The organism is Halotalea alkalilenta DSM 17697 (genome assembly GCF_000621205.1).
GTDB classification, from domain to species: domain Bacteria; phylum Pseudomonadota; class Gammaproteobacteria; order Pseudomonadales; family Halomonadaceae; genus Halotalea; species Halotalea alkalilenta.
The window spans coordinates 56,662-111,753 of sequence record NZ_KK211233.1; the positions used below are offsets into that span (position 1 = coordinate 56,662).

The window sequence follows — 55,092 nt, forward strand, 5'->3', positions numbered from 1 at the left end:
GAGGGCGCCGAGGTGCTGGTGACCGCGGGGCGCGGCGACAAACGCGCCTGGCTCGAGGAGATCGGCTTCTCCCATCCGCTCGATCATCGCGCGCCTGGATATGCCCAAGCGCTGGCGGCGGCGGTGGGCGAGGATGGGCTGACGCTCAACTTCGAGAATCTCGGCGGTGGCGCTTTCGAAGCCGCCAACCGCTGCATGCGCAGGAATGGCCGGGTCGTGCTGTGTGGATTGATCAGCCAGTACCAGCAGCCCGACCCGCGCCGCGCGCCGGCCAACCTTGGTTCGCTTTCCGCCCTCGGTGTGCGGGTGCTGCCATTCGTCGCGCCAGAACACTACGCGCTGCTGCCGCGTTTTCGCGCCGAGATGGGCGAGCTGCTCGCACAGGGAGCGCTCGAGTGGCGCCTGACCGTGCTGGAAGGAGGCCTCGAAGCGCTGCCGCGCGCTTTGCTCGCGCTCTTCGCGGGTCACAACCTCGGCAAATGCGTGGTTCGCCTATCCGGCTGAGGACGAGTCACTGCAACGGCTGCGCCGCGGCAGTAGAGCGGGCGCTCCCTTGTCGATTGACAACAATGATAATCATTAGTGATCATGGCGGGTTTGCGAGTATCCCCGGCGACTTCTCCTTGCCTTGGTGGCCGTAAGGAGTCTTCTGTCGACCTATCGTTCACTCGGATGGCCCGTCGAAAACCACATGGCGAAGTTGACGCTCTTTCTGGCCTACAGATCCGCGCTGGTCAATTACGCCACGCCGATCGTCGGTGATCGTGCCCAGGCCGAAGACGTGGTGCAGGAGGCCTTCATCCGCTTCATGCAGGCGCAGGGCAGCGCTATGCACCAGCCCGCCGCCTATCTTTACCGGATCGTGCGCAACCTTGCCCTGGACAGCGTCAGGCGGCGGGCGACGGAGCAGCGTCACCAGCTCGAGCCGCCCTGGTGGATGACGCCGGACTCGCCACGCACGCCAGAGCAGGAGCTGCACCACCGCCAGGACCTGCAGCGCCTCGCCCGCGTGCTCGAGACACTGCCAGAACAGGCCCGAATGGCACTGACCATGCATCGCTTTCAGGGGCACACCCTGCAGGAGATCGCACAGCGACTGGATATCTCCCTCTCCAAGGCGCATCGCTTGGTTCGGGACGCGCTGGTGCTGCTCGCCCGCGAACTCGTGCCTGCGGAGGACACCCCATCCGATACCCTCCCATGAACCGTGTCCGGCAAGCGTGGCGGAAGCGGAAGGTCATCGAAGTCGCGAGGCATGGACATGCGTGATCAAGGCCACTGTGAGCAGCGCTTGGCTGAGGCCATGGACTGGCTGCTGCGCCTGAACGAGTCGCCCGACGATCCAGCGCTGCTGGCCGGATTCGAGGCCTGGCTGGACGCTGGTCCCGACCATGCGTCGGCGTGGCGCAGGGCGCTCGATACCTGGGCACTGCTCGGCGAACTCGACCCCTCAACCTTGGCAGCTGCCGACCACCCCTCGCCTTCGCCGCGCGATGGCACTGCTCCAGGCCCTAAGGCTCGCCCCGCGCGCGTTCGGTCGCGACGGCATCTTCCCGCTCGGCGCCGGCTATTGGCGGGAGTGGCGTCGATGGCGCTCCTGCTGGTGATGTTCGTAGTGCTCGCGCCTGAGCTGTCGTTGCGCCTCGAGGCGGACTATCTCACCGGTACCGGTGAACAGCGCCGCGTGGAGCTGGAGGACGGCAGCGTCGTCCATATCGGGGCGAAAAGCGCGATACGAACCGACATGGGGCCCTCGCAACGCGGGGTCAGGCTGCTTGCCGGCGAGGCATTCTTCGAGGTAGCGCCGGATCCAGAGCGTCCCTTCATCGTCGAGGCGCAGGGTCTCAAGGCGACGGTCGTGGGCACCAGCTTCGATGTCCGGCTATCCCCGCAGGCGCTGTCGCTCGCGGTGAAAAGCGGCACGGTGCGGGTCGATTTGCCGCCGTCGGCCGATGCGCCCGAGCGCAGCATGCATGCCGGTGAGCGGGTGAGCATCGATCGTCGTTCAGGCGCCGTGGTCGACACCCAGGTCCCGGTCGATCAGATCGCCATCTGGCGCAGCGGCTATCTGTTCGTCCAAGACATGCGCGTCGAGGATGCCATCGGCGAGCTCGCGCGCTACCAGCAGGGGTGGACCATCATCACCGATGAACGACTCAAGGATGCGCGTGCCACCGGGCTCTACGATATCCATTCACCCGATAGAGCGCTGCATGCGCTGTTGCTGCCGTTCGATGCCGAAGTGCGCCAGTTGACCCCGTTGCTCCGGGTCGTGTCGCTCCGAGCGCCGGAAGATGAAGAATAATCGTCGCGAAGTGAAAAAAAAAACCGACCTCCTCGTCACCCATCAGGGCATGAGATTTTATGTCATTTGAGATGGACTGATTTTTTCGAGGAACGGCCATGAAGCCATCGGAGCATTCGCTCTGCGCACGGTTCAAGACACCGCGCGGTTTTACACGTTGGATGACCACCAGCGCCATGACGGCCGGTTCGCTGGCGGCGGCGATGGTCACCGCGGACGCTTTCGCTCAGGCGCCGGGGGCGCCTGCGTCGAGCAGGGACACCTCCGCGCTTCAGGCCTCTGAGGCGCGGCTGAGCTTTTCGATTCCCGCCCAGCCTTTGAGCGATGCGCTTGCCGCATTCGGTCGCCAGGCCGGTTTGCAAGTCAGCGCCGACGCAGGCCTCGTCGCCGGCGTTTCCGCCGCGCCGGTGGACGGCGTGATGACGCCCGGCGAGGCGCTCGATCGCCTGCTCTCAGGAACCGGCCTGGCCTGGCATCGTTTCGACGGTGACACGGTGACGCTTTCGCGCAGGCCCGTGACGGAGGAGAACGCCGCACTGTCGACGCTGACCGTGGTCGGGTCGAGGCTGCCGAGCGAGTGGGCGCCAGTCGACGGCTACCGCGCAGTCTCCAGCGCCACCGCGACCAAGACCAATACCGCGCTACGCGACATACCGCAGTCGATCCAGGTGATCCCCAGGGAGCTGATCGAGGACCGGCAGGTCATCCAGCTCTCCGAGGCGGTGGAGTCGGTCTCGAGCGTCCAGCAGGCTTCCACTTCGGGTAACCGTGCCGAGTCGTTCCGGATCAGAGGGTTCGACGCCCCCGGCTACGCTATCGACGGTGTGATGCTCAATCCCGTTGGCGACCGGCCCGAGACCTTCCTCGACATGGCCAATGTCGAGCGCGTCGAAGTGCTGAAAGGACCGGCCTCTGCGCTCTATGGTCGTGCCCAGCCCGGGGGGCTGATCAACATCGTCACCCGTCGTCCCTCCGATACCTTCGAAGGAGACGCCACCGTTCAGGCGGGCAGCGAGGATTTTCGCCGTGCGCAGGGTTCGATCAGCGGCCCGATCGACGCCGGCGGCGAGCTGACCGGCAGGCTCACCGGGGCGACACAGCGCGAGGATGGTTTTCGCGGGTCGGCCGCGGCGCGAAGCGAGCGCCAGCTGGCCAGCCTCGCGTTGCGATGGACTGCCAGCGAGGCGACGACCTTCACCTTCGGCATCGACCATACCGAGCAGGAGACGCCCTTCGACCGTGGCCTGATCGTTACCGCCGACAATGCGGTGAGCCTGCCCAGGGACCGGTTCCTGGCCGAGTCATGGTCGCGAGTCGAGGCGCGCAAGACGCGTTTCTCCTTCGGTGCCGAGCATCTCGCCAACGACTGGCTCACCCTGCGCGGTACCGTTCGCTATGACGACGCGAAGGTGCGCGACACGGGGATCGATTTTCGCGGTCTCGAAGACGACGGCAGGACGCTCAACCGGCGCTACACCGACCGCACCGAGGACTCGACCAACCTGGTGGCCCAGTTCGAAGGGATCGCGACCTTCGACGTCGCGGGCATGACCCATCGCCTGCTCGGCGGGGTCGAATATGCGAAGTCGCGGATGGACTTTCTGTCCTACCGGGCCAACATCGATCCGATCGACATATACACCCCGGTCTATGGCGCGGTGCGGCCTGCGGCGAGCCTGAACTCCGACTACACCGAGGATATCGAGCTCTACTCCATCTTCGCCCAGGACCAGATCGATCTCTCCTCGCAATGGAAACTGCTCGCTGGGCTGCGCTATGACCAGGTCAGGCAGACCATGGAGCAGCGCGCCGGCTCGAGCGATCCGGACATCGACGATGGCTCGATGACCGGCAGGCTGGGCATCGTCTACCAGCCCATCACGCCGCTTTCGCTGTACGCGAGCTTTTCGCAGAGTTTCAGCCCGCAGAGCGGCATGGCCCAGGATGGCGCTGCGCTGATCCCGGAGGAGGGCGAACAGCTCGAGCTCGGTCTCAAGGCCGATCTCATCGCCGACCGGCTCTCGCTGACCTCCTCGGTGTTCCAGATCACCAAGCAGAACGTCGCCACCAGCGATCCGCGTAATCCCGATGCGGATTATTCGCTGCAAACGGGCGAGCAGCGGGTCCGCGGAGTCGAGCTGGACATCATTGGCCAGCTCACTCCCGGCTGGGAGGTCGTTGCGTCGGCTGCCTATCTCGATGCGCGGATCACCGAGGACGAGACCCTCGAGGTCGGCAATCGCCTGACTGGCGTGCCGCTCTGGAGCAGCAGCCTGTGGAGCACCTACGAGTTCCAGAGCGGGCGCCTGGCGGGGCTGAGCCTGGGTGGCGGCATCACTACGGTGGGAAGCCGCAAGGGGGATCTCGACAACAGCTACCAGGTGGACGGCTATCAGCGCCTCGATGCCACGCTCGGCTATCCGCTCAGCGAGCACGTCGAACTCTCGCTGACCGCGAAGAACCTCACCGACGAGGAGTACATCGCGACCCCCGTCAGCCGTACCGAGAACCATCCCGGCGCTCCTCGCAGCCTGATCATGGCGGTGCGGGCGAGTTTCTGAGCCAGCGTCGCTGCGTCTCGCCGCCGTGCCAGGCCGGGCACGGCGGCGATCGCGAAGTCCCAAGGGGCGGCTGCGCCTTTCATCGCAGGGGAGAAGCGGTGCCCCGATCGGTCGCGCCAGCGTGGTACGCTGCTCCGTCTCGTTTCCGACCAACCTGGAGCCCGGCAATGCAGGTCACCCTCTATTACAACGGCCGCTGCGGCACCTCGCGCAAGGTGCTCGACAAGCTTCGCGCCGCAGGCATCGAGCCTGCAGTCGTCGAATATTTGAAAACCCCGCTCGACCACGCCGAGATCGAAGCGTTGCTCGAGCGCCTGGCGATTCCCGCACGCGGTCTGCTGCGTACCAAGGAGGCGCTCTATCGCGAGCTCGGATTGGACGATCCCGCGCTCGACGATGCAGCGCTTGTCGAGGCGATGGTGGCGCACCCGATCCTGATCGAGCGGCCGATCGTAGTCTGCGACCGAGGCGCCCGGATCTGCCGCCCCGCCGAGACGCTCGATGCCCTGCTCGGATGAATCCCGCCAGCGCACGCTGATCGAGCTTCGTTGACGTGCCATCGGTGGCGTCTTGGCGCTATGCTTGGGCGACGGCGACATCGCCGCGCCATGGATGAATGGGAGCGTGCATGACCACGTACCGTGTTTTCAGTGAGGATCGCTCGGTCGATTTGCTGGTCGAGGCCGAAAACGAACGCGATGCCCTCAATCAAGCCGCACGCGAGAAAGGGTACTCGAGCCACACTCAGATGTGCCGTGACCATGGAGAGGAGTCGGGGGAGGCGGTACTCAAGGCGGTCGAGGTCGAAGTAGGCAATTGATTCGCCGCCATCGAGCGACGAATGACGCGCCGCCTTCGGGCGGCGCGTGTGATATGGCCTTCAGCCGGCTTGCCGCTTCTTGCGCTTGGCGAGCGCCCGCAGCAGCGGATTGTCGGTGGCCAGTCGGCGAAGCTGACGGAGCTCTTCTTCGGACAGCCATTTCTTCGGCGCGCGCATGGCGTTTCCTCCTCGTTGTGCATCCACTGCAGCTTACTCTTCCAGTATTGCCGAAATTTGACCCTGCGCCAGTGGGGACAGGCTCTTTTTTGGCCATCTCGCCGGACCCATCGATCTCCTTCCTATCGCATGCCCGTCACCTCCAGCCACCCCGCCAAAGTCTTGGGCACGGCCTGCGATAGGGCAGACTATACTTCGCCAACACCGTGGCACTGGGGGTGAGCGATGAACAGATGGTCGATGGGTGCGCTGCTGCTCGTGGTCTGCGCGCCGCTGGCAGCGCAGGAGCTGACTCCCACCGCCTACGTGCAGGCGCTGATCGCGCCGCTTTCGGTAGCGGCCGATCTGGGACGCAACTGCCGCGCGGCGATCTCCTCAGGCGGTGATACAGCGGTCTGCGAACGTTTTCGGCGCTCCGTGCGTCATCTCTCGAGCGAACAGCAGCAGATCGAACGACACTCGCCCCGACCGGTCGATACGTCGAGCGTCGCGCCCGAGCTGATGACACGCTTCGATGACCTGTCGCGCGAGCTCCAAGACGATGTGAACTATCTGCGCGCCTATGAGCAGAGTCAGTGAAGGATATGGCCAGAGCCGTTTGTGGCCGGAAAAGCCAGATGAGGGAGTGACCGATGCAGCGTGAATACGAGATTCGAGCGATAAAAGGGGGCTGGGTGCTGGTCGAAGTCAGCGACAACGAAGATATCGAGATCGAGCGTTTCGAGGATCGCCAGGACGCCCAAACGCTGAAGCAGGAGCTCGAGACTCAGCAGAATTCATAGCTCTCTGGCGTCGGGTAAGTTCGCCCTGTTTCCAGTTCTTCTCGCGTGGCTGGTGCAGCTGGCCGATATCGCCGCGCAGGCCGTTCACGGCCCGCGCGGCGCATCCAATGAAAATTCCACCATGTCCGGTCGAGACCGCCAAAGGCGGGGTGGCTCATCGTGGCTTTCGATGATCCTCGCCATTTCTTTGCGTCATCGAGTATCGCCATTATCGCGACGGTGATGGCGCTCTCGCTCGTCTACTTTGCTTGTATGAGTCGAACGATCTTTATAGCCCGATGATCGTTTTGGCCGTTTTGTTGACGATACGAGCGAGGGTGGTAAGTCCGTATATTCTGAATGGATATAAATTCGGAAAATTCCCACAGCGCAATCGAGGTAGGATGCCGGCGGTTTAGCGATTGACCAGCCCGGGAAGGGTGGTAAGGAGCCTATATGCAGCAGTCCGAAGAGCAGCAGTGGGTGTTACGTCTCGATGCGATTCTGAGTGAGGCCGAAAGCGACGAGGAGATCGAGCGGATGCTCGAGCTGCTCGACCAATGGGCCGACGAACAGCTCTCGGTCTCGTAAGTCGCAGGCGCGTTCCTGCAACGAGCGAGGCGACCGTCAGGCCGCCTCGATGAGCGATCCCCGCCAGATGGGAGCGGGATCGGCCGATGCCAAGGTGTATCAGGCGTTCAGGTCGAGCACGATACGCCCGTTGATCTTGCCCTCGTGCATGCTCGCGAAGATATCGTTGATGTCTTCGAGCTTGCCTGGCGCCACGGTGGCTTTGACCTTGCCCTCACCGGCGAAGTCGAGCGCCTCCTGGAGATCGAGCCGAGTGCCGACGATCGAACCGCGCACGGTGGTGCCATTGAGCACCATGTCGAAGATCGATAGCGAGAACTCGCCCGGGGGCAGCCCGTTGAGGGTGATGGTGCCGCCACGCCGGGTGATCCCCATCGCCTGCTGGAAGGCGATCGGCGAGACTGCGGTGACCAGCGCGCCGTGAGCGCCGCCTATCTCGCTCTTGGCGAACTTGGCCGGATCGGTGACCCGGGCGTTGACCGTAAGATCGGCGCCAAGCGACTTGGCCAGGTCGAGCTTCGCGTCGTCGACGTCCACCGCGATCACGTTGAGCCCCATCGCCTTGGCATACTGCACCGCGACGTGGCCGAGACCGCCGATCCCCGAGATCGCCACCCACTGACCGGGTTTGGTCTCGGTCATCTTCAGGCCTTTGTAGACCGTCACCCCAGCGCAGAGAATCGGCGCGATCTCGATGAAGTCCGACCCGGCCGGCAGGTGGCCGACGTAATTGGCGTCGGCCAGCGCGTACTGGGCGAAGCCGCCGTTGACCGAATAGCCACCGTTTTGCTGCTTCTCGCACAGTGTTTCCCAGCCGCCGAGGCAGTGTTCACAGTGGCCGCAGGCGGAGTAGAGCCATGGGATGCCGACGCGATCGCCTTCCTTGATGTGGCTGACACCAGCGCCTACCGCGACGACGTTGCCGACGCCTTCGTGACCGGGGATGAACGGCGGGTTGGGTTTCACCGGCCAATCACCCTCGGCGGCATGAAGGTCGGTATGGCAGACGCCGCAGGCCTCGATCTTGACCAGCAGCTCACCGGGTCCGGGACGCGGGACCTCGACCTCCTCGATCACCAGCGGTTGGCCGAACTCGCGCACTACCGCGGCTTTCATCGTCTTGTCCATTGCACTCTCTCCTAGGTTTCTCTGCTTCGGGGCTCTTCGCTTGCTCGATGACGGATCAAAATAGACCTATCGGCTTGGGGTCGTAGCTCACGAGTAAATTCTTGGTCTGCTGGTAGTGGTCGAGGATCATCTTGTGGGTCTCGCGACCGATCCCCGATTTCTTGTAGCCGCCGAAGGCCGCATGGGCCGGATATAGATGATAGCAGTTGGTCCACACGCGCCCGGCCTGGATGGCCCGGCCCATGCGATAGGCGCGGTTGATGTCGCGAGTCCAGACCCCGGCGCCGAGACCGAATTCGGTATCGTTGGCGATGGCGAGCGCTTCCGCCTCGTCCTCGAAAGTGGCGATCGCCACCACCGGGCCGAAGATCTCCTCCTGGAACACCCGCATCTTGTTGCTGCCCTTGAGCAGCGTCGGCTGGATGTAATAGCCCTTGGAGAGACTGCCTTCGAGCCGTTCGGCGCGTCCGCCCGAAAGCAGCTCCGCTCCTTCGCCGCGTGCGATCTCGAGATACGACATGATCTTGTCGAACTGCTGTTCCGAGGCCTGTGCGCCGACCATCGTCTCGGTGTCGAGGGGATCACCGCGTTTGATCGTGGCTACCTTGTCGAGCACTCGCTGCATGAAGGCGTCGTAGATCGAGGATTGGATCAATGCGCGCGAGGGGCAGGTGCAGACCTCGCCCTGGTTGAAGAAGCCGAGCACCAGCCCTTCTGCGGCCTTTTCGATGAAGCTGTCCTCGGCCTGCATGATGTCTTCGAAGAAGATGTTCGGCGACTTGCCGCCGAGTTCGACGGTGCTCGGGATGATGTTCTCCGCCGCGCAGTGGAGGATGTGGGAACCCACTGGGGTGGAGCCGGTGAAGGCGATCTTGGCGATGCGCTTGCTGGTCGCCAGCGCCTCGCCCGCTTCCCTGCCGAAGCCGTGGACGATGTTCAGCGTGCCGGCCGGGAGCAGGTCGTTGACGAGCTCTGCGAACAGAGTGATCGACAGCGGCGTCTGCTCGGCGGGCTTGAGCACCACGCAGTTGCCGGCGGCCAGTGCCGGCGCGAGCTTCCAGGCCGCCATCAGCAGCGGGAAGTTCCAAGGGATGATCTGGCCGACCACGCCGAGCGGTTCGTGGAAGTGATAGGCGGTGGTGTACTCATCGATTTCCGCAAGGCTTCCCTCCTGGGCGCGAATGACGCCTGCGAAATAGCGGAAGTGATCGGCGGCCAGCGGTACATCGGCGTTGAGCGTCTCGCGGATCGGTTTGCCGTTGTCCCAGCTTTCGGCGACGGCGAGCTTCTCAAGATTCTGCTCCATCCGATCGGCGATCGCGAGCAGTATCAGCGAGCGCTGCTGCGGCGACAGCTTGCCCCAGGCCGGCGCCGCGGCGTGAGCGGCATCGAGGGCGCGGTCGATATCGGCGGCGCTGGAACGCGGGAACTCAGCGATATCGTTGCCGGTGACCGGAGAAGAATTGCTGAAGTACTTCCCTTCGATCGGCGCGACGAATTCGCCGCCGATGAAGTTGCCGTAGCGGGAGGCGAAGTCGACGATGGCACCGGGTGAGCCAGGGTGAACGTATTGCATGGTGCGCTCCTTAATGCGAATGAAGGTATTTCCGCCGAGATAGGAGCAAAGCCTGGACCAATAATTTTTTTTCTTTTATTTTCAGTCAATTGATGCCTTTTTTGCCGTGTGCGATCGGCGCTAGGGTGTGCCTGCGACGTGACGCAGGTGTGACACTTTGTCACACCTCTGGGGCAGTGCCGACCAATGTCACATTGCCCTCATCGCCTCGCCCTAGCATGCTGTTTGAAAACTTGATCGATTTACTGGGAAAATCAACGACGCCGCTGGCGATGCCTGCCTCGTTTGGCAACGACCGGGCTCGATTCAAGCGTTTCACCGATTAAGCCGAGGTAGTGGACGATGCACGACTCGACGCCCCACCACGCGCGTCAGGTGTGGGAGGTGGGACAGGACCCCCACGCTTTGCTTGCTTCCAGCACCGATCCCGCGATCGCCCATTCATGGCATCGCTGTCTCGCCGAGCACCGTCTCGATCCTTCCCGCCCCTTGCCGCCCCAAGTGCTCGAATACCACCAACTGCGCAGCCGTCGCCAGCGCCTCGAACCGCTGCTCGAGCTTTCCCGTCACGCGGTAGCGGGGCTCGAACGCACCCTTGGCGAGCGTGGCCAAGCGATCCTGATCACCGACGCCGATGGCGTGATTCTGGAAAGCGCGGTGCACGATGGTGATCGAGACGATTTCATCGCTGCGGGGCTCTGCGAAGGGGCCGACTGGAGCGAGGGATGGGAGGGTACCAATGGTATCGGCACCTGTGTGGTCGAACGTCAGGCGCTGACCATTCACCGTGACGAACACTTCCGCGTCAGGCATACCATATTGAGCTGTTCGGCGGCGCCGATATTCGCACCCGATCATGCGCTGCTCGCGGTGCTCGACGTCTCCTCGGTGCGTGGTGACGTCCATCGCCATGGCCAGTTCCACGTCACCGCCCAGGTCGCCTTCGCCGCGCGGGCGCTCGAGCATGGCTACTTCCTGCGCCAGTACGAGGCGCACACGGTGCTGCGTTTTCGCACGGTGCCGGGGCTGCTCGGCATGTACTGCGAGGGCTTGATCGCCCTCGATGGCAACGGACGGGTGCTGGCGATCAACCGCACGGCCTGCGAGCTGCTCCATCGCAGCCGTGAGCGGCTGCTCGGTGCGTCGCTGACGGCGATCTTCAGCTTCGGCACCGGCGCGCAGGACGAGCTCGAAAGTGGCCAGGAGCTGCTGATCCATGACCTCGATGGCCGCGCGTTCAAGCTGATTCGTGCCCGCGGTGCTCGCCCAAGGATCGAACGGCGTCCGCCCAGGACCGCGAGGCTACCGGTTACCACTGAGTCGCTCGAAGCTCCCGCGGTGCCTGGGCTCTATTGGCGAGACCCCGCGCTGCTCGCCGAGCTCTCCCGGGCCAGGCGAGTCTACGAGCACGACATTCCGCTGCTGCTCCAGGGCGAGACCGGCACCGGCAAGGAGGCGTTCGCGCGTACCCTGCACCAGAGCGCGTCGCGGGCGGATGCGCCTTTCGTCGCGCTGAACTGCGCTGCCATCCCCGAGGCGCTGATCGAGAGCGAGCTGTTCGGCTATCGCGGCGGCAGTTTCACCGGGGCGCGGCGCGAAGGGATGCGTGGCAAGCTGCTCGAAGCCAACGGCGGCACCTTGTTCCTGGATGAGATCGGCGACATGCCCTTGGGGTTGCAGACCCGGCTGCTGCGGGTGCTGGAGGAGCGTCAGGTCACCCCGCTGGGGGGCGAACCCTGTGCTCTCGACGTGCGCATCGTCGCCGCCAGCCTGCATGAACTGAGGGAGCGGGTCGCGACCGGCGCTTTCCGCGAGGATCTGTTCTATCGACTCAACGGATTGAGCATTCGACTGCCGCCGCTGCGCGAACGCGCCGACCGCGAGGCGCTCATCGATGGTCTGCTCGCCGAGTTCGCCGCCGGACGGCCGCTCGAACTGGACGCCGAGGCCCGGCGCGCGCTGCTCCGCCATCCCTGGCCCGGCAACGTGCGTCAGCTACGCAACCAGCTGCGTACTCTGGCCGCGCTCGATGACGATGGGGTGATCTCGTTCGACGAGCTGCCGCTCGAACTGCGCGAAGGAGGACGACGCGCCGCTCTCGTCCCGGCGCAGGAGGAGGGGGTGCTGGAGAACGCCGAGCGACGCACGCTGCTCGAGCTGCTCGAACAGAACCACTGGCAGGTCTCGCGGGTCGCCGAGCGCGTCGGGGTGAGCCGCAACACGCTCTATCGCAAGCTGCGCAAGCACGGCATCCAGCGTCCCGCCTGAGGCGGGGCGCATGCCCGGGCGCCATCGGCCGGTCCCGGGCGGATCAAAAGTAGAGCATCAGCACACCCAGCGCATAGATCGACAGCATCAGTACGCCCTCGAAGCCGATGCTGCCCCAGCCTTTCGCCTGCCGGATCAGCAGTCCCGCGAGCAGCATCGCCGTCATCAGCAAAGACAGCGTGGTTACCAGCAGTTCATCGTTGCCGGCGGCGTGATAGAGCGAGCCGCCTCGGTAGGCGAGATCGCCGATCGCCAGGTTGAGCACATCGAGGCTGTTGCCGCCGATGATCATCGAAATCGCCAGGGCCGTGGCCCCCCGCTTGACCGCGACCACCGAGGTCACCGTCTCCGGCAGGGCGTTGATCAGCCCCATCATCACCGCGCCGACGAAGCCGGCGCGAAGCCCTGACTCCTCGACGATCGACTGGCCGGCATTGGAGACCGCCCAGCCGCCCAGTGAAACGCCCAGCGCCAAGAGCAGGAACACTGCCCATAGCCATGGCGTACCGTGGCAGTCGGTCTGCCCGGCCGCGTCCGACTCCGGATGAGTGGTGGGAGTGCGTACCGGTCGCCACATCGGCGCCTCGCCGTTGCGCTTGATCAGCATCAGGCCACCGAGATAGAACGCCAGCAGGGCAAGGCTTGCGGGATGCACGCCGAGCAGTTGCAGGTCCGGGGTGAAAGTAGCGACCAGGGCGATCGACAGCATGCCGATCAGCAGGCAGCCGAGCAGCAGGTTGGTCAGCGACGCGGCGGCGTGTTCGAGATTGCCACGGCGGTAGAAGATGTCAGCGATCGCGATCGCCATGGTCTGCGCGCTGATACCGCCGACCGCGTTGCTGTAGGCGAGCTGGGGCTGGTCATCGATCGCACTGACCACGGTGATCACGATGCCCGAGAGAGACGTGGCGAGCCCGAAGAAGATCGAGCCGAATAGCGCATCGCCCCAGCCGGTACGGCTGGCCAGCACTTGGCCGGCCAGGGTCAGTTGGATACAACCGGCGATCGTCAGCAGTGCGGCGATCCCGAACACGATGAAGCTGATTTGGAGCGTCCAAGGGGGAAGCAGCGCTTCCATCGAAAATCTCCAGGCCGGGCCAACGGGCATGTGGTCGCGACGAGCGGGTCCAATGAATTTCCCTTCACCCAGCTTAGGTAGTGTTGAACCAACCGCAATGCCGCTTCGCCATCCGCTCGTCGGGATGCCCGGCGATGACAACCGCCTCGGTCGTTGCCGCTCCGGTCCGGAGGCCGGCGTACTAAGTGGGCTCGTCGATTCGAACGGTGAGGGAACCGATCAGCGGGATCGGGGTCTCAATCCAGTATGCACGGACGCTTAAGCCACGGATGGAGCGGGCAGGAAGCTCGAACATAGGATGTAGCGCTGCACAAGACGACAGGCCTGCGAGGGCCTGTCGTCTTTTCGACTGTACGCTGCGTTCTTCATCCTCCTCGCCGGGGCGCTGCGCGAGGCGAGCGAATCCTGATACTGTCGAGGCAGGTCGAGCGTGCCGCGAGCGATCGCTTCGCGGCACGAACTTCATCCCCGCCCCTGGAGGGGCATCTCAACGGCAGGAGGCCTGGGCGGCATGAGCACAGCATCGAATTTCGTCACCCCGCTGCGCGGCAGTTGGCTCGACGCGGCGTCGCACCATCGCTGGCTCGAGAACGAAGGCCAGCGGCTGCTCGCGTTCTATCGCAATGCGCGCCTCGAGCAGGGCGGTTTCGCCCCGCTCGACGTAGACGGCGAACTGGCTATGGATGCGCGTCCGGACACCGTGATCACCGCGCGGATGACCCACTGTTTCGCGCTCGCATCGATGCGCGGCGAGCCCGGAGCGGCGCCGCTCGCCGCGCATGGGTTAGCGGCGCTGAGCGGTGAGCTGCGTGACCATCGGTATGGTGGCTGGTACGCCGAGCTGCCGGAGGCTGGCAGCGACGATGCCAAGCAGGCCTACGTGCACGTCTTCGTCGCGCTTGCCGCCTCGAGTGCCGTCCAGGCTGGCATCGACGGCGCCCAGGCGCTGCTCGACGAGGCGCTCGAGTTGATCGAGACACGCTTCTGGTCGGATGAAGAGGGTCGGCTGCGCGAGAACCATTCGCGTGACTGGAGCGAGCAGGAGGCCTATCGCGGTGGCAACAGCAATATGCACGCCACCGAGCTCTTCCTCCAGCTCGCCGACGTGCTCGATGAGGACAAGTGGCGCCATCGGGCGCTGTCGATCGTCACCCATCTGATCCACCAGCATGCGCGTGCCAACGACTATCTTTTGGTCGAGCACTTCGATTCCGGCTGGCAGGAGTGGCGCGACTACAATCGCGACAAGCCGACCGATGACTTTCGCCCCTACGGCGTCACTCCGGGGCACGCCTGCGAGTGGTCACGGCTGCTGCTGCATCTCGAGGCCGCACTGCTGCGCCATGGCGAGCAGGCGCCCGGCTGGCTGCTGGAGGATGCCATCGGCCTGTTCCATGCGGGGCTCGAGCACGGCTGGCAGGTGGATGGCGAGCCGGGGCTGATCTATACCCACGACTGGGACAAGACGCCGGTGGTCCACCAGCGCCTCCACTGGACCGCGGCCGAGGCCTGCGCCGCCGCCAGTGCGCTACTCAAGCGCACCGGTGATCGTGCCTTCGAGGTTTGGTACCGGCGGCTGTGGGACTACATCGATCGCTACTTCATCGATCGCCGCCGGGGCAGCTGGTGGCATGAACTCGATCGACACAATCGCCCGGCAAGCGAGGTATGGAGCGGCAAGCCCGATCTCTACCACGCCTATCAGCTCACCCTGGTGCCACGGCTGCCGCTGGCGCCGACCATCGCCCGCGCGATCGCCGAGGGCGGCGCTGGCTCGTAGCGTGAACGGCGCAGGTCTCTGGCTTGCCAGCTGGGCCCGGCGCCCCCGTCTTCACCCGTAGAGACGTGGTTGTGGATAGCTTGGAGTCGACTCCAGCCCGCACCTGCCGAGGTGCGCTGGGAGGAGGATGAGATGGCCAACGGTTGGGCGCGCGATGGCGCGGTGCAGGAACAGATCGACAGTACCGTCGAGGACGGTGTGAGCGCCGCGCGTCAGCGCCTGGCGCGCAGCGGCCCGAGTCTCACTCACTGCGAGGAGTGTGACGAGCCGATCCCGCAGGCGCGGCGAGAGGCGGTGCCCGGGGTGCGACTTTGCATCGAGTGCCAGGCCAAGTGGGACCGCCGCCAGCAGTACGACTCGGGTTACAACCGGCGCGGCAGCAAGGACAGCCAGCTGCGCTGAAGCGATGGACGAGTGGATGGAAACGACCAGGGGCGCCGCGAGGCGCCCCTGGTCGTTGAGACTCATAGCCGGAGAAGGCTCAGGCCGCCGCTCGCGCCTGGCGTTCGATCTCGCTGGCCACTGCGGGGTCCAGCGCCAGCGCTGAGGCCAGGCGGTCGAGCCAGGCGCGCTCCTGCGGGTTCTCCTCGTCGACCACCGCGACGCTTGCGAGGTAGATCTCGCGTGCGGCCTGGGGAGAATCCGCCTGCCGCGCCAGCGCCTCTGCGTCGAGCGGCGCCTGGAGCTGCTCGATCAGCCAGCCGTTGAGCTGCTGGTCGGCGCCGGCGGCCTCGAAGTGCTGGGTGATCAGCGCTCGCTCCTGATCGTCGATGTGTCCATCGGCGCGTGCGGCCATGATGATCGCCTGGAGGATCTCCTGGCTGCGCCGCTCCTGGGCTTCGCCTTCGAGCGCCTCGATTGGCTGGCCTTCGCTGCTTTCACTGCTTTCACTGCTCGAGGGCTGCGAGGTACCAGCGCGGTTGGCCTGGGCGTTTTGCCATGCCTTCCAGGCCAGTCCGCCGACCGCGGCGATGGCCCCGAGCTTGAGCGCCTTGCCGCCCATGCTGCGCCCGCGCTTGGAGCCGAGCAACAGGCCCAGGCCCCCACCGCCGAGCAGGCTCTTCACATCGAGCCCGCCCAGCGCGCTTCCCCCGGTCGAACCCTTGGTACCGCCCAGCCCTAGGCCCTCGACCACGCGGCCGAGGTCGAAGCCGCCGCCCTGGCCATTGCCGCCTTGCCGGCCGGCCCCGGAGGCCTGGCGCATCAGTTGATCGAGAATCTGCTTGGCATTCATCGTATGGCTCCTTGTCGTTCGACTCCGCCCCGCGCAGCGGGGCGCCATACCAATGGACAAGCTCGAGCTGGAAACATTCTTGCGCCCAACTGAACTTCTGGCATCGCCTATAGCGTCGATGGCAGCCACAGCGCGATCTGGGGGAAGGCGATCAAGGCGGCGGCGAGGATGAACATCGCGACGATGTAGGGCAGGGCGCCGATCACTACGTCGCTGAACGGCTTGCCGGGACGGGCCGACTGCACGATGTAGAGGTTCAATCCGACCGGGGGAGTGATCAGCGCCATCTCGACGAACAGGATCACGATGATGCCGAACCATACCGGGTCGAACCCGGCGGCGAATACCAGCGGCGCGAGGATCGGAATGGTGATCACCATCAGCGACAGTGTCTCGATGAAGAAGCCGAGCACGATGTAGACCAGGATCACCACCATCAGCAGCATGTAGGGGCTCAGCTCATGGGTGTTGATGAACGCGGTGAGCTGGCGCGGCAGCCCCGCCGACGACAGGGCGAAGTTGAGAAACGAGGCGGCGAGAATGATGAACAGCAGCATCGAGGTGGTTCTCAACGTGCTGTCGAGGCTCTCCTGCAGCATGCGCCAGTCGAGCCTGCGATTGCAGGCGGCCAGCACCATCGCGACCAGTACGCCGATCGCCGCCGCCTCGGTCGGCGTGGCGAGTCCCGAGTAGATCGAGCCGACGATCGCCGCGAACAGTACCAGCAGCGGGAACAAGAACACCGAGCTGCGGATGCGCTGCGACCAGGTGGAGCGACGGATCGGCCCGCCCAGCGAAGGCTTCAGCCGGCAGGCCACCAGGGTGACCAGCATGAACAGCGCGGTGAGCAAGAGCCCGGGGATCAGCCCGGCCATGAACAGCCTCGGGATCGAGGTCTCGGTGAGAAAGCCATAGACGATCAGGTTGATCGAGGGCGGGATGAGAATGCCCAGGGTGCCGCCCGCGGCGATGCTGCCGCAGAACAGCTTGGGGTCGTAGCCGAGCTTCTCGCCCTGGGGCAGCGCCACCGTCGATACCGTGGCGGCGGTCGCCACGGAGGATCCCGAGGTAGCGGAGAACAGCATCGAGGTCATCACGTTGGCATGCAGCAGCCCGCCGGGCAGCCAGGAGAGCCAGTGGTCGAGCGAACGATAGGCGCGTTCGGCGATGCCGGCGCGGACGATGACTTCACCCATCAGGATGAACAGCGGAATCGCGATCAGCAGGAAGGAGTTGGCGGCGGACCAGAGGTTCTGGCCGAGTGCGCGGGTGAGCGGAAAGATCGCGAACCATTGATCGATGCCGAAGGCGAGCAGGAACAGCACGATGGAAATCGGGATGCCGGTCAGCATCAGCACCATCACGCCGATCGAAAGGAAAGGCAGCATCAGCGGCGCTCCTCCTTGGCGGCATCCAGGATCGGCGACTCGCTGGTCATGCCGATCAGCGTCTGTACCTCGGCACGGCCCTGCAGCAGTGCGGCCAGCGCCGCGCGTACGCCGAGCACGCTCGCGGCGATGGCGAACCAGATGTAGCCCAGTGCCCAGACCAGCTGGGGAATCCACAGCGGGGTGGAAAGCGGAGTATTGGCCAGCGAGCCATTGCTCCACGAGCGGGCCAGCACCGGCCAGGCATGCAGCGCGATGACCCAGCCGACCAGCGCGACCGAGAAGATCGAGACGAGATCGAGCAGCGTGCGCGCGACCGCCGGCATCTTCGAATAACCCAGGTCGATACGGATGTGGGCGCGCTCGATCAGGGTGTGGGCGAGCGTCCACGATGACAGCATCGCCAGCACGTAGCCCGAGTACTCGGTCACGCCGCGCAGCGATGCCAGGCCGAGCTTGCGCAGCACGACTTCGACGACGATCAGCACTACTACCAGCAGCAGCAGTCCACCGATGAGCCGGTTGGCGATGCGGGAAACGAAGCGCGTGGCATCGAGCAGACGGCTGGCCAATGAGGTCAGGGTGTTCATGGATAGCTCCTCGAAAGACGAAGGGAGGCCGCGCCGAGGGCGCGGCTGAGGGCGCGGCTGCATGGCTCGTTCAGTCGATGGAAAGGCCGGTGAGCGGGGCGACGTGCTGGTTGTAGAGCGCTCGGGTGTCGGCGTCGACCCGGCTGGCCCAGGCTGGCAGCAGCTTGGTGGAGAGGATCTCCTTCGCGGTGTCGAGATCCGCCTCGTCGGTCGCGACCAGGGTCATCGAGGCCGGGGTTCCCGAGCGGCATTCGCCGTCGCCGGTCAGGCAGGCGATGCCCTGTTCCGCACTGTCTGCGATATTGCTCCAGACCCCATGGGCGAAGACGTCGCGCGCTTGGCTGGCGATCAAGGTCTGGTCCTCGGCGGAGAGCCCGCTCCAGAAATCGCCGTTGGCGGCGGTGATCGCGTGGTCCCAGCCGCCGATCGGCAGCGGTAGCAGATGGGTGGCCACGTCGTACCAGCCGGCGTTGTAGCCGGACAAAGAGCCGGTCACCGCGCAGTCGATCACCCCGCGCTCCATCGCGCCCGGCACTTCGCTGAAATCCATCACCTCGCTACGCGCGCCGAGCGCGTCGAGGAACTCGGCGGTCGAGCGCCCGCTGGCACGCACCGAGCGGTTTCGCAGGTCGGCAAGCCCTGAGATCGGCGTGTTGCAGAACACCACCTGGGGCGTGTTGGGAGCGATCGCCAGCAGCTTGGCGCCGTAGCGGTTTTGCATGGTGCGTTCGACGATCGGCCAGAACGCATCGGACACCTGCTCGGCCTGGGCTGGGTCGACCGCCAGCATCGGCAGGTCCAAGCCCTCGAGCTCGGGTGCGTCGCTGACCACGTAGTCGGAGAGCGTCACGCCGATATCGAAAAGGCCATCGCTCAGGTAGCGGAAGACGTCGGCGCTGTTGATCCCCATCTGGTCGAAGCTGCTCAACTGCACCTCCAACCGGCCGTCGCTGGCCTGTGGCAGCGTCTCGGTCCAGAACGGCAGCTCGTAGTCCTTGTGCAGCGATACCGAGCTCCAGCTGCCGACCACCGAGATCGATTGGGCCTGGGCGCCGGCGGAGAAGGCGAGGCCTGCGGAGAACGCCAGCGCGCAGGCGGTCGCGAGGGGAGATGGCTTCATACGAGGATTCCTTGAATTGTTGTTATGGTCGTCGGCCCGGGATTGCTTGCTGGTGGCGTCGTTCGACGCCACGCTTCGGCCTCAACGATACTTGAGCCGGCTGTTGGGTATGTCGGTGATCAGCATGTGGCCTGGCGCATGGGTGATCGCGAAGGGCAGCCCGGCATTCATCAACGCCACCTGCGGGGTGACGCCGCAGGCCCAGAACACCGGGATGTCGCCGTTCTCGATCACCGGCGGATCGCCGAAATCCGGCTGCATCAGGTCGGTGATGCCGATCTGCCCGGGTTCGGCGAGGTGGACCGGCGCGCCATGCACGCTCGGCATGTCGGTGGTGATCTGCACCGCACGGATCGCGTCCCGGGGCGGCATCGCGCGCATCGACACCACCATGGTCCCGGTGAAGGGCCCCGCGCCGACCAGCTCGATGTTGGTGCGATACATCGGCACCACCCGCTGGTGGGTGATGTGGCGCAGCTCGATGCCGTCCTGCATCAACGCACCCTCGAACGAGAAAGAGCAGCCGATCGAGAAGCTGACCAGATCGTCTTGCCAGAACTCGCCGATCTCGCCGGGCTCGGCGACCAATCTCCCGTGCTCGTAGATCCGGTAGCGGGGGACATCGCTGCGCAGGTCGATGTCCTCGCCCAGCGAGACTGGGTGCGGATCGCCAGGCTGGGTCACATCGAGCAGCGGACAGGCCGCGCGGTTGGCCATGCAGAAGCGAAGGAAGTCATCGGCATAGCGCGCCGGGATGATCGCCAGGTTGGCCTGGGCGTGGCCGTCGCTGAGGCCGGCGGTGCTGCGCGGCCAGTCGCCTCGGCGAATGGCGTGCCGCGCCTCGAGCGGGCGGAAGTGTCGGATTCGCTCGAATGACAGCCCGGCGGTGGGAGAATCGTCTGAAGGCATGGCGGCATCGTACTTATTGGAAGTTGGAATGAACCCACCATATGGAAGTCGTTCTCGATCAGTCAAATCCAATAATGATATGTGTTTCGATCGGAAAAACCTTTCATCCGGCGCTCAGTCGCTCGTCTCAGCGGCATTGGCTATCGCTATCGCCCGCTGGGTCAGCGCCTCGAGGCGCGGGTCGCTGCTGCTGGCGAGCCAGGAGGCGGTGAATTCGTGCGGCGGCAAGGTGAACGGCAGCGCGACGAGCTCCCCCCGCACGATCAAAGGCTCGGCGATCGATAGCGGTACTGCGCCGACGCCGAGCCCGGCCTGGGCCATCTGGGCGATCGAGTTCATCGAGCTCGAGCAGTGGATACGGGTCCTCTCCAGGTCTCGAGCATCGAGGAACGCCCGTACGTCGACATAGGCACGGCTGTTTCGCAGCGGCGCGATCAGATCGCTCTCCTCGAGCAGGCGATGGGCGTCGCCCCGATAGCGTTCGAGCAGGGAGGGGTGGACCACGAGCGTGGTCGGATACTTGCACAGCGCGTGATTGACCACGTGCTGCGCGCTCAGTGGCCCGATCAAGAAAGCGAGATCCAGCTCCTGGCCGATCATCCGCTCGGCGAGGTGCGGCGTGACGTCGATCTCGACCTCGATGACAAGGCTCGGGAAGCGGTGTCGTGCGTCTTCCAGCAGCCGTGTCAGCCAGCGCTGGGCGAGGCTCTCGACGATGCCGAGGCGGAGCTGGCCGCTGATCGCCTCGGACGGCAGCAGCGCCGCTATCGCTTCATGACGGGCATGGATCAGCCGTTCCGCGTGATCGAGCAGGGCGTGGCCCTTGCGGGTGGCCTTGATCGGTCGCTGGCGACGATCGAGCAGCGGGGCATCGAGGGTCCGCTCCAGCCGGTGGATCCGTTCGGAAATCGCCGGCTGGGTGATATGCAAACGCCGGGCGGCCAGACGAAACGAGCCCGTGCGGACGATCGCGACGAAGGCTTCCAGCTCCTTGAAGTCGAACATGGCAGGCCACCGGTTGAAATGAGCGATCGCTACGATAACGGCTTACGCCTGTAGCGATAAGCCTGAGATAATGCCCAGCATCGAAATCGCACGGCGCCTTCGCCGGTGTGGCCTGCTCCAGCGCTGGGGGAAGGCCCCGGTGCGCCATCTCCGTCGCGATCCATCCGTCGTCATCGAGGAAACGCCCATGTCCGCACTCTTTCCCCAAGCCCGGCTGCGCAGGCTGCGCCGTACTCCGCAGATGCGCGCGATGCTGCGTGAAACCAGGCTTGCGCCCGAGCAGCTGATCTATCCGATCTTCGTCGAGGAAGGCATCGACGAGCCCAAGCCGATCGAGGGCATGCCAGGGCAGTTCCGGGTGCCTGAGAAGCTGCTCGCCCGAGAGGTCGAGCGGCTCGCCAAGCTGGGTCTGACCGGGATCATGCCGTTCGGTATCTCGCACCATAAGGATGCGATCGGCGGCGATGCGCTGAAGGCCGATGGCCTGGTGGCGCGGATGGTCGGCACGATCAAGGATGCGGTGCCTTCGATGCTGGTGATCCCCGACATCTGCTTTTGCGAATACACCACCCACGGCCACTGCGGGGTGATCGAGCACGGCGAGGTAGACAACGACGCGACGATCGAGAATCTGGGCCGGCAGGCGGTGATCGCCGCGGGCGCCGGCGCCGATGTGATCGCGCCCTCCGCGGCGATGGACGGCCAGGTCGCCGCGATCCGCCGCGCGCTCGACGCCGCCGGCTTCGGCCAGGTCCCGATCATGGCCTATTCGACCAAGCTCGCCTCGTCGCTGTATGGCCCCTTCCGCGAGGCCGCCGGTACCGAGCTCAAGGGTGATCGCAAGCAGTATCAGATGGACCCGATGAATCGCCGCGAGGCGCTTCGCGAGTCGCTGCTCGACGAGGCCGAGGGCGCCGACATGCTGATGGTCAAGCCAGCGCTCGCCTATCTCGACCTGCTCGCTGACATTCGCCGCGAGAGCCTGCTGCCGCTCGCCGCCTACCAGGTCAGCGGCGAGTACGCGATGATCCGCTTCGCCGCCGCCGCCGGGGTGATCGACGAGAGCGCGGTGATCCGCGAGACCCTCGGCTCGATCCGCCGCGCCGGCGCCGACCTGATCATGACCTACTTCGCGCCGCAGCTGCTCGAGGAAGGGCTCTAAGGAAGACCGGCCAGCCCCGCGCCGTCTCGACGCGTGGCTGGCCGGTCGGCGATCCCGCTGCGCTCAGAGGCCTTTGATCAAGCCGCCGTCGATCGGGATCTGGGCGCCGGTGATGTAGCTCGCCAGGGGGCTTGCGAGGAAGGTGGCCGCCGCGGCGAACTCCTCGACCTTGCCGTAGCGCCCGACTGGAATCGTCTGCCGGGAACGGGCGGCGATGGTCTCGACGTCGACGCCTTCGCGTTGCGCGGCGGCGGCGTCGAGCGCGGCGACCCTTTCGGTGGCGATCCGCCCGGGCAGCAGCAGATTGACGGTGACGCCGTCGGCGGCGACCTCTAGCGACAGCGTCTTGGCCCAGGCGGCGAGCCCTGCTCGCAGGGTGTTCGAGATCCCGAGCTGGGGGATCGGCTGACGTACGCCGGAGGAGGCGAGCAGCAGTACCCGACCGAAGCCGCGGTCGCGCATCTCGGGCAGCAGCTCGTGGGTCAGCCCGATCAGCGGGGTGACCATGGCATCGAAATGGGTGCGCCATGTGCGCTCATCGACCGCGCTGATCGGACCGGGAGGCGGCCCTCCACCGTTGAGCACCAGTACGTCGACACCGCCGAGCCGCGTTCGTGCGGCAGCGGCCAGCGAGCGTGCCGCGTCGGCCGCGGCGAGATCGCAAGTCTCGGCGATCAGTTCGCCGGGCAGACCCTTGCCTTCGTCGATCACCTGCTCAAGGCGTTCGGCGCTGCGGCCGACGATCATCACGCTCGCGCCTTCTGCCGCGAGCGCCAGGGCGATGCCGCGGCCCAGTCCGCGCGAGGCGCCAAGCACCAGCGCGCGTTTGCCTGTCAGTCCCAATTCCATCTCGTTTCCCCATCATGGCGGTGTGTGCTCGTCTCGAGCGGTGGTTCGTCGTGGTCTCAGCGCTTGGTACGCAGTGAATTGGAGGCTTCCAGCGCCTGGTCGAGATGCCGCGTCATCAGCTCGGCGGCCTGCACGCGCTGGCCGGACAACAGCGCTTCGAGTATCGCGATGTGTTCGAAGCACCAGTCGGTGATCCTGCGTCGATTGCCATAGCCGAGATACTCGAGCATCCGGCGCTGGCGATTCTGGCGCACGATCGCCTGCAGGATCAGAGGATTTCCCGACAGGCGGGCGAGGCTCTCGTGGAAGTTGGCGTCGAGTCTGAACAGCGCGGTGCTGGTGGCCGGCGTATGCTCATCGAGGGCGATCACCCGGCGATGCTCGTCGATCTGGCCTTCGATCACCGCGCGGTCGAGTTCGAACCCGGGGAGCAGCAGCCCTGCGGGCTCGAGCGCGCGGCGGAATTCATAGCTGGCGCGCTGCGACGACTCGCTGTCGAATGCGCAGAGGAAGGTCCAGCCCTGGCCGGTATTGCGCTCGATCAGTCCCTCTTCGGCCATCTGCTCGAGGACCTTCGCCAGCATCGCGACATTGGTGTCGTAGCGCTTGAGCAGTTCGACCTGGGTGATCGAGTCCGGCAGCTCGCCGCGCACGTGGTCCTCGACGATCATCAGGTAGAGCTCCTCGTCCGGGGACTTGGGCATGCTCAGCGACAGCGCATGCAGGTGATCGGCAGCGCAGTCGATCACATAGCCCTGGTGCGGAATCGACCGCACCACACCCTGCTCGGCGAGCAATTTGAGCGCGTTGCGTACCGGTGTGCGCGACACGCCGAAGTGTTCGGCGAGCGCCATTTCGCGCAGATGCGCGCCCCGATCCAAGCCCTGCTGATGAATGTGACCGAGGATTCGCTCGGCCAGGACGACTTGGCGCCGTTTGCCTGAAGTACCGCTCATGCCGTTCTCGCTGTTCTTTTTCGTGGATCGTCTTGGTGGATCGTACCGGTGGATTGTCGCTGCTCGGCCGGCCCGCTTGAAGCGGCTCATCTGGGTGACGATCATCGCTTGACAGTGGATTGTACTAAATTTAACGTTAAAAACAATTCTGCTCGCCTCGCTGCGATCAGGTGAAAAAAAACAACATCCATTCAGAGTCGATATCGCCATGACCCACGCCAAGACCGTGTATCGCACGCTGCTGGCCGCAGCCTTGCTCGGCGTCTCCTTCTCCCATACCGCCGCAGCCGCCCAGCCGCCTGAGGGGCTGGCCGCAGCCGGCAAGCTGACCTACGGCACCGCGGCCACCTTCGCGCCGTTCGAGTACCAGCAGGATGGCAAGCTGACCGGCTTCGACATCGAGCTTGGCGAGTTGATCAGTGAGCGCCTTGGCCTCGAGGCCGCACCGTTCAACGTCGAGTTTCGCGGTTTGATCCCTGCGCTGCAGGGCAAGCGCATCGATCTGATCAATTCGGCGATGTACATCAACGATGAGCGCTCGGCGCAGGTCGACTTCGTTCCCTATCTACGCATCGGCAGCGAGGTGGTGGTCGCCAAGGGCAATCCGCAGGGGATCTCCGGGCGCGAGGACGTTTGCGGCCAGCGTATCGCGGTGACCCTGGGCGGGATCGAGGAGAGCCGCGCCAGGGATGACGTCACCCGCTGCCAGGGCGAGGACCGCTCGCCGCCGACCATCGTCACCTTCCCGACCGCCCAGGCTTCGGCGATGGCCCTGCGGGTCGGTCGCGCCGACGTGCTCTACACCTCGACCCCAGGGGCTGCGGTGCTGATGCGCGAGGTGCCCGACACCTACGAGACCGCCGGGCCCACCTTCGAGGCCGATACCCAGCTGGGTATCGCGGTGCGCAAGGGAGATACCGAGCTGGCCGCCGCGCTCGAGGAGGCGCTCGGCCAGATCGTCGCCTCGGGAGACTACCTGCGGCTGATCCACGCCTACCAACTGCCCGACAGCGCCGCCCTGCTCGAGCAATGAGGCGACACCCGATCACCCTCCAGAGGTGATCGGATCGTGCCTGAACCACCCGGAGAACGAGAATGAGCGAGTCACTCCATCTGGTGCTCGAATACCTGCTGTCGCCGAGCTTCTTCAACGCCGCCCTCACCACTCTGGCGCTGACCGTGGTGTCGATGCTGATCGGCATGCTGATCGGCCTGCCGCTGGCGCTGTTGCAGGAGCGCCGCTCGGTGTTCGTGCGCCTGCCGGTGCTGCTCTACCTTTGGCTTTTTCGCGGCACCCCGGTGCTTTTGCAGATCGTCTTCGTGTTCAACGTGCTGCCGCTGTTCGGTGTGGTGCTCTCAGGCTTCGCCAGCGGCGTGCTGGCGCTGGCGCTCAACGAAGGCGCCTACATGGCCGAGATCTTCCGCTCGGGCATCCAGGCGGTGAGCCCGCGCCAGCGTCTCGCCGGGCGCGCGCTGGGGATGAGCTCCGCCCAGGTGATGCGGCTGGTGGTGCTGCCGCAGGCGCTGCGTACGGTGGTGCCACCGACCGGCAACCAGTTCATGGGCATGCTCAAGTCGAGCGCTCTGGTCTCGGTGATCGCGGTGCAGGATCTGCTGCTGATCGCGGACCAGACCGCCAGCGCCAACTTCCGCTACATCGAAGCGCTCTCCGCCGCGGCGATCTACTACCTGATCTTCACCACGTTGTTCATGGTCATCCAGGGATACATCGAGCGCTGGGTCGCGCCGCGCCGCTCTTCCGGCCGGCGCTCCTGGAGCCAGCGCCTGATCAGCCTCACCTCCGCGCAGCCGAGGAGTTCGCAATGACTACTTCCACGTCTACGTCCACTCCCGCCGCCGATGCGATGTTCGAAGTCCGCAAGCTGAACAAATCCTTCGACCAGCAGCAGTGGGTGCTCGACGACATCGACCTGAAGCTGCTGCGCGGCAAGACCACGGTGATCCTCGGCCCTTCGGGGTCGGGAAAATCGACCCTGCTGCGCTGTCTCAACCTGCTCGAGGAGGTCGACTCGGGGGCGATCTGGTTCGACGGTCGGGAGATCACCAAGGAAGGCCCGCGCGGCCACTTGCTTCGTCGCGAGATATCGATGGTGTTCCAGCACTACGAACTCTTCCCCCATCTCAGCGTGCTCGAGAACCTGATGATCGCCCCGATCAAGGTACTCGGTGTCGCCCGCGAGCGGGCGCTCGAACAGGCCATGGAGCTGCTCGCCAAGGTGCGGATCCGGGAGAAGGCCGATGCCTATCCGGAACAGCTGTCGGGTGGCCAGCAGCAGCGCGTGGCGATCGCCCGGGCGCTGATGATGAACCCGAAGGCGATTCTGTTCGACGAACCGACCTCGGCGCTCGACCCGGAGATGGTCAAGGAGGTGCTCGATGTGATGGTCGAGCTCGCCGGCTCCGGGATCACCTGCGTGGTGGTCACCCACGAGCTCGGCTTCGCTCGCCGCGCCGCTGATCGGGTGGTGCTGATGGAAGGTGGCCGGATCGTCGAGGAGAGCGCCAAGGAGCATTTCTTCAGCGACCAGGCCAGCGAGCGTACCCAGCGTTTCCTTCAACAGATGAGCCATTGAACGAGGAGTGACCCATGTCCTTCATCGAACGCACCTCCCTAGGCGGACTGCTGGCCGGGCTGGTCGAGTGCGATACCCAGAACCCGCCGGGTGCGGAGGGCGATGCCGCGGCGCTGGTCGAGGCCCGGCTGGCGGCGCTCGGCTTCGAGACCGAGCTCGACGAGTTCGCGCCCGGCCGGGTCAACCTGGTCGCACGCCTGGTCAACGGCGAGGGGCCACGGCTCGCCTTCAATACCCATTTCGACGTGGTTCCGGTGGGGCAAGGCTGGGCGAGCGACCCACTGCGCCTGGATGAGCGCGAGGGGCGGCTCTACGGTCGCGGTGCCTGTGACGCCAAGGGCCAGATCGCGGCGATGGTCGAGGCGCTCGCGCGGCTGAGCGAGGACCGCGACAGCTGGCGCGGCACCCTGCTTGCGGTGTTCGTCGCCGATGAAGAGGTCGGAAGCCTTGGCGCCCGGCGGTTCAAACAGCGTTACGCCGAGTATGGGCCGATCGATCACGTGATCGTCGGCGAGCCGACCGGCAATCGACCGGTCAATGCTCACAAAGGCAGCCTCAGGCCGGTGGTCGCGGTACGCGGCCGCAGCGCCCATTCAGGCACCCCGGAGCTCGGTGTCAACGCGATCTACGCCGCCGCCAGGCTTTGCGCCGCGGTCGACGAACTCCACCAGCAGGTGCGCGAGCGAAACCACCCGAGCGTCGGTCGTGCGGCGCTGAGCGTTACCCGCATCCACGGGGGGCATGCCGATAACGTGGTGCCCGAACGCTGCGAAGTGATGCTCGACCGGCGGATGATTCCCGGCGAGAAGGAGCAGGATGCGATCGCTGAAATAGAGGCCCTGCTGGCGAGGCTCGATGCCGAGCACGGAGTCGAGGCTGCGATCGAACGCTTCCAGGCGACCACCGGTGGCGCCAGCGAGACCCAGCCGTCGAGCGCGGTGGTCCGCGCCGCGCTCGAGGCCGCGCGCGCCCACGGCGTGGCGGTCGAGGCGCCGGGAGGCTTTCCGGGCGGGTGCGACCTGGTCCACTTCCGTGAGCTGGGCATCCCCGGGGTGGTGATAGGTCCTGGCGATCTGGGCGTGGCCCACCAGCCGGACGAGTTCGTGCCGATCGATGAGCTCGAGTCTGCGGTCGGGATCTATGCCGAGATCGCCCGCCGGCTGCTGCCCGTGGAGCCACGAGGCTGATGCGCGCACGTCTGTTCGCGGCGCGCCTGCACTATGTGCCTGGGCTCGAGCTCCACACTGCGGCCTCCGGCGCGGTGGCGGCGCTCGACGAGCGCTATCTGCTGATCGAGGACGACCAGGGCGGATGGGGCCTGGGTGGGATCAGGGCCAATATCGAATATCTCAGCGGCGTTCCGGTAGCGCGGCTCGATGGGCTGCTGCGCGACTCCTTCGACTGGTGGCAGGCGCAGCCGAGCGCCGAGCAGGCGCTGGTATCGCTTGCGGGCACCGGCTGGCCTGCGCTGTTGCGCACCCTGGCTGAGCAGGCGCTGCTCGATCTCATCGCCCGGCGCGCAGGCGTCGCGCTCGCCGAGCTGATCGCCGAGCGCGCCGGGCTCGAGGCGCCGGTGCTGTCGGAGCGTATGTGCCTCGACAGCAACCAGACGCTGTTCTGGCAGAGCGAGGCGTCCTTGTTCGAGCGTGCCGTGGCCTACGCCGACGCGGGTTTTCACGAGCTCAAGCTGCGCGTCGGGATCGAGGATGTCGCGACCGACCTGCGCAGGCTCGAGCGGCTGCGGGCGCTGCTCGGCGATCGTGTCCGCCTGGCGGTCGACGTCAACGGCCAGTGGTCGCTGAGCGAAGCGCAGGCTTGCCTGCCTGCGCTTGCCGAGCTCGGCGTGGCCTACGTCGAACAACCGCTTCCCGCCTGCGCCTGGGAACAGATGGCGACGCTCGCCGCCGGCACCGAGCTGACCCTGCTGCTCGACGAGGCGCTGGTCGATTCGCACTCGCTCGCCCGGCTCGACACCCTGCCGGCCAACGTCGGCGGCCATCTCAAGCTGGTCAAGCTGGGCGGGCCGCAGGCGCTGGTCGAGGCGGCGCTCACCCTGCGCGACCAGGGGCGGGCGCTGATGATCGGCCAGATGAACGAAGGAGCGCTCGCCACCGCCGCCTGCGCCCACTGCGCGCTCGCGCTGAATGAAACCGCAGGTGAGCTCTATGGCGCCTTCGGTCTGATCGACGAGCCCTTTGCGCTGCTCGACTACCACCAGGGGCGCTTGCGCCTTCCCATCGGCCACGGCCTTGGCGTCGAGCGTGAGGCGTTCGACCAGGCAGGGCGATGCAACCCAAGTTTCGAGGAGATCAAGCGATGAACGAACGTCCCTATCCAGGCCTCTCGCTCCAGGCCCGCGAGGCCACCTTTGCTGCCGAGGTGTACGCGCAGCGCCAGCGCGCGGCCCGAGAGGGCATGCAAGCACGCGGCATCGACGTGCTGATCGTCACTGGGCCTGAGAATCTCTGCTACCTCACCGGCCAGCAGACGCCGGGCTACTACACCTTCCAGGCTTTGGTACTGCCGCTCGAAGGTGAGCCGAGCTTCATCGTTCGCCGCCTCGAGGCGATGAACTGTCGCGCCAACACTTATCTCGAACGGCTCATCGAGTACGACGACGGCATCGACCCGCTCGAGCTGCTCTGCGCCGAAGCAGCGGCGAAGGGCGGCAGGGTGGCGATCGACAAGCGCAGCTGGTTCATGCCGATCGTCACCTTCGAGGCGCTGGTCGCGCGGCTCGGCGATCTGAGCGACGGCGCCGGTATCGTCGAGGCGCTGCGCGCGGTGAAAAGCGCAGAAGAGATCGCACGGATCGAGCGCGCCGCCGGCTACGTCGACGCCGGTATGCGCGCGGGGCTTGCTGCGATCCGCGAGGGCGCCGACGAGAACGCACTGGTCGCGGCGATGATGCAGGCGGCGATCGCTGCGGGCTCGGAGTATCTCGGCATGGAGCCCTTGGTCTCCAGCGGCGAGCGCAGCGGCGTGCCCCACGGTACCTGGCGCCGCCGGCGTCTGGCCAGGCACGACCCGGTGTTCCTCGAGCTCGCCGCCTGCCACGACCGCTACCACGCGGTGATGATGCGTTCGGCCTGGCTCGGCGAGCCGCCGGCGCTCGCCCAGCGGATGATGGCGAGCTGCCAGGAGGCGCTCGCCGCCGCGCTCGAAGCGCTCAAGCCGGGCAATACCTGTGCCGACGTGCACCGCGCCGCGCAGCGGGTCATCGACCGCGACGGCTTCACCGACAACTACCGCAAGCGCACCGGCTACAGCGTTGGTCTCGCCTTCGCTCCCGACTGGGGCGAATGGCAGGTGGCGAGCCTGTTCGAGGGCATCGACCGACCGCTGGAGCCGGGCATGGTGTTCCACATCCCGCCGGCGCTGCGCGACTACGGCCGCTTCACCGTCGGCGTCAGCGAGACTGCCGTGGTCACCGAGCATGGCCACCGGGTGCTCGGCAAGCTGCCGCGCGATCTGCAGGTGGTCGACTGATGCAAGATATCGCCGCGATCCTCCATCCCCCTGGCCGCTTCGAGCTGGCCGCGCGCGCGGCCGCGCTCTGGCTTGCGCGTGAGGGAGGCGAGCGGCGGGTGGCCAGGCTCGATGGCTTGGGAGCGGATGCAACGCTCGAGCCGCCCGCGCGGCAGTTCGTCACCGCCGACGGACGACTGGTCGACAACGGTTGGCTGTGGCTCGAGCGCGCGTCGCTGCGATCGACCGAAGCCGCAGACCAGGGCACCGATACCGGCTCGTCGGCGCTGCTGCTCGGCGAATACCGCCAGGCGGCGCTGGTGGCGAGCGCGGAAGAGACCTCGGGTCTAGCCCGGGTCGAACCGCTCGGTGATCGCTGGCGACTGGTCGATCAAGCCGGGAGGCTGGTGCTCGATGGCAGCCGCGACCGCTACGACAGGCCGTGCCTGCGCGGGGAGGCCGGGCAGGGGAGGGATCGAACGCCGGTCAGGGTCGCCTTGATCGGTGAGCGCGATCACCTGCGCGAGGTCTATCCGGCCAACCAGGCGGCGCTGGGAGATGCCGCCGATCGGCTGGGCGTTACCGTCGAGGTGCGTATCGTCTCTGCGCTGGGTCTCGAACGTGGAGACGCGAAGTCACTGCTCGGCGAGGTCGACGCGCTGGTGCTGCCGGGAGGGTGCGACGGTCGCCAGATCGAGGGGCAGATCCTGCTCGCCGGGCTTGCGCTTGCGCTGCAAGTGCCGACCCTTGGGCTCTGCTTCGGGATGCAGAGCATGGCCACCGCAGTGATCCGCGACCGCCTGGGTCACCTCGAGGCGGTGCTCGAGGAGCTCGACCCCGAGGCACCGGTGCATAGCTTCATCGCGCTGCGCGACCAGCGTGGCGCACAGCGACACCGTTTGGGGAGTGCCACTTCCCGGCTGCGCCCCGGCAGCCGGGTCGCCAATTTCCACGCGGCCCACACGATTGTCGAGCGAATGAATCACCGCTATCGCCTCGCACCGCGCTGGCACGACCCGCTCGAAACGGCCGGCATCTCGATCAGCGCCTGGTCGATGGACGATCCCGCCATTACCGACGCGATCGAGGCGCGAGGCGATGCGTTCTTCGTCGGCATCCAGGGCCATCCCGAGCTTTCGAGCAGCGCGCGCCATCCTCATCCCAGCTTCATCGCCCTGCTCGAGGCGGCGCTGGCGCGCCGCTGAGCCGGCCTGCGCGCGTTCGCCGATCGATTTCTCCAACCCTGCAATGGAACACTATCGATGACTTCGAACCATCCCCTGGCCCCGCGTATCGAGGGCCTGTTCAACATCTGCGTCACCCCCTTCGATGACCGCGGCGAGCTGGACCGCGCAGCGTTCGAGCTCAACCTCGAGCGTGCGATCGGCCACGGCTACGACGGCATCCTGATCGGCGGCACCTATGGGGAGTTCGCCGCGCAGACCACCCGCGAGCGCGCCGAGCTCTTCACCGCGGCGATGGCGGTCGTCGACGGCCGGCTGCCGGTGCTGCTGTGCGCCGCATCGGGCGACGCGCGCGAGGCTTGCGAGCTCACCGAGCTCGCCGGTCGGCTCGGCGGCCTGCCGATGCTCACGCCACCCTATGCCTGCGAGATCACCTTCGAGCACACCGAGGCCTACTTCGCCGAACTCGCCGCCCGCAGCGCCACCGGGGTGATGATCTACAACGCCCCCGGCGTCGGCGCGACGCTGAGCCCGGCTGAGATCGAGCGATTGGCCGCGATCGACGGCGTGGTCGCGCTCAAGCAGGGGGAGCTCTCGCCGACCAGCGTCGATCGCCTGCTCCATCGCCTGCAGCCCAGGCTCAAGATCATCGCCGCCTCCGACCTGTCGATGGTCTCGACGCTCAGTGCCGGCGTGGATGGAGTGAGCAGCACCAATAGCTGCGCGCTTCCCGAGCTGATCAAGGCGATTTTCGACGCCACTCGCGTGGGGCGGCTCGACCAGGCCCGCGCCCTGCACCAGGCGTGGTTCCCGCTGCGCGAACTGTGCCGTCGCTTCGGCCAGCCGCAGACTACCAAGGCGATGATGCGCCTGCGTGGCTGGCGTGTCGGCGGCGTGCGTGCCCCATTGCGCGACCTCGACGCCGCCCAGCTGGCCGAACTGAGCGCCGTTTTCGCTGACTTCCGCCGCCAGCCGCTGATCGAACCCCTGCTGGTGGATTGAGCCCAGCCATCGCCCACTGCCATCGCCTCGCGGCGCCGCCGCGAGGCGATGTTCGTTTCTATCGCATTGATTTCAGTCCAGCCGCGCGCAGCACTCCGCCAGCCGGGCCAGCGCCTCGCGCAGCCGCGCGCTCGGTTGGCCGTAGGCCAGGCGCAGGTAGGGGGAGAGTCCGAAGGCCGTGCCAGGCACGACGCCGACCCCGGCCGAGGCGGCGAAATGGTCGGCGACCATCTGGTCGTTCTCCAGCCGCAGGCCCTGCGGGGAACGCTTGCCGATCAGCCCGGCGCAGTCGACGTAGAGATAGAACGCCCCTTGGGGCGTGGCGCAGTCGAGCCCATCGATCGCGCGGATGCCTTCGACCATCAGGTCACGACGGCGGCGCAGCCGCTCGAGCCGCTCGGGAAGGAAGTCGAGAGGCGCTTCGAGCGCGGCCTGGGCGGCCGCCTGGCACATGCTGGCGGGATTGGTGGTGCTCTGCGACTGCAGCCGGCCGATCGCCTCGATCAGCCATTCGGGGCCGGTGGCGTAGCCGATTCGCCAGCCGGTCATCGAGTAGGCCTTGGAGACCCCGTTGAGCGTGAGGATGCGCTCGGCGAGATCAGGGCGCAGCCCCGCCGGGGTGAAGAACTCGCCCTCGAAGACGAGATGTTCGTAGATGTCATCGGCGAGCAGCAGCGTTCGCGGCGCCTCGGCGAACACCTCGAGCAGCGCCTCGAGCTCGGCACGGGTGTAGACCGCGCCGCTCGGGTTGTTCGGCGAATTTAGGATCAGCCAGCGCGTACGCGGGGTCAGGGCCGCGCGCAAGGCGTCGGCGGTGAGCTTGAAGCCCTCTTCGGCGCTGGTGGGCAGGATCCGCGCAGTGGCGCCGGTCAAGGCGACGATGTCCGGATAGGAGACCCAGTAGGGCGCGGGTATCAGCACCTCGTCGCCCGGTGACAGGGTCGCCAGCATCGCGTTGAACACGATCTGCTTGCCGCCGACGGCCACCAGTACCCGCTCGGGCGAGGTATCGATGCCGTTGTCGCGGGAGAACTTGGCGCATACCGCACGTTTCAGCGCTTCGGTGCCGGTGACCGCGGTGTACTTGGTATCGTCGCGCTCGATGGCATCGATGCCGGCACGCTTGGCCACCTCTGGGGAGGGGAAGTCGAGCTCTCCCTCGCCGAGGTCGATCACGTCGACGCCTTCGGCGCGACGCTTGCGCATCAGTGCGGAGACCATGGCGGTGGGGGATTGGCGCAGGGTGGCCATGCGCGGGGCCAACAGGGATTCGGGATTCACGAAAGAGTCGCTCGTATTGGTCTTGTGGCGGAGAAATGATGCGAGGCGCCGAGCAAGCGGCGCCTTCGAGCTATTGTACGTTTTTGATAAAAAAATACAAAACTGAGCGATGTTCGCCCGCCGATCGAGGGCTTCTCCGACTGCTCCGTCATGGCCGGCTACAATGGAGAGCGTCCGGCTGCGTGCTCACCGCAGCCTCGCGGGTCGAAAAAAAGGGCAGGCGGCGAAGGTTCGGCACCGCCGGGCCTGGCGTCGACCGCAAACTCAGCTGGGTGACCAGGAGCCGCTTCGATGGACGATGCATCCCCTATCGACCACCGCCGCCATCCCGAGCGCTACCGCATCGGGCGTGGAGAGCAGGGGGTGATGAATGTCGAGCCCTACAAGAGCGAGCTGCTGGTGCACTGGCGGTTCAAGACGCCGGAGCTCGCGCGGGCATCCGCCGCTAAGCTCGAGGAGATGTTCGCCGCCTACAAGGCCGCGGGCGACTTCGTCGGTATGGACATGGCGCGGAAGTACCTGCAGATGGGCTATACCCGCTCGCGCCGCTATGCCAAGCGCCCGTCGGGGCGCAAGTACGATGCCGAGGGGGCGCTGCTGCCGATCGGCGAGGAGGACCCCGTCAAGGCGGAGTCGGCACGAATCTTCCACGCGGCCTGGCAGCGGGTGCGCGAGGACCGCGAATACCTGTCGATGAAAAAGCAGCACCGAGAGCGCTACGAGCGCGGCCGATGAGGGTCAGGACGCCGACGTCACGCTCTTTCGCCGTCGTCTGCGCGGCGCTTGTGCCAAGCAGGCATCCAGCCAGTATTCGACCTGTTCGGGCGTGGGCGGTCGAGGGGCGAACAGGAGCCGATAGACCAACGGGGCAACCAGGGCGTCGACCAGTAGATCGATCGGCGGCGTCGTCTCGCCGCGGCGCTTGGCGCGCGCCAAAAGCCGATCGAGGCGCTGGGTGAGCAGCGCAGCACAGCGCTGAGGGCAATCGTCGGCCTGGCTCGAGACCACGTCTCGCAGCAGATCGCGGCCGAGCGGCGAGCCTACCTCGTCCATATAGGCCTGTGCCCAGGCGAGCAGGTCTCCCCTCAGGCTGCCGGTGTCCTCGGGGAGTGTCTCGGGGCGCATCTGCTCGAGGGCGACGTCGCCGAGCAGAGTGGCGAGATCTCCCCAGCGGCGATAGAGCGTCGAGGGAGTGACTCCCGCGCGCTGGGAGATTTGCGGGACGGTCAGCGCCTCGCGCGGCTGTTCGTCGAGCAGCTCGCGCACCGCTCGATGCACTGCCGCCTGGATTCTTGCGCTGCGCCCGCCTGTGCGTATACCTAACGTCTTGTTCATGATCGAAAGGCTAGCACAAGTTGATTGCATCAATGGCATCAGGCCGAGGGTCGAATTTAAAGCCGATTTTCAGGCGAAGCGGTGCGCTTGGCTTATCCACTCGCTCCGCCCTCCGAGACAGGAAATGCCCATGACGCCGGACAGGATCGACTGGAACGAGCTGCGCGTGCTGCTCGAGGTGGCCCGCAGCGGGGGGCTTGGCGGGGCGGCGAAGCGTCTGGGCGTCGATGCATCGACCGTCAGTCGACGCATCGCTCATCTGGAGACGATGCTGGGGGAGAGCCTGTTCGAGCGCAGCCGCGGCGGATTGGTGCTCAACGCCCTGGGCCATCGGCTGGTCGAGCATGTCAGTGGGATGGATAGCGAGTTCGCGATGATCGTCGAGCGCCTCGGCGAGAGCGGAGGTGCGCATGGGCGGGTGCGAATCGCCTCAATGGAGGGGATCGGGTCGCTCTACCTGAGCCGGGTCTTCGCCGAGTTTCGCGAGCAGCTGCCGACCATCGAGATCGAGCTGGTCACTTCGACCCAGCAGGTTCACGTCACCCGCCGCGAGGCGGACATCTTCCTGAGTTTCTTCGCTCCGGGTGGGCGTGGGCTCGAGGTCGAGCGAGTCGCCCGCTTCGGCCTGCACCTCTATGCCAGCCCGTCCTACCTTGCGCGCCGTGGCGCACCGCAGAGCCTGGCCGATCTCGCCGAGCACCAGTTCGTCGGCTACATCGACGACCTGGTGCAGATCGACGAAGTGCGCTGGCTCGAATCGCTGCTTCCCGAGCCGCCGCTTTGCTTCTACTCCACCAGCATGCTGGCGCAGATGTTCACCGCGGCGGCTGGGGCTGGGCTGGTGATGCTGCCGAGCTTCTCCGCGGCCGAGCGCTTCGGGCTCGAGCGCGTGCTCGAGGGAGAGTTCGAGCTTGGCCGGGACCTATGGCTTTCGGTCCACCGTGACCTGCGCTACGCACCGAGGATCAAACGAGTGGTTCGGGCGCTGGAGGATGCGATTCGCGCCGACGACGCCTTCACGAACTGAGGATGTCCTGCGGCTGCGGCTGCGGCTGCGGCTGCGGTGTTTCTGTGTCCACCCAGGTGGCCGGCCGCTGGCGACGGCGTTCGACGCTCAGGGAGAACACGTCGTAGCGCTGGTAGTAGCCGGTGACGTCGTGGAACTGCTTCGGTTCGATGCAGCGGTTGAGATCGAGCTCGGCGTAAAGAATGCCTTCCTCGTGGCTCAGGGCCGGCCCCAGCTGGCGCCCGGTGGGATCGACGAAGAAGCTTTCCGCGCGCGGGGTGTCGTCGACCACTGCGGCGATCGCCTGGTCGCGTTCGACCAGGAAGTCGCGCATCGGTGCATCCATGTAGCCGGCGCAGACGATGCCGAACGCCTTGGCCTCGAACGAATGCGCGCTGGCGCGGATACGGTTGGCGGCGAGGTTGTCGAAGTTGCCCCCTGCGCTGGGGCGTCGGGTCGGCCACAGCGCGGGCCAGGCGGAGATATGCACCTGTTCGCCTTGGGCCATCAGCGCATAGCGGGCCAGCGGATTGGTGTTCTCACCGCAGATCAGTGCGCCGAGCCGGCCGATAGAGAGCGGATTCACCTTGAGCCCTTCGCCGTCGCCGGGTGCCCAGATCAGCTTCTCGTAGAAGGTCGGCACCAGTTTGCGATGATGATTGACCAGCCGTCCCTGGTCGTCGATCACCAGGTTGGTGTTCCAGATGCAGCCGACGCTGGCATGGCTGCGTTCGCTGATCCCGATCGATAGGTTGACCCCGAGACGCGCGGCGGTCTGCTGGAGTGCGGCGACTTCGGGACCATCGACGTAGAGGCTCTGCTCGACCATGCGCTCGAACAGGTCGTGGTTGTCGATGGGGGCCCACAGCGCCGCCCAGATCGGAAAAGCGGGGATGAACGATTCGGGGAATACCACCAGGGTGGCGCCGTTGGCGGCTGCCTCCTCGATCAGCGCGATGGCCTTGTCGGTGGTCGCTGCTTTGTCGAGGAAGACGGGGGCGGCATGGCAGGCCGCCGCGGTGAAGATCGGTAGCGAGGACATCGGAATTCTCCAGCGATGGGAATGCCGCGAGTGAAGGTCCCGCGGCAGTGAGGAAGTCAGTGGCCGACGGCCTGAGCGACGCCATGGCCTGTATCACGGCGAACCGCGAGCTCCGCCCAGCGCGTCTGGCTCAGCCGGTCGGGGCAGAGCAGCGAGAACACCACCACCAGCGCGAAACCGAGCGGGATCGAGATCACCCCCGGGTTACGCAGCGAGATGAGCGGCGCTTCGAGTCCGACCAGGCTGGTGCCACCGGCGGGATAGCTCATGTTCGGCGACACCAGCACCAGGGCGATCGCGATCGCGGTGCCGCCGAGCACGCCGGCCAGCACGCCCACCGAGCTGCAGCGGCGCCAGTAGAGGGTCAGCAGCAGCGCCGGCAGGTTGGCCGAGGCGGCCACCGCGTAGGCCAGCCCGACCAGGTGGGCGACGTTCTGGCCCTTGGCGAGAATCCCGACCACCAGCGCCACCGCGCCGACCAGCAGGGTGGCGAGGCGCGCGGCGATCACCTGCTCGCGCTCGCTGGCCTGCCCGCCCTTGATCGCTCCGACGTAGACGTCGTGCGCCAGCGCCGAGGCGGAGGCCAGGGTGAGGCCGGCGACCACTGCGACGATGGTGGTGAACGATACCGCGGCGATGAAGGCGAGCAGCAGGTTGCCGAGCAGGCTGTCCGCGCCACCGCCGAGATACTGGGCGAGCAGGGGAGCGGCGAGGTTACCGCCCGGATCGAACGATTTGATCGTCGGCGCGCCGATGTAGAGCGCGGCGGCGAAGCCGATCAATACGATCATCAAGTGGCAGATGCCGATGAACAGCATCGCGTAGAGCACCGACTGGCGCGCGGTGCCGGCATCGCGCACGGTGAAAAAGCGCATCAGCACATGGGGCATCGCTGCGGTGCCGAGCACCAGCGCAAGGCCCAGCGACAGCTGCTCGAGCGGATTTTTCAAGTAGAGCCCCGGCTCGAGCAGGCGGGTAGCGGCGGCGGCGGCATCTCCGGGCGGAGTGGTCAGCCCGGCCGCATAGGCGCGCACCTCCGGATGCTCGACCAGCGCGCCGAGCAGGCCCGGCAGGCTGAAGCCATACGGTGCCCAGGCGAGGATCACCAGCAGCAGGCAACTGGCGAGCAGCAGCACTGCCTTGATCAGCTGTACCCAGGTGGTCGCGCGCATGCCGCCGAAGAATACGTAGATCATCATCAGCACGCCGACGATCACCACCGCGACTTCGTAGCGGATCCCGATCAGCGCCTGCACGATCACGCCGCCGCCGACGATCTGCGGAATCAGGTAGCAGATCGCCACGCAGACGCTCGATAAGGCTCCTGCGCTCTTGGCGCTGCGAAAGTCGTTGCGGTAGGCCAGCACGTCACCAAGGGTGTAGCGACCGAGGTTGCGGCACGGTTCGGCGATCAGCAGCAGCACCGGAATGAAGCCGACGAAGAAGCCGACCAGGTAGAGGATGCCGTCGAACCCGTAGAGCGCGATCAGCCCTGAGACACCGAGGAAGGCGGCGGCGGAAAGATAGTCGCCGGCGATCGCCAGCCCGTTCTGGAGCCCGCTGATGCCTCCTCCGGCGGTATAGAACTCACGGGCGGAGGCATTGCGCCGCGCCGCCCAGTAGGTGATCAGCAAGGTGGCGAGGATGAACGCGGCGAACACAGTGAGCGTCATCCCGCGCTGGGAGTCCTCGACCAGCGTCGGTGCCGCCCAGGCCGACGAGCAGGCGCCGAGCGTCGGGCCGGTGAGCAAGCCGATTCGAAGAAGTCGATTCATCGCTGCTCCTCCAAGAAAGCCTGGGCGGAGAAGCGTTGGGTCTCGGCGTCGATTCGGCGCATGCCGCGCAGGTAGCAGTAGGCGAGCAGGCCGCCGACCGGATACTGCGAGAGCACGAACAAGAGTCCCAGGTTGAGATGCTGGTGGATCGGCAGCGCGAACTGGTCGCGCAGCTGCGAAGCGCCGAATGGCAGAGCGAAGTAGTAGAGCGCAGCGACGATGCCGAGCACCACGATCAGGCGGTGCTTGCGTCGGCGCAGGTTGCGCAGGGTCGGATGTCGATCGACGTCCGACCAGCGCGGGGCGAGCGGAAGGTTCATGGCGGAGGCTCTCTTTGTCGTTGTCGGTCTCGGCGCCCCGTGGCCTGCGGGACACGACTCGCAGCTTAAGAGGCGTCGGGAATCTCCGTCATCCACCAACTTGGCAAGCGGGATTGCAGAACTGCAGCGAGCTATCGAGCGTCGAAGAGCGGCGAGAGCGCCTCGATCAGGGCGGTGGGATCGACCGGAGGGCCATCCTGCGACCAGCGTGCTTGGAACTCGGCAATCTGGATGCCGACCACGCTGTCGCGGGATGCGAGGCGCGTGGCGAGTTCGCCTAGTTGGCTCAGCTCGAGGCCGCCGGGGACGGCATATTCGGTCGGTACCTGGCCCGGCTCGAGCACGTCGCAGTCGAGATGCAGATAGCAGGGAGTGTCGCCGAGCGTGGCGAGCAGTCGTGCGACGAAGTCCGGGCCCGGTGGAACCAGGCCCGGTGCGCCTGTGTCGACCAGCGCATACTCGGCTGGATCGAGTTCGCGGGCGCCCGCCAGGATTACCTGGCCGAGCGGCCAGCCGCCGCCCAGCCCGCTGTCCCAGCGACCAACTGCGGCGGCTACCACCATGCCGCCGAGGTAGCCGGACGCGGAGTCTTGCGGCGTGTTCAGATCACCATGGGCATCGAGCCACACCAGGGCAGCGTCTGGCCGATGACGGGTGATCACCGGCAGGGTGGCGATTCCAGCAGCGCATCGCGGTAGCAGGGCGATGGGGAGCCCGTTGCGGGCCATCACGGCGGACAGCTCGGTAGCGAGGCGCATCAGCATCGGCTGAGCACACGCGAGCTGGCGCTTCCAGTCGCCATCGAGCGGTGGTCCCGGTTCGCCGATGCGTGTCAGTGGCAATTCGAGCCGGCTGGACAGTTCCTGCGCCAGCAGCGCGGCGCCTTCGATGCCGAGAGGGTTACGATCCGCGGTAGCTGATTGAAACAGCAGCAGTTCAGGGGACATAGGAGCACACCATGACAGTGCCGCCAGTGTCCCGCTTCGCTCAGAGTGGGGCGACTCCTCGCTTCAGGGCCTGCTCAAGCTTGGCAGCGCTCGCCAGGCCGATGCCCTTGAGCGAGATGAGCCGGTCCTGTTCGAGGTATGGGGAGAGTTCGCTGAGCAGCTGGATGTCGAGGGCAGCGAGCTTGCGTACCAGCGCGGGCTCCACTTCCAGGTCCTCGATTCGCAGGCAATCGTGCTGTCGTCGCCATTCTCGCCCCAGAGCGAGCAGAGCGCCGACGATCCAGTTGCGCTCTTCGCAGTCGAGCACCGTGTCGAGCAACGGACCATGGAAGGCCGTGGCGTGCTTGTCGCTGGTAGCGAGCGGCTCGGAGGTGAGCACGAAGCAGTCGGGTAGCACGATGCTCAGGCAGCCGTCGCGCAGGTGAACCATTACGCCCCCGGCGGGGTGGATCAGCGTACGCTGGGTCGCTTCAGCCCGCTGGGCATCGCGGCGCAGCTCGGCCTCGAGCTGGCTGATCCGATTGTGGCTCTGGTGGCGCAGTTGGTTGAAGCGCTTCTCCATCGCCTCCAACTGGCGGACCTTGGCATCTGCGCGGTGTTTGAGCTTTTCGAGTTCGAGCGCTTGCTTGGCCAGCGCTTTGTCGCGACGAGCGAGTTCTCGGGAGAGTGCGATGGTGTGAGCATCGGCATCGCGATGGGGGGTGGAAACCGTCATGATCGATCCGTGTGGCGGCCGGCCCGTGCGACCGGCGTGGCTTGCTCCCCGGCAAGTTTCCCGGGGGCGGCTAAGATACCTTCGCCGCTCGACCGAGTCCAAGCGGGCGGAGGGCGGTCATCGAGGCTGGTGTCCCGCCACCCGGGCGGCTATCTTCTGCGCTTGCTCAACCGACCGGAGTCTCTCGATGCTAAAGCGCTGCCTGACCACGCTTTCCCTTTCACTGGCCACCTTGGTGACCGTCCCCGCTCTCGCCGCCGAGCAGCGCGTGGCGCTCGAGACCAGCCGAGGGGTGATCGAAGTCGAGCTCGATGCCGAGCATGCTCCGGCCACGGTCGAGAACTTCCTTTCCTACGTCGACCAGGGTTTCTACACGGGCACCCTGTTCCATCGCGTGATCCCGGGGTTCATGATCCAGGGCGGCGGTTTCGACGGGGATTTCGCGCAGAAGCCCACCCAGGCGCCGGTGCGCAATGAATCAGGCAATGGTCTCTCGAATCGGCGCGGGACCATCGCGATGGCACGAACCGCCAATCCCGACTCGGCGACCAGCCAGTTCTTCATCAACCTAGTCGACAACGCCAATCTCGACGGTGTCGCCGGGCGGCCCGGCTATACCGTATTCGGTCGGGTAGTGAGCGGCATGGAGGTAGTCGACGCGATCGCCCAGGTACCGACCACCCGCCGAGGCCCTCACACCGATGTGCCAGCGACGCCGATCGAGATCACCAGCGCTCGACTGCTCGACTGAAGCGGCGATGAGGCCGTGGTTCGACTCGAGATGTTTCCGAGCGCCCTGAGCGAGCGAAGCGAGTCGACGGGCCCTCGGATGCTTTCCTCGAACGGGCAGGCTAAAGGCTCGGCTCCGTCCCCACCCGTTCGTCCCGAGCGGCGCCGATATGCGCTGAGGTCGAGCAACGGCTCGGCAGTGGTGGCGCCAGTCGAGGGATCGAGCGGCGGCGGTGAGGCCGTGGTTCGACTGCCCTCGTTCTTCGCCGGCTATCCGAGCATCTGGAGCGAGTCGGGCGCATCGACGGATAAGAACGCTTTGCGCCGCCAATGCGACGATATAAGGCCATGCCTATACCGCCGCCGTGCTATACGGAGGAAAGCGGCTAAAGGGGATGGCGATGCGCAAGGCATGGCAGCTGTGCATGGTGGTGGGGTGTCTTGCGCTGGCGTCGACGCAGCTCCGGGCGAGCGGTGGGGAAAGCCCGGGTGAAGCCCGATTCCTCGACGATTTGCTGGCGCGGATGACGCTCGAGGAGAAGATCGGTCAGCTGGTATTGGTCAGCATCGGTCCTAGCCATCCTCGCGATCAGGTGGTCTCGTCGATCATCGAGGGCAAGGTCGGAATGATGCTCAACACGGTAGTGCGCGAGGATATCCGTGAGCTTCAGCGCCAAGCGGTCGAGCACAGTCGCTTGGGCATTCCGCTCGCGTTCGCTTTCGACGTGCTGCATGGCCAGCGCACTCTGTTTCCGATCGGACTCGGCCTAGCCTCGACCTGGGATCTCCCGGCGATTGCGCTGAGCGGCCGGGTGGCGGCGCGGGAGGCCACCGCCGACGGGCTGGACATCACTTTCGCTCCGATGGTCGACATCGGTCGCGACCCGCGATGGGGGCGGATGTCCGAGGGATTCGGCGAAGACACTTGGCTGACCGCTCGGATCAGCGAAACCTTGGTCGAGGCCTTCCAGGGCGATGATCTCGCCTCGCCCGATTCGCTGATGGCGGTGGTCAAGCACTTCGCGCTCTACGGCGCGGGCGAGGGTGGACGCGACTATGCCCCGGCGGAAATGGGGCGCCGTCAGATGCGCGAGGTCCATCTACCTCCCTATCGGGCGGCGATCGATGTCGGCGCTGGAGGGGTGATGGTGGCGCTGAACAGCATCGATGGGATGCCGGCGACGGCCAATCGCTGGCTGCTCGACGATCTGCTGCGCGATGAGTGGGGCTTTCGCGGGCTGGTGATCAGCGATCACGGCGCGATCGGTGAGCTGATTAGCCATGGGGTCGCGGCCGATGCCGAGCAGGCAGCGCGGCTTGCGATCCAGGCCGGGGTGGATGTCGACATGAACAGCGAGGCCTATGGCCCGCACCTCGGCGGGCTGGTCGGGCGCGGCGAGCTCGACCCGGCGCTGATCGATCGGGCAGCACGTCGGGTGCTGGCGACCAAGTACGCACTGGGCCTGTTCGATGATCCCTATCGGCGCTCCGGGCTCTCGGCCGAGGATGCGCTGGCATTCGACGATCCGTCGCGGCTGCATCGCCTCGAGGCTCGCGAGGTGGCGAGACGCTCCCTGGTGCTGCTCAAGAACCAGCGGGAGACGCTGCCGCTCGATCGCAAGGCGCGAATCGCGGTGGTGGGACCGCTGGCGAAGAGCCAGGCAGATGTCCTCGGCAGCTGGTCGGGGGCCGCTTCGCCCGCACAGGCGGTGTCGCTGTGGCAAGGACTGGCCGATGCCCGGGGTGGGGAAGAGGGCCTGAGCTATGCACTGGGGGCGAACTTCAGCGACGACCCGCTGGTGGTCGACTATCTCACCACCTATAGCCCTGAGGTGAAGATCGATCCGCGTCCGGCCCAGGTGCTGCGCGACGAGGCGGTAGCGGCGGCTGGCGATGCCGACGTGGTGGTCGCGGTGGTCGGTGAGTCCCGTGGGATGAGCGATGAGTCGTCGAGCCGCAGCGAGCTGGACCTGCCGGCGGCGCAGGCTGCGCTGGTCGATGCGCTCGAGAGCACCGGCAAACCGCTGGTGGTGATACTGATGAACGGCCGCCCGCTGACCCTGGAGCGCCAGGCCGGGCAGGCGGATGCGCTGCTCGAGACCTGGTTCGCCGGAACCGAAGGGGGGCATGCGATCGCCGATGTGCTGTTCGGCGACTTCGAGCCGGTCGGCCGATTGCCGGTCAGCTTTCCCCGGCGGGTGGGCCAGCTGCCGCTCTACTACGCCCTGGTGCCCACCGGCCGGCCGGTCGATCCACTTCACCCGGGCAAATTCACTTCGCGCTACTTCGATGTCGCGGGCGGCCCGCTCTTTCCATTTGGATTCGGTCTCGGCTACACCGATTTCTCGCTTTCGAACCCGCGACTATCCAGCCGCGTGCTGCCGCGCGACGGCCGGCTGGAGGCCAGCGTCGAGGTGATCAACCAAGGAAAACGCCGCGGCTCGACAGTGATCCAGCTCTATCTCCGCGACCCGGTCGCCTCGGTCACTCGTCCAGTGCGCGAGCTCGAGGGTTTCAAGCGGGTCACCCTCGACCCGGGCGAGCGCACCAGGGTCGAGTTCAGCATCGACCCGAGCATGCTCGCCTTTTATCCCGGCGAAGGTCCGCTCGAGGCCATCGAGGCCGGCGAGTTCGAGGTGTTTCTCGGCCAGCACGCCGAGGATGGCGAGCCGCTGAGCTTCACCCTGCGACCATGAGCGGCCGCGGGCACTGGTCAGCCGAAGCTGAGCCCGTACCAGTCGACATAGCGCTTGAGCGCGAGCACGTCCTGGCTGGGGGAGGCGAGGGCGACGTGGCCATCGGGGCGAATCAGATAGCAGGCGTCGCGCTTGAGCCCGGCGAGGCGGGCGCTGTCGTTCCAGTCGAACAGTTCGAGCTCGAGGCCGAGCGCGGCGGCGGCGACCACCAGCGACATCTTCGGGGTGCCGTAGACGTGGAGCTGCCAGCGCAGGCCGTCGAGGGTTGCGAAGTTGTCTTCGTCGCTGTCGTCGATGCTCACCCAGGGCAGCCGGTCGCCGCCGTGCACTTCGCCCGCGAGCCCTGCGCTGAGCGGGGAGCGGCGATACTCGATCCTGGTCTGCGAGAGGGTCTGGAACAGGGTGCGACGCAGCTTGGGGAAGCCGGAAAGAAACGGCACCAGGTGAGGCACCAGGAAGGAGCGCAGCAGCCGACCCTTGAGTCCGTGATCGAGCGCACCCTCGAACAGGCGGTCGCTAGTGGCCTCGAGCGCCTTGGCGACGCCGCGCCGCTCCTCTGTGTAGCTCTCGAGCAGGCTTTCGTCGGCGCGGCCTTCCAGCACTGCAGCGAGCTTCCAGCCCAGGTTGATCGCATCGCCGATCCCGGTGTTCATGCCCTGGCCCGCCAGCGGGCTGTGCTGGTGAGCGGCATCGCCGACCAGGAGCAGATGTCCGTGACTGAAGCGATCGGCGATCGATGAGCGTGTGCGGTAGCGATCGATCCTCTCGATCCGCTCGATGCTGCCCCCGGCGATGCGTTCGAGTCGCGGACGCAGCGTCTCGGGTTCGAGGGGACTCTCCGAGCTCTCATCGAGCGTGCCGACGAGCTGGCGCAGCCCTGCGACCGGATGAGGCAGCAGCATGTCTATCTTCTGCTGGCCGAGCTCGAAGCGCAGCGTGTGGCCGAGCGAGTCGTCCGCCAGCCGCACCTCGGCGACGTAGAACGAGCGCGAGTCGTCGGCGCGGCCGTCGATTCCGGCAAGGGTCCGGATCCGGCTGTGGGCACCATCGCAGCCGCAGAGGTAGCGGACGTTGAAGCGCTGCTCCTCGGCTGGGCCGACCAGCGTTGCCTCCACCGCGTCATCCAGCAGGTAGAGATCGCTCAGCTCGCTGTTCCATTCTACCTCGACCCCGAGTTCGGCGAGCCGGGTGGCGAGCAAGCGCTCGTGATCGCGCTGGGGAATGCAGAGCAGGAAGGGATAGGGGCTGGTACCCGATGCGATGTCGCCGAGCAGTACCTGGAAAGGCGCCTCGCCGTCTTCGCTCAGCTCGAGCACGTCGACCTTGACCCCATGCTCGACCAGCCGCTCGGCGAAGCCCAACTGGCGATAGAGCTCCAGGGTTCGGGCCTGGACCACCATCGCGCGCGGAGCCTCGTCGGGGCCTGTGCGCTCGTCGACCACCCGGCAGCGGATGCCGTGATGGGTGAGGGTGAGCGCCAGGGCCAGGCCGCTGGGCCCCGCACCGACGATGAGTACGGCGCAATCATCGGGTGTCGCTGGGAGAATCATGAGGAGTTGGGCCTCCAGGGGCTGGTAACGAAGCGCCGACGGCGCTGGAACACTACGACTGTAGTGACTGCGGGTCCAGTGGGCAAAGTGCGGCGCGGCATTTTTGGATCAAGCGAAGCAATTATCATTTCCGTCGCCATCTTGTACCCTGGGCGCCGCATCTACGAGGAGCCTCAATGGACCGGACCCGCTTCACCCTTTGTCTCTGCGCCTTCAACGGTGGCATGAGCGTGGCCATCATTCTACCGATCCTGGCGCCGTTGATCCGCGAGCTGGGCCTTAGCGAGACCCAGGGCGGCTGGATGATTTCGCTCGGCTCGCTGGCGATGGCGCTGATGGGACTCAAGTGGGGCGCGTTGAGCGACCGGCTCGGACGCAAGCCGGTGTTGATGATCGGTTTTGGCGGGCTGTTCCTCGGTTGGACCTCGTTCACCCTGCTGGCCTGGAGCGGACTCAGTGGCTTGCTCCAGGGCACGGCGCTGTTCTTCTCCCTGATCGTCGCCCGCACCCTGGTGGGAGGCTTCCTCTCCGCGCCGCCGTCCTCGACCCAGGCCTATATGGCCGATGTTACCTCGACTCCCGCGGAGCGCGGTGCCGGCATGGCGATGGTCGGCGCTGCCGGTGGCCTTGGCATGGTGGTCGGCCCGGCGCTCAGCGCCGCGCTGGTGCTCCGTGGGCTGCTCTGGCCATTGATGCTCGCCGCAGCGCTGCCGCTGGTGATGCTGGTGGTGGTGTCGGTGATGCTGCCCGCCGCGGCGCCCAAGCCTAGAAAGCCAGGGACGGCGCGGCTCAGCCCGCTGCATCCGGGGCTGCGCAACTGGCTTCTGATCGGGCTGGTGACGATGATCAGCGTGGTGACGATCAACCTCACCGCTGGTTTCTACTTCCAGGATCGTCTCGGGCTGGATGCGCGCGGGACGGCTTCGCTGCTGGCGATCGGACTGACGCTGGTCGGTGTGATGCTGATGACGGTGCAGACGCTGCAGGCCCGGGTACTGCGCTGGTCGCCGCACCGCCTGGTACTGACCGGCGCACCGCTGCTCGCGCTCGGTGCGATGGTGATGCTGGCGAGTGCCCAGGCGGTGAGCTACTGCTTCGCCTACGCGCTGTTCGGCGCCGGGATCGGGCTGATTCTGCCGGGATTCATGGCCGGCGCTTCGCTGGCCGCGCCGGAGGGTCGCCAGGGGGCGGTGGCGGGGCTGTGCCAGTTGATGCAAGGACTTGGCACCATCGTCGCGCCGCTCGCCAGTACCGCGCTCTATCGGCTCGAGCCGACGCTACCGTTCTGGATGCTGCTGGCGCTGGCGGCGCTCGCTGCCCTGGCCGCGCTGCGAGCGCCCAAGGAAGAGAAACGGTCAAACGACGCGCTCGCATGAGGCAGGACACTTCCCTGCACTTTCCTCTATTCTTAATGGGGTTTGAATGCCTCGCGCCGCGCGGCTTCTACCTTTGATCAAGGAGTCAAGAAAGATGGACAAGCGTCCCCTCGGTAAGACGGGCCTGGAGATAGCCCCGCTGGTGTTCGGCGGCAACGTGTTCGGCTGGACCGCCGATGAGCCAACTTCCTTCGAACTGCTCGATGCCTGGATCGATGCGGGCTTCAACACCATCGATACCGCCGACGTCTACTCCGCCTGGGCGCCCGGCAATCAGGGCGGCGAGTCCGAGAGCGTGCTGGGGAAATGGTTCAAGCGCAGTCCCTCCGTGCGTGAGAAGGTCGTGCTGATCACCAAGGTCGGCTCGGAGCTCGGGCCGGACAAAAAAGGGCTTTCCGAACGCTGGATCACCCAGGCGGTGGAGGACTCGCTGCGCCGCCTGCAGACCGACTACATCGATCTCTACCTCTCCCACTGGCCGGACCCCGACACCTCTTTCGAGGAGACCCTCGGCGCCTACCAGAAGCTGCTCGATGCCGGCAAGATCCGTTCGATCGGCGCTTCGAACCTCGACGCCGCACAGCTCAAGGAGTCGCTCGAGGTTGCCAGCCGCGAGGGGCTGCCACGCTACGAGGTGCTCCAGCCCGAGTACAATCTCTATGACCGCGGATCCTACGAGGGCGCGCTGAGCGAGCTCTGCATCGAGCGCGGCATCGGGGTGATCACCTATTTCAGCCTCGCCTCCGGCTTCCTTTCCGGCAAGTACCGCTCGAAGGATGATATCAAGGGTACCCGCCGTGAAGAGTTCCTCGGCAAGTACTTCGACGACCGGGGGCTCAGGATCCTTTCCGCCCTCGACCAGGTCTCCCGCAAGGTCGAGGCGACCCCGGCCGAGGTCGCGCTGGCCTGGCTGATCGCGAAGCCCGGTATGACCGCGCCGATCGTCAGCGCCACCAGCCGTGCACAGCTCGACAGCCTGATCTCCTCCGCTCGCCTGCACCTCGCCCCCGAGGACATGGCGACGCTCGATACCGCCAGCGCGAGCTGAACGCCGGTCAGGCCTACACCACGCCGCCCTCAACGGGCGGCGTTTTCGTTCAGGTGATGGTCGCAGCGCGCGCGCAGGTGCTTGGCCAGTGCGCGCAGCGCGGGAGAGAGCGCATCGCGGCCGGCGCAGACCAAATGCAGCGGTGCGGGTTCGCACCATTCGGTGGGAAACAGCTGGACCAGGCGATTGGTGCGAAGATCGTCGATGACATCGAGGTAGGACTTGTAGGCGATGCCGAGGCCGTCGAGCGCCCAGCGGTGGACGATCTCGCCGTCGTTGCTGGTGCGATCGCCGCTCACCGCGATGCGCTGGCCGCGCCCCTGGTAATGGAAGCGCCAATCATCGTGGATCTGTTCGTGCCAGACGAAGCACAAGCAGTTGTGCTCGCGCAGCGCCGCGGGCTCGCTCGGCGCGCCGTGCCGGGCGATATAGTCCGGCGAGGCGCAGATCACCCGGCGGTTGCCTGCCGCCAGCGGCAGTACCACCAAGCCTGAATCGGGCGGTACGCCATAGCGGATCGCTGCATCCAGCGGCTGGTCGAACAGGTTCATCGAGCGGTCGCTGATGTGGAGCTGGAGCGAGAGCTGTGGATGCGCCTGCTGGAATTCGTCGATCCAGGGCCTGAGCAGCCGGCGCCCGAGTCCGGAGGGCAGGGTCAGGCGCAGCTGCCCGGAGAAGCCGTCTCCCGTATCGAGAGCATGGCGTCCCTGGCGCTCGGTTTCGAGCATCGCGCGGGCATGGGGCAGGTAGCGCTCGCCCTCCTCGGACAGGCGCAGATGGCGGGTCGAGCGGATCAGCAGGCGCACGCCGAGCTCGCGCTCGAGCCTCGCCATTGCGCTGCTCGCCACCGCCGGGGTGAGCTGCAGCAGGCGCGCGGCGGCGGAGAGGCTGCCTTGATCGACGGTGTGGATGAACACACGCAGGTCTTCCAGACGGATCATTTTCGCCCTGATGAAGAAAGTCATTCGTTGGTAGGCGTCTTTTTCAACGCACGCGGACAATTAGACTGACGCTGATCCCGACCGTCGTCCATCGTTACGGTCCGATGATGCCATCCGACAGGAGTCTTCCAGCATGAAAGCAATCGGTTATCGCGCCCCAGGCGCAGCGGATGTCCTCGAAGCGCTCGAACTCCCCGACCCGATCCCGGGTGAGCACGATCTGCTGGTCGAGGTGAAGGCGGTGTCGGTCAATCCGATCGATACCAAGGTGCGCGCTCGCCCCGGCAGCGCCAGCGAAGAGGCGCCGAAGGTGCTCGGCTGGGACGTTGCCGGGGTGGTCAAGGCGGTCGGTGCCAAGGTCGAAGGCTTCGCCCCCGGGGAGCGGGTCTGGTATGCCGGCGCGGTCGATCGCCCGGGGGCCAACAGCGAGCTGCACGTGGTCGATGCGCGGATCGCCGGGCACATGCCCGCATCGCTCGACTTCGCCCAGGCGGTCGCACTGCCGTTGACCTCGATCACCGCCTGGGAGCTGCTGTTCGATCGCCTTGAGGTCCAAAGGGCCGACCCGCTCGAAGATCCCCGTCTGCTGGTGATCGGCGCCGCCGGCGGGGTGGGCTCGATCCTCATCCAGCTGGCGCGCCAGCTGAGCTCGCTCGAAGTGATCGGTACCGCCTCGCGGGCCGAGACGCGCGACTGGCTGACTGGGCTCGGGGCCCATCGCGTCGTCGATCACTCCCGCCCGCTCGACCAAGCGCTCGCCGAGCAGGGCATCGACCGCATCGACTACGTGATCGGGCTCAACCATACCGACCAGCACCTCGAGGCGATCACCAAGCTGATCGCGCCCCAGGGCAAGTTCGCGCTGATCGATGACCCGGCCGAGCTGGACATCCGTCCGCTCAAGTACAAGAGCGTTTCGGTGCATTGGGAGACGATGTTCACCCGCTCGCTCTACCAGACCGCGGACATCGGCCAGCAGCGCCGGCTGCTCGAGAAGCTCGCCAGGCTGGTCGATGCAGGGCGTGTGCGCACTACCTTCGCCGAGCACTACGGCAGGATCAGCGTCGACAACCTGGTGCGAGCGCATCGCTTCATCGAAAGCGGCAAGGCGCGCGGCAAGGTGGTGCTCGAGGGATTCTGAACGCGCATCTGGTGATTCGGGGTGGCACCCGGCGCGTCGATCGTTTAGCTTCCCCCTCCTGAACCGGATACCCAACGTCCCGCGCCCGCGCGGGACGCTCGTCAGGAGAACGCGCCTTGAAACCGTCTTTGCAGCAGTACCAGGAAACCCTTCACCGCCATTACGGCCAGTGCCTCGAGGTCGAAGAGCTGCTGTTCGACGGTCGCTCCGACCACCAGGACCTGGTGATCTTCCATAATCCGCTGTTCGGTCGCGTGCTGGCGCTCGATGGGGCGATCCAGACCACCGAAAAAGACGAGTTCATCTACCACGAGATGCTCACCCACGTACCGGTGCTCGCCCACGGCGCGGTGAAAAAAGCGCTGGTGGTCGGGGTAGGCGACGGGGGGATCATCCGCGAGCTGACCCGGCACCAGGCGATCGAGGAGATCGTCGCGGTGGAGATCGACCAGGCGGTGATCGACATGTGCCTCGAGTACCTGCCCAACCATTCCGCCGGCAGCCTCGACGACCCCCGCGTGCGGCTGGTGATCGACGATGGGCTCAAGTTCCTCGCCGAGACCACCGAGACCTTCGATGTGATCATCACCGACTCGACCGATCCCGTCGGGCCGGCGGAGACCCTGTTCACCGAGAAGTTCTACGCCCTGTGCCGGGCGAGGCTCAACGATGGCGGGATCCTGGCGACCCAGAACGGCGTGCCGTTCATGCAGCCCGAGGAGCTGACCAATACCGCCGAGCGTCTGGCGCCGCATTTCCCCGGCTGGCACTTCTACCATGCCGCGGTGCCCACCTACGTTGGCGGCAGCATGGCGTTCGGCTGGGGAGCGCTCGACCCCGCGTCGCGCCGGGTGCCGCTCGATGAGCTCGAGCGCCGGTTCGCCGCCAGCGGCCTCAAGACCCGCTACTACAATCCGGCGATCCACCAGGCCGCCTTCGCGCTGCCGCAGTACATGCTCGAGCTGATCGGTCGCTGAACTGCTCTCCCCGCCGCGTCTTCGCGGCGGGCCGTCGCGGCCTGCGGCCAGCCCCGGTCCAGTCAGTGCGGTGCTGCTTTAGCGCTGCGTAGGGTGAGCTGCCCGGGCTCGAACTGCTCCACCCAGTCGCGCCGGGTGAACACCTGGCCCTGCTCGCGTACCCGACGCACCGCGTCGAGATCGAGATCCTCGATCAGCCACTGGCTGCGCGGCGGTGAAAGCGATTCGCTTTCGGCGACGATGCCGCTGGCCGGCATGCCGCGATCGGATGGCACGTAGAGCCCGGCCCGACCGAGATTGACGTCGAGCGCCGGCGACCAGGGCGCCTCGCCCACGGTGGGCGCCATCAGCACCGCGAACTGGTTTTCCAGCGCCCGGGCCCGGGCGCCGGTCCTCACTCGGTAGAAGCCCGCCTCGGTGTCGGTGCAGCTCGGTGCGAGCACCAGTTCGACGCCGGCCTCGGCGAGGCGTCGCGAAGCGATGGGGAACTCGTTGTCATAGCAGATCTGGATCCCCAGCCGCCCGAGCGGGGTATCGAAGACCTCGAGCCCGCTGCCTTTGGCCACCGACCACTCCTCGCGCTCGAAGCGCGTCATCATCAGCTTGTCCTGATGGCCGAGCTCGCCTTGCGGACCGAACAGCCAAGCGCGATTGCGGTAGGCGCCATCGGCGTCGCGCACCGGCAGGCTGCCGGGCTGCAGGTAGACCCCGAGGCTGCGGGCAAGCTCCGCGCACAGCGCACGCCAACGTGGCACCAGCGGCTGGATGCCGGAGAGCGTGGCGGCGAGGTCCTCGCGGTCGCGGCCGAGCTGGCCGCTGAGCACCAGCCCGGCGTACTCGGGCAGCAGCAGCAGCTGGGCGCCCTCGGCCGCGGCATCCGCGCACAGCGCGGTGAGATGCTCGGCGTAGTCGTCCCACTGCTCGAACAGTTCGATCTTGTATTGACAGGCGGCAACGCGGATCACCCGGCGATCTCCTTGATCCAGAAATTCATCGGCTTGGCGCTCTCGGTCGCCTCGTCGATGTCGCGCCAGCGGAAACTGGTAGCCAGTCCGGCGGCGGGGGCGAAGCCGCGCCTGCGCCAGAAGGCGTCAAGTGGCTGGTAGCCAGGCGGGCGGCGGGGGTGGTCGAGCGGGCGCTCGACCGCGCAGAAGGCACAGAGGCGAAAGCGCTCGAGGCGCCTGGCGTAGGCTTCGCGTTCATCGATGAAGCGCACGCCGAGGCCTCGGCCGCGATAGGCCGGCAGCAGCACGGACTCGCCGAAATAGAATACCTCCGCGGGGTCGATGCCGGCGGCCTCGAACGGCCGCCGGCACTCCTCGGTCTCGGCGTCGAGCGGTATGCCGGTGGCGGCACCGACCGGGCGGCCGGCGTCGATCGCCAGCACGCACAGGCTTTGCTCGCTGCGGGCGTAGGTATCGAGGTAGCGGGTCTCGTAGTCGATGTCGCCATCGTAGAGATAGGGAAACTCACGGAATACCGCAATCCTCAGGCGGGCGAGGGCATCCACGTGATCGCGCATCCGCGCGCCGGTGAGCAATCGAATTTCCATGCGGCGAGTCTCGTCGAGCGACATGCGGGCGTCGCGTTCAAGGATGTCGAAGGAACGCCTGAGACCTTATCATGTCCGCTGCGCACGGATGGAGCGGCACTGCGTCCTGCGATGTTCCAATCGCGCAGTCGCCGCCGCTCGTCCAAGGGATCAACGACCACGCCGAGAGAAGGAAAACCCGTCTATGACAGCCGACGCGCTGATCGAAGCCTACTACGCCGCGTTCAACGCAGGCGACATGGAGGCTTTCCTCGAGCTGCTCCACGATGAAGTCGCCCACGACGTCAATCAGGGCGAACGCCAGATCGGCAAGCAGGCGTTCGCCGATTTCATGGCCAAGATGAACCGCTGCTATCGCGAGCGGATCGACGAACTGGTGGTGATGACCTCGAGCGACGGCCGCCGCGCCGCTGCAGAGTTCGTCGTCCATGGAGAGTACCTGGCAAGCGATGAAGGCCTGCCCGAAGCCTACGGCCAGCGTTACCTGCTGCCCGCCGGCGCTTTTTTCGAGATCCTCGACGGCAAGGTGGCGCGGGTCACCAACTACTACAACCTCAACGACTGGATCGATCAGGTCGAGGCATAGCCGCCAAGGACTTGGCCCCGGGATGGCTTGTCTGTCCGCGCGGCCGGATAAGGGCCGCCCTCGGACATTGGTTACACCGAGCCGCTATCGATCGTCGTCCGCAGGTCGGGGGGCGCTGTGTTCGCGATTCGCACGAAAGCAGAAACGCTCTAGGACACATCGAGGCCTTGCTTGAGGGCCTCGATGAAAAGCTGCGTTCGCGTAGGGAGCAGACGGCGGCCAGGAAAGACCACCCAAACCGGTATTCCCGGCATGCTCCATTCCGGCAACACCCTCACCAACTCATGCGACACGACCTTGGGCCTGGCCAGATGGCGCGCCAGTCGGGCGATGCCTGCATCGGACAAGGCTGCGTCCATCAGCAATCCCGGCGAATTGGCTGAGATCCTGCCCGGTGGTGTCCCGATCCATCGATCGGTTCCGCGGTGCAGTTTCCACGGGACCGACTCGCCGATGCGCTGGGTCAAATGCAGCACGTTGTGGTCGGCCAGTTCGTCGGGATGCGACGGTGCCCCGTGCTGTTCGAGATAGCGAGGAGATGCATAGGGCTCCATGTACAGCGTAGCGACCCGCGTGGCAGCCATCGTCGCATCCGGCAGGTCGCCGATGCGAACCGCCAGATCGTAATTCTCTCCCACCAGGTCTACCCGGCGCTGTGACACGTCGACGTCGATCGACGTCGACGGATAGCGGGTAACGTATTGGGCCAGCAGCGGACCGATCGTCTGGTTGGCGAAATCGCCCGGTACCGAAATACGTAGGTGCCCCGAGGGCTCCAATTTCCGGTTCTGCACGAACTCGCGCGTTGCCTCCAGCTCCGCCGCCAATTGCTGGGCATGCCGCAGGATGGCCTGGCCGAAGTCGGTCACCGACAGCTTGCGCGTCGTGCGTACCAGCAAGCGCTCGCCGAGATGTTCTTCAAGGACCAGCAGCCGCCGCGACAGCGTGGACTTGGGAATACCCAGCCGCTCGGCGGCGCGGGTGAAACTGCCGCATTCTACGATGCGCGCGAAGATCATCAGGTCGTTTGGGTCGAGATCGGCCATGTCCGCCACTTTGCCATGAATGGGACGAAGTTATCCGTGGAGACAGCTTTATCCGCTGCTGCGGCACAACTACATTAGAACGGCGAACAGCGAGACGGTATCGGTGGCAAGCAAGCCACCAAGGCTGCCCGCTGAGCATACCTGGAGCGCTACCGCTGATTGCCCTCTGCCTCGGCCGCCCATTTTGGGGCCCATCGGGGACACGGGTGCCGCGCCTGGTTCGAAGAAGGAAGTATCCAACCTCAATCGCGACCGCCGCACCATCATGGCGGGGATCGCAGCACTCGGAGATTTGACCGTCATGTCCTCGACCTCCCACACCGATTCCGCCCACGACAGCGTCGCCGACGCCAACGTCGCGATCATCACCGACTTCCTGAACAACACTGCCGCCGACAAGGTCGAGGCCGCCGCGCTGCGCCTGGTCGCGCCGGACGCAGTCTATATCTCGCTGAACTTCGACAATCCGGAACTCAAGCAGATCGAACCTTGGGCCGGCACCGCGTCGGGCCCCGAGGCCTAT

General features: G+C 66.2%; 54 protein-coding genes (2 of these 54 cut by a window edge). 31 read left to right on the forward strand and 23 right to left on the reverse strand.

Features of this window, described 5'->3' with window-relative positions:
• The 9 genes from Q376_RS0118815 to Q376_RS25565 all read left to right on the forward strand — a co-directional run.
• A protein-coding gene (locus Q376_RS0118815; protein ID WP_027351607.1) for an MDR family NADP-dependent oxidoreductase crosses the window boundary here: on the forward strand, nt 1–504 show its 3' portion. It extends 501 nt beyond the left edge of the window; only the last 504 of its 1,005 coding nucleotides appear in the window; the start codon falls outside the window, past its left edge; the stop codon is at nt 502–504.
• 187 nt (nt 505–691) lie between these two features.
• Nucleotides 692–1,204 carry a sigma-70 family RNA polymerase sigma factor gene (locus tag Q376_RS0118820; protein WP_043448833.1) on the forward strand — a complete coding sequence of 171 codons (513 nt, stop codon included), beginning with the start codon at nt 692–694 and terminating at the stop codon, nt 1,202–1,204.
• Between the two features lie 57 nt (nt 1,205–1,261).
• Nucleotides 1,262–2,305: a FecR family protein gene (locus tag Q376_RS0118825; RefSeq protein WP_027351609.1), complete on the forward strand. Its 1,044-nt coding sequence runs from the start codon at nt 1,262–1,264 to the stop codon at nt 2,303–2,305.
• Between the two features lie 98 nt (nt 2,306–2,403).
• Nucleotides 2,404–4,866, forward strand: a complete 2,463-nt coding sequence (locus tag Q376_RS23530) for a TonB-dependent siderophore receptor (RefSeq protein ID WP_052365531.1) — start codon at nt 2,404–2,406, stop codon at nt 4,864–4,866.
• A 167-nt stretch (nt 4,867–5,033) separates the two neighbouring features.
• Nucleotides 5,034–5,384 carry an arsenate reductase (glutaredoxin) gene (gene arsC / locus Q376_RS0118835; RefSeq protein WP_027351610.1) on the forward strand — a complete coding sequence of 117 codons (351 nt, stop codon included), beginning with the start codon at nt 5,034–5,036 and terminating at the stop codon, nt 5,382–5,384.
• Between the two features lie 110 nt (nt 5,385–5,494).
• On the forward strand, nt 5,495–5,686 hold the full coding sequence (locus Q376_RS0118840) for a hypothetical protein (protein ID WP_027351611.1): 192 nt from the start codon (nt 5,495–5,497) through the stop codon (nt 5,684–5,686).
• 402 nt (nt 5,687–6,088) lie between these two features.
• On the forward strand, nt 6,089–6,442 hold the full coding sequence (locus tag Q376_RS0118850) for a hypothetical protein (RefSeq protein ID WP_155834410.1): 354 nt from the start codon (nt 6,089–6,091) through the stop codon (nt 6,440–6,442).
• 53 nt (nt 6,443–6,495) lie between these two features.
• Nucleotides 6,496–6,645, forward strand: a complete 150-nt coding sequence (locus Q376_RS25000; protein ID WP_155834411.1) for a hypothetical protein — start codon at nt 6,496–6,498, stop codon at nt 6,643–6,645.
• Nucleotides 6,646–7,080: 435 nt separating this feature from the next.
• The gene (locus Q376_RS25565) at nt 7,081–7,215 is read left to right on the forward strand and encodes a hypothetical protein (protein WP_263281385.1); all 135 of its coding nucleotides are present in this window, start codon (nt 7,081–7,083) and stop codon (nt 7,213–7,215) included.
• A gap of 99 nt (nt 7,216–7,314) precedes the next feature.
• Here Q376_RS25565 and adhP read toward each other — a convergent pair whose 3' ends face one another.
• Together adhP and exaC are read right to left on the reverse strand one after the other, a co-directional pair.
• Nucleotides 7,315–8,343, reverse strand: coding sequence for an alcohol dehydrogenase AdhP (gene adhP, locus Q376_RS0118865; protein WP_027351613.1), 1,029 nt, complete (start codon nt 8,341–8,343; stop codon nt 7,315–7,317).
• A 55-nt stretch (nt 8,344–8,398) separates the two neighbouring features.
• Nucleotides 8,399–9,919 (reverse strand): acetaldehyde dehydrogenase ExaC, encoded by a 1,521-nt coding sequence (gene exaC, locus Q376_RS0118870; protein ID WP_027351614.1) that lies wholly within the window; start codon nt 9,917–9,919, stop codon nt 8,399–8,401.
• Between the two features lie 342 nt (nt 9,920–10,261).
• On the opposite strand from exaC, the gene Q376_RS0118875 reads away from it, so the two are divergent.
• Nucleotides 10,262–12,187: a sigma-54-dependent Fis family transcriptional regulator gene (locus Q376_RS0118875; RefSeq protein ID WP_027351615.1), complete on the forward strand. Its 1,926-nt coding sequence runs from the start codon at nt 10,262–10,264 to the stop codon at nt 12,185–12,187.
• A 43-nt stretch (nt 12,188–12,230) separates the two neighbouring features.
• On the opposite strand, the gene Q376_RS0118880 is transcribed toward Q376_RS0118875, so the two are convergent.
• A complete protein-coding gene (locus Q376_RS0118880; RefSeq protein WP_027351616.1) occupies nt 12,231–13,265 on the reverse strand; it encodes a sodium:calcium antiporter in 1,035 nt (344 codons plus the stop codon).
• Between the two features lie 511 nt (nt 13,266–13,776).
• Between Q376_RS0118880 and Q376_RS0118885 the strand changes: the two genes are divergently transcribed.
• Nucleotides 13,777–15,045: a D-mannose isomerase gene (locus Q376_RS0118885; protein WP_052365532.1), complete on the forward strand. Its 1,269-nt coding sequence runs from the start codon at nt 13,777–13,779 to the stop codon at nt 15,043–15,045.
• Between the two features lie 132 nt (nt 15,046–15,177).
• A complete protein-coding gene (locus Q376_RS0118890) occupies nt 15,178–15,447 on the forward strand; it encodes a DksA/TraR family C4-type zinc finger protein (protein WP_027351618.1) in 270 nt (89 codons plus the stop codon).
• A gap of 79 nt (nt 15,448–15,526) precedes the next feature.
• Here the strand turns inward: Q376_RS0118890 and Q376_RS0118895 are convergent, their stop codons facing one another.
• The 6 genes from Q376_RS0118895 to Q376_RS23540 form a co-directional block, all read right to left on the reverse strand.
• Nucleotides 15,527–16,279: a tellurite resistance TerB family protein gene (locus Q376_RS0118895; protein ID WP_027351619.1), complete on the reverse strand. Its 753-nt coding sequence runs from the start codon at nt 16,277–16,279 to the stop codon at nt 15,527–15,529.
• Between the two features lie 107 nt (nt 16,280–16,386).
• Nucleotides 16,387–17,667 carry a TRAP transporter large permease gene (locus Q376_RS0118900; protein WP_027351620.1) on the reverse strand — a complete coding sequence of 427 codons (1,281 nt, stop codon included), beginning with the start codon at nt 17,665–17,667 and terminating at the stop codon, nt 16,387–16,389.
• Nucleotides 17,667–18,257 (reverse strand): TRAP transporter small permease subunit, encoded by a 591-nt coding sequence (locus Q376_RS23535; RefSeq protein ID WP_052365533.1) that lies wholly within the window; start codon nt 18,255–18,257, stop codon nt 17,667–17,669. Before Q376_RS23535 ends, Q376_RS0118900 begins: the two co-directional genes overlap by 1 nt.
• Before the next feature lie 70 nt (nt 18,258–18,327).
• Nucleotides 18,328–19,377: a TRAP transporter substrate-binding protein gene (locus Q376_RS0118910; RefSeq protein ID WP_027351621.1), complete on the reverse strand. Its 1,050-nt coding sequence runs from the start codon at nt 19,375–19,377 to the stop codon at nt 18,328–18,330.
• A gap of 81 nt (nt 19,378–19,458) precedes the next feature.
• Complete coding sequence (locus Q376_RS0118915; RefSeq protein ID WP_081803655.1) at nt 19,459–20,286, reverse strand: putative hydro-lyase; 828 nt, start codon at nt 20,284–20,286, stop codon at nt 19,459–19,461.
• A 114-nt stretch (nt 20,287–20,400) separates the two neighbouring features.
• Nucleotides 20,401–21,291 (reverse strand): LysR family transcriptional regulator, encoded by an 891-nt coding sequence (locus Q376_RS23540; protein ID WP_052365534.1) that lies wholly within the window; start codon nt 21,289–21,291, stop codon nt 20,401–20,403.
• A gap of 187 nt (nt 21,292–21,478) precedes the next feature.
• Here Q376_RS23540 and hemB point away from each other — a divergent pair, with 187 nt between their 5' ends.
• On the forward strand, nt 21,479–22,453 hold the full coding sequence (gene hemB, locus Q376_RS0118925) for a porphobilinogen synthase (RefSeq protein ID WP_027351623.1): 975 nt from the start codon (nt 21,479–21,481) through the stop codon (nt 22,451–22,453).
• Nucleotides 22,454–22,516: 63 nt separating this feature from the next.
• Here the strand turns inward: hemB and Q376_RS0118930 are convergent, their stop codons facing one another.
• Complete coding sequence (locus Q376_RS0118930) at nt 22,517–23,302, reverse strand: SDR family oxidoreductase (protein ID WP_027351624.1); 786 nt, start codon at nt 23,300–23,302, stop codon at nt 22,517–22,519.
• A gap of 56 nt (nt 23,303–23,358) precedes the next feature.
• Nucleotides 23,359–24,258 carry a GntR family transcriptional regulator gene (locus Q376_RS0118935; RefSeq protein WP_027351625.1) on the reverse strand — a complete coding sequence of 300 codons (900 nt, stop codon included), beginning with the start codon at nt 24,256–24,258 and terminating at the stop codon, nt 23,359–23,361.
• Nucleotides 24,259–24,466: 208 nt separating this feature from the next.
• Here Q376_RS0118935 and Q376_RS0118940 point away from each other — a divergent pair, with 208 nt between their 5' ends.
• From Q376_RS0118940 to Q376_RS23555, 8 genes are all read left to right on the forward strand, one after another.
• Nucleotides 24,467–25,291, forward strand: a complete 825-nt coding sequence (locus tag Q376_RS0118940; RefSeq protein WP_155834412.1) for an ABC transporter substrate-binding protein — start codon at nt 24,467–24,469, stop codon at nt 25,289–25,291.
• A gap of 62 nt (nt 25,292–25,353) precedes the next feature.
• Nucleotides 25,354–26,085: an amino acid ABC transporter permease gene (locus tag Q376_RS0118945; RefSeq protein ID WP_027351627.1), complete on the forward strand. Its 732-nt coding sequence runs from the start codon at nt 25,354–25,356 to the stop codon at nt 26,083–26,085.
• Entirely contained in the window at nt 26,082–26,852 is a 771-nt protein-coding gene (locus Q376_RS0118950) for an amino acid ABC transporter ATP-binding protein (protein ID WP_281173376.1), read from the forward strand. Before Q376_RS0118945 ends, Q376_RS0118950 begins: the two co-directional genes overlap by 4 nt.
• A gap of 14 nt (nt 26,853–26,866) precedes the next feature.
• Entirely contained in the window at nt 26,867–28,039 is a 1,173-nt protein-coding gene (locus tag Q376_RS0118955; protein WP_027351629.1) for a M20 family metallopeptidase, read from the forward strand.
• Complete coding sequence (locus Q376_RS23545) at nt 28,039–29,172, forward strand: mandelate racemase/muconate lactonizing enzyme family protein (RefSeq protein WP_052365535.1); 1,134 nt, start codon at nt 28,039–28,041, stop codon at nt 29,170–29,172. Before Q376_RS0118955 ends, Q376_RS23545 begins: the two co-directional genes overlap by 1 nt.
• Nucleotides 29,169–30,341, forward strand: coding sequence for a M24 family metallopeptidase (locus Q376_RS0118965; protein WP_027351630.1), 1,173 nt, complete (start codon nt 29,169–29,171; stop codon nt 30,339–30,341). Before Q376_RS23545 ends, Q376_RS0118965 begins: the two co-directional genes overlap by 4 nt.
• Complete coding sequence (locus Q376_RS24130; protein WP_052365536.1) at nt 30,341–31,525, forward strand: glutamine amidotransferase-related protein; 1,185 nt, start codon at nt 30,341–30,343, stop codon at nt 31,523–31,525. The genes Q376_RS0118965 and Q376_RS24130 overlap by 1 nt, the downstream gene beginning before the upstream one ends.
• A gap of 57 nt (nt 31,526–31,582) precedes the next feature.
• The gene (locus Q376_RS23555) at nt 31,583–32,506 is read left to right on the forward strand and encodes a dihydrodipicolinate synthase family protein (protein ID WP_052365537.1); all 924 of its coding nucleotides are present in this window, start codon (nt 31,583–31,585) and stop codon (nt 32,504–32,506) included.
• 72 nt (nt 32,507–32,578) lie between these two features.
• Here Q376_RS23555 and Q376_RS0118980 read toward each other — a convergent pair whose 3' ends face one another.
• Nucleotides 32,579–33,787: a pyridoxal phosphate-dependent aminotransferase gene (locus tag Q376_RS0118980; RefSeq protein WP_027351631.1), complete on the reverse strand. Its 1,209-nt coding sequence runs from the start codon at nt 33,785–33,787 to the stop codon at nt 32,579–32,581.
• A 291-nt stretch (nt 33,788–34,078) separates the two neighbouring features.
• On the opposite strand from Q376_RS0118980, the gene Q376_RS0118985 reads away from it, so the two are divergent.
• Nucleotides 34,079–34,522, forward strand: a complete 444-nt coding sequence (locus tag Q376_RS0118985) for a DUF4385 domain-containing protein (protein ID WP_027351632.1) — start codon at nt 34,079–34,081, stop codon at nt 34,520–34,522.
• Nucleotides 34,523–34,525: 3 nt separating this feature from the next.
• Here Q376_RS0118985 and Q376_RS23560 read toward each other — a convergent pair whose 3' ends face one another.
• On the reverse strand, nt 34,526–35,122 hold the full coding sequence (locus tag Q376_RS23560; protein WP_052365538.1) for a TetR/AcrR family transcriptional regulator: 597 nt from the start codon (nt 35,120–35,122) through the stop codon (nt 34,526–34,528).
• A gap of 130 nt (nt 35,123–35,252) precedes the next feature.
• Here Q376_RS23560 and Q376_RS0118995 point away from each other — a divergent pair, with 130 nt between their 5' ends.
• Nucleotides 35,253–36,149, forward strand: coding sequence for a LysR family transcriptional regulator (locus Q376_RS0118995; RefSeq protein WP_027351633.1), 897 nt, complete (start codon nt 35,253–35,255; stop codon nt 36,147–36,149).
• Here Q376_RS0118995 and Q376_RS23565 read toward each other — a convergent pair.
• From Q376_RS23565 to Q376_RS0119020, 5 genes are all read right to left on the reverse strand, one after another.
• Nucleotides 36,139–37,170, reverse strand: coding sequence for a carbon-nitrogen hydrolase family protein (locus tag Q376_RS23565; RefSeq protein ID WP_052365539.1), 1,032 nt, complete (start codon nt 37,168–37,170; stop codon nt 36,139–36,141). The two genes, Q376_RS0118995 and Q376_RS23565, sit on opposite strands and share 11 nt — an antisense overlap.
• A 56-nt stretch (nt 37,171–37,226) precedes the next feature.
• Entirely contained in the window at nt 37,227–38,945 is a 1,719-nt protein-coding gene (locus Q376_RS0119005; protein ID WP_052365540.1) for a solute symporter family protein, read from the reverse strand.
• Nucleotides 38,942–39,265, reverse strand: coding sequence for a DUF485 domain-containing protein (locus Q376_RS23570; RefSeq protein WP_052365541.1), 324 nt, complete (start codon nt 39,263–39,265; stop codon nt 38,942–38,944). The genes Q376_RS0119005 and Q376_RS23570 overlap by 4 nt, the downstream gene beginning before the upstream one ends.
• 131 nt (nt 39,266–39,396) lie before the next feature.
• Nucleotides 39,397–40,212, reverse strand: a complete 816-nt coding sequence (locus tag Q376_RS0119015) for an arginase family protein (RefSeq protein ID WP_027351635.1) — start codon at nt 40,210–40,212, stop codon at nt 39,397–39,399.
• 40 nt (nt 40,213–40,252) lie between these two features.
• Nucleotides 40,253–40,927, reverse strand: coding sequence for a hypothetical protein (locus tag Q376_RS0119020; protein ID WP_027351636.1), 675 nt, complete (start codon nt 40,925–40,927; stop codon nt 40,253–40,255).
• A gap of 187 nt (nt 40,928–41,114) precedes the next feature.
• Here Q376_RS0119020 and Q376_RS0119025 point away from each other — a divergent pair, with 187 nt between their 5' ends.
• Nucleotides 41,115–41,678, forward strand: a complete 564-nt coding sequence (locus Q376_RS0119025; RefSeq protein ID WP_027351637.1) for a peptidylprolyl isomerase — start codon at nt 41,115–41,117, stop codon at nt 41,676–41,678.
• Between the two features lie 379 nt (nt 41,679–42,057).
• Entirely contained in the window at nt 42,058–44,352 is a 2,295-nt protein-coding gene (gene bglX / locus Q376_RS0119030) for a beta-glucosidase BglX (RefSeq protein ID WP_027351638.1), read from the forward strand.
• Nucleotides 44,353–44,369: 17 nt separating this feature from the next.
• Here the strand turns inward: bglX and Q376_RS0119035 are convergent, their stop codons facing one another.
• Nucleotides 44,370–45,902: an FAD-dependent monooxygenase gene (locus Q376_RS0119035; RefSeq protein ID WP_027351639.1), complete on the reverse strand. Its 1,533-nt coding sequence runs from the start codon at nt 45,900–45,902 to the stop codon at nt 44,370–44,372.
• A gap of 176 nt (nt 45,903–46,078) precedes the next feature.
• Here Q376_RS0119035 and Q376_RS23575 point away from each other — a divergent pair, with 176 nt between their 5' ends.
• Both Q376_RS23575 and Q376_RS0119045 read left to right on the forward strand, forming a co-directional pair.
• Nucleotides 46,079–47,278, forward strand: coding sequence for an MFS transporter (locus Q376_RS23575; RefSeq protein WP_052365542.1), 1,200 nt, complete (start codon nt 46,079–46,081; stop codon nt 47,276–47,278).
• 94 nt (nt 47,279–47,372) lie between these two features.
• Complete coding sequence (locus tag Q376_RS0119045) at nt 47,373–48,326, forward strand: aldo/keto reductase (protein ID WP_027351640.1); 954 nt, start codon at nt 47,373–47,375, stop codon at nt 48,324–48,326.
• Between the two features lie 29 nt (nt 48,327–48,355).
• Here the strand turns inward: Q376_RS0119045 and Q376_RS0119050 are convergent, their stop codons facing one another.
• Complete coding sequence (locus Q376_RS0119050; protein ID WP_245598999.1) at nt 48,356–49,291, reverse strand: LysR family transcriptional regulator; 936 nt, start codon at nt 49,289–49,291, stop codon at nt 48,356–48,358.
• 109 nt (nt 49,292–49,400) lie between these two features.
• On the opposite strand from Q376_RS0119050, the gene Q376_RS0119055 reads away from it, so the two are divergent.
• Nucleotides 49,401–50,408, forward strand: coding sequence for a zinc-binding alcohol dehydrogenase family protein (locus tag Q376_RS0119055; RefSeq protein ID WP_027351642.1), 1,008 nt, complete (start codon nt 49,401–49,403; stop codon nt 50,406–50,408).
• Nucleotides 50,409–50,524: 116 nt separating this feature from the next.
• The gene (gene speE / locus Q376_RS0119060) at nt 50,525–51,385 is read left to right on the forward strand and encodes a polyamine aminopropyltransferase (protein ID WP_245599000.1); all 861 of its coding nucleotides are present in this window, start codon (nt 50,525–50,527) and stop codon (nt 51,383–51,385) included.
• A gap of 62 nt (nt 51,386–51,447) precedes the next feature.
• Here speE and Q376_RS0119065 read toward each other — a convergent pair whose 3' ends face one another.
• The gene (locus tag Q376_RS0119065; protein ID WP_027351644.1) at nt 51,448–52,350 is read right to left on the reverse strand and encodes a carbon-nitrogen hydrolase family protein; all 903 of its coding nucleotides are present in this window, start codon (nt 52,348–52,350) and stop codon (nt 51,448–51,450) included.
• Nucleotides 52,347–52,937, reverse strand: coding sequence for a GNAT family N-acetyltransferase (locus tag Q376_RS0119070; RefSeq protein WP_027351645.1), 591 nt, complete (start codon nt 52,935–52,937; stop codon nt 52,347–52,349). Before Q376_RS0119070 ends, Q376_RS0119065 begins: the two co-directional genes overlap by 4 nt.
• Before the next feature lie 184 nt (nt 52,938–53,121).
• Between Q376_RS0119070 and Q376_RS0119075 the strand changes: the two genes are divergently transcribed.
• The gene (locus Q376_RS0119075; RefSeq protein WP_027351646.1) at nt 53,122–53,523 is read left to right on the forward strand and encodes a ketosteroid isomerase-related protein; all 402 of its coding nucleotides are present in this window, start codon (nt 53,122–53,124) and stop codon (nt 53,521–53,523) included.
• Between the two features lie 149 nt (nt 53,524–53,672).
• Here the strand turns inward: Q376_RS0119075 and Q376_RS0119080 are convergent, their stop codons facing one another.
• Nucleotides 53,673–54,569: a LysR family transcriptional regulator gene (locus tag Q376_RS0119080; RefSeq protein ID WP_027351647.1), complete on the reverse strand. Its 897-nt coding sequence runs from the start codon at nt 54,567–54,569 to the stop codon at nt 53,673–53,675.
• Between the two features lie 301 nt (nt 54,570–54,870).
• On the opposite strand from Q376_RS0119080, the gene Q376_RS0119085 reads away from it, so the two are divergent.
• Nucleotides 54,871–55,092, forward strand: the beginning of a protein-coding gene (locus tag Q376_RS0119085) for a nuclear transport factor 2 family protein (RefSeq protein WP_043448942.1). It continues 300 nt past the right edge of the window; the window shows 222 of its 522 coding nt (coding positions 1–222); the start codon lies at nt 54,871–54,873; its stop codon lies off the right edge, out of view.

What these genes read in the sequence shown, in the direction of transcription:
- Q376_RS0118820 (WP_043448833.1), top strand. Translation starts at nt 692, where the DNA reads ATGGCGAAGTTGACGCTCTTTCTGGCCTACAGATCCGCGCTGGTCAAT.
- Q376_RS0118825 (WP_027351609.1), top strand. Translation starts at nt 1,262, where the DNA reads ATGCGTGATCAAGGCCACTGTGAGCAGCGCTTGGCTGAGGCCATGGAC.
- Q376_RS23530 (WP_052365531.1), top strand. Translation starts at nt 2,404, where the DNA reads ATGAAGCCATCGGAGCATTCGCTCTGCGCACGGTTCAAGACACCGCGC.
- arsC (WP_027351610.1), top strand. Translation starts at nt 5,034, where the DNA reads ATGCAGGTCACCCTCTATTACAACGGCCGCTGCGGCACCTCGCGCAAG.
- Q376_RS0118840 (WP_027351611.1), top strand. Translation starts at nt 5,495, where the DNA reads ATGACCACGTACCGTGTTTTCAGTGAGGATCGCTCGGTCGATTTGCTG.
- Q376_RS0118850 (WP_155834410.1), top strand. Translation starts at nt 6,089, where the DNA reads ATGAACAGATGGTCGATGGGTGCGCTGCTGCTCGTGGTCTGCGCGCCG.
- Q376_RS25000 (WP_155834411.1), top strand. Translation starts at nt 6,496, where the DNA reads ATGCAGCGTGAATACGAGATTCGAGCGATAAAAGGGGGCTGGGTGCTG.
- Q376_RS25565 (WP_263281385.1), top strand. Translation starts at nt 7,081, where the DNA reads ATGCAGCAGTCCGAAGAGCAGCAGTGGGTGTTACGTCTCGATGCGATT.
- adhP (WP_027351613.1), bottom strand. Translation starts at nt 8,343, where the DNA reads ATGGACAAGACGATGAAAGCCGCGGTAGTGCGCGAGTTCGGCCAACCG.
- exaC (WP_027351614.1), bottom strand. Translation starts at nt 9,919, where the DNA reads ATGCAATACGTTCACCCTGGCTCACCCGGTGCCATCGTCGACTTCGCC.
- Q376_RS0118875 (WP_027351615.1), top strand. Translation starts at nt 10,262, where the DNA reads ATGCACGACTCGACGCCCCACCACGCGCGTCAGGTGTGGGAGGTGGGA.
- Q376_RS0118880 (WP_027351616.1), bottom strand. Translation starts at nt 13,265, where the DNA reads ATGGAAGCGCTGCTTCCCCCTTGGACGCTCCAAATCAGCTTCATCGTG.
- Q376_RS0118885 (WP_052365532.1), top strand. Translation starts at nt 13,777, where the DNA reads ATGAGCACAGCATCGAATTTCGTCACCCCGCTGCGCGGCAGTTGGCTC.
- Q376_RS0118890 (WP_027351618.1), top strand. Translation starts at nt 15,178, where the DNA reads ATGGCCAACGGTTGGGCGCGCGATGGCGCGGTGCAGGAACAGATCGAC.
- Q376_RS0118895 (WP_027351619.1), bottom strand. Translation starts at nt 16,279, where the DNA reads ATGAATGCCAAGCAGATTCTCGATCAACTGATGCGCCAGGCCTCCGGG.
- Q376_RS0118900 (WP_027351620.1), bottom strand. Translation starts at nt 17,667, where the DNA reads ATGCTGCCTTTCCTTTCGATCGGCGTGATGGTGCTGATGCTGACCGGC.
- Q376_RS23535 (WP_052365533.1), bottom strand. Translation starts at nt 18,257, where the DNA reads ATGAACACCCTGACCTCATTGGCCAGCCGTCTGCTCGATGCCACGCGC.
- Q376_RS0118910 (WP_027351621.1), bottom strand. Translation starts at nt 19,377, where the DNA reads ATGAAGCCATCTCCCCTCGCGACCGCCTGCGCGCTGGCGTTCTCCGCA.
- Q376_RS0118915 (WP_081803655.1), bottom strand. Translation starts at nt 20,286, where the DNA reads ATGCCTTCAGACGATTCTCCCACCGCCGGGCTGTCATTCGAGCGAATC.
- Q376_RS23540 (WP_052365534.1), bottom strand. Translation starts at nt 21,291, where the DNA reads ATGTTCGACTTCAAGGAGCTGGAAGCCTTCGTCGCGATCGTCCGCACG.
- hemB (WP_027351623.1), top strand. Translation starts at nt 21,479, where the DNA reads ATGTCCGCACTCTTTCCCCAAGCCCGGCTGCGCAGGCTGCGCCGTACT.
- Q376_RS0118930 (WP_027351624.1), bottom strand. Translation starts at nt 23,302, where the DNA reads ATGGAATTGGGACTGACAGGCAAACGCGCGCTGGTGCTTGGCGCCTCG.
- Q376_RS0118935 (WP_027351625.1), bottom strand. Translation starts at nt 24,258, where the DNA reads ATGAGCGGTACTTCAGGCAAACGGCGCCAAGTCGTCCTGGCCGAGCGA.
- Q376_RS0118940 (WP_155834412.1), top strand. Translation starts at nt 24,467, where the DNA reads ATGACCCACGCCAAGACCGTGTATCGCACGCTGCTGGCCGCAGCCTTG.
- Q376_RS0118945 (WP_027351627.1), top strand. Translation starts at nt 25,354, where the DNA reads ATGAGCGAGTCACTCCATCTGGTGCTCGAATACCTGCTGTCGCCGAGC.
- Q376_RS0118950 (WP_281173376.1), top strand. Translation starts at nt 26,082, where the DNA reads ATGACTACTTCCACGTCTACGTCCACTCCCGCCGCCGATGCGATGTTC.
- Q376_RS0118955 (WP_027351629.1), top strand. Translation starts at nt 26,867, where the DNA reads ATGTCCTTCATCGAACGCACCTCCCTAGGCGGACTGCTGGCCGGGCTG.
- Q376_RS23545 (WP_052365535.1), top strand. Translation starts at nt 28,039, where the DNA reads ATGCGCGCACGTCTGTTCGCGGCGCGCCTGCACTATGTGCCTGGGCTC.
- Q376_RS0118965 (WP_027351630.1), top strand. Translation starts at nt 29,169, where the DNA reads ATGAACGAACGTCCCTATCCAGGCCTCTCGCTCCAGGCCCGCGAGGCC.
- Q376_RS24130 (WP_052365536.1), top strand. Translation starts at nt 30,341, where the DNA reads ATGCAAGATATCGCCGCGATCCTCCATCCCCCTGGCCGCTTCGAGCTG.
- Q376_RS23555 (WP_052365537.1), top strand. Translation starts at nt 31,583, where the DNA reads ATGACTTCGAACCATCCCCTGGCCCCGCGTATCGAGGGCCTGTTCAAC.
- Q376_RS0118985 (WP_027351632.1), top strand. Translation starts at nt 34,079, where the DNA reads ATGGACGATGCATCCCCTATCGACCACCGCCGCCATCCCGAGCGCTAC.
- Q376_RS23560 (WP_052365538.1), bottom strand. Translation starts at nt 35,122, where the DNA reads ATGAACAAGACGTTAGGTATACGCACAGGCGGGCGCAGCGCAAGAATC.
- Q376_RS0118995 (WP_027351633.1), top strand. Translation starts at nt 35,253, where the DNA reads ATGACGCCGGACAGGATCGACTGGAACGAGCTGCGCGTGCTGCTCGAG.
- Q376_RS23565 (WP_052365539.1), bottom strand. Translation starts at nt 37,170, where the DNA reads ATGTCCTCGCTACCGATCTTCACCGCGGCGGCCTGCCATGCCGCCCCC.
- Q376_RS0119005 (WP_052365540.1), bottom strand. Translation starts at nt 38,945, where the DNA reads ATGAATCGACTTCTTCGAATCGGCTTGCTCACCGGCCCGACGCTCGGC.
- Q376_RS23570 (WP_052365541.1), bottom strand. Translation starts at nt 39,265, where the DNA reads ATGAACCTTCCGCTCGCCCCGCGCTGGTCGGACGTCGATCGACATCCG.
- Q376_RS0119015 (WP_027351635.1), bottom strand. Translation starts at nt 40,212, where the DNA reads ATGTCCCCTGAACTGCTGCTGTTTCAATCAGCTACCGCGGATCGTAAC.
- Q376_RS0119020 (WP_027351636.1), bottom strand. Translation starts at nt 40,927, where the DNA reads ATGACGGTTTCCACCCCCCATCGCGATGCCGATGCTCACACCATCGCA.
- Q376_RS0119025 (WP_027351637.1), top strand. Translation starts at nt 41,115, where the DNA reads ATGCTAAAGCGCTGCCTGACCACGCTTTCCCTTTCACTGGCCACCTTG.
- bglX (WP_027351638.1), top strand. Translation starts at nt 42,058, where the DNA reads ATGCGCAAGGCATGGCAGCTGTGCATGGTGGTGGGGTGTCTTGCGCTG.
- Q376_RS0119035 (WP_027351639.1), bottom strand. Translation starts at nt 45,902, where the DNA reads ATGATTCTCCCAGCGACACCCGATGATTGCGCCGTACTCATCGTCGGT.
- Q376_RS23575 (WP_052365542.1), top strand. Translation starts at nt 46,079, where the DNA reads ATGGACCGGACCCGCTTCACCCTTTGTCTCTGCGCCTTCAACGGTGGC.
- Q376_RS0119045 (WP_027351640.1), top strand. Translation starts at nt 47,373, where the DNA reads ATGGACAAGCGTCCCCTCGGTAAGACGGGCCTGGAGATAGCCCCGCTG.
- Q376_RS0119050 (WP_245598999.1), bottom strand. Translation starts at nt 49,291, where the DNA reads ATGACTTTCTTCATCAGGGCGAAAATGATCCGTCTGGAAGACCTGCGT.
- Q376_RS0119055 (WP_027351642.1), top strand. Translation starts at nt 49,401, where the DNA reads ATGAAAGCAATCGGTTATCGCGCCCCAGGCGCAGCGGATGTCCTCGAA.
- Q376_RS0119070 (WP_027351645.1), bottom strand. Translation starts at nt 52,937, where the DNA reads ATGGAAATTCGATTGCTCACCGGCGCGCGGATGCGCGATCACGTGGAT.
- Q376_RS0119075 (WP_027351646.1), top strand. Translation starts at nt 53,122, where the DNA reads ATGACAGCCGACGCGCTGATCGAAGCCTACTACGCCGCGTTCAACGCA.
- Q376_RS0119080 (WP_027351647.1), bottom strand. Translation starts at nt 54,569, where the DNA reads ATGGCCGATCTCGACCCAAACGACCTGATGATCTTCGCGCGCATCGTA.